The 57,671-nt window shown below is 40.9% G+C and carries 60 protein-coding genes, 1 other RNA gene, 1 pseudogene and 1 riboswitch (3 of these 63 running past the window's edge); of the genes and pseudogenes, 10 read left to right on the top strand and 52 right to left on the bottom strand.

Translation table 11 applies throughout. The features are described 5' to 3' along the window. Together QRN39_RS10185 and QRN39_RS10180 are read right to left on the bottom strand one after the other, a co-directional pair. A protein-coding gene (locus QRN39_RS10185) for a type III polyketide synthase (RefSeq protein ID WP_284907186.1) crosses the window boundary here: on the bottom strand, positions 1-735 show its 5' portion. Its footprint begins 366 nt before the window's first position; the window shows 735 of its 1,101 coding nt (coding positions 1-735); it begins with the start codon at positions 733-735; the stop codon falls past the left edge of the window. A 365-nt stretch (positions 736-1,100) separates the two neighbouring features. After that, a pseudogene (locus tag QRN39_RS10180) lies at positions 1,101-1,307 on the bottom strand (IS5/IS1182 family transposase); the annotation flags it as partial. A gap of 387 nt (positions 1,308-1,694) precedes the next feature. Between QRN39_RS10180 and QRN39_RS10175 the strand changes: the two are divergent. Further along, the gene (locus QRN39_RS10175; protein ID WP_284907184.1) at positions 1,695-2,549 is read left to right on the top strand and encodes a polysaccharide deacetylase family protein; all 855 of its coding nucleotides are present in this window, start codon (positions 1,695-1,697) and stop codon (positions 2,547-2,549) included. Positions 2,550-2,599: 50 nt separating this feature from the next. Here the strand turns inward: QRN39_RS10175 and pbuX are convergent, their stop codons facing one another. The 14 genes from pbuX to QRN39_RS10105 all read right to left on the bottom strand — a co-directional run bounded on the left by pbuX (position 2,600) and on the right by QRN39_RS10105 (position 17,098). Next, positions 2,600-3,919: a xanthine permease PbuX gene (gene pbuX / locus QRN39_RS10170; RefSeq protein WP_003215893.1), complete on the bottom strand. Its 1,320-nt coding sequence runs from the start codon at positions 3,917-3,919 to the stop codon at positions 2,600-2,602. Beyond that, on the bottom strand, positions 3,916-4,500 hold the full coding sequence (gene xpt / locus QRN39_RS10165) for a xanthine phosphoribosyltransferase (RefSeq protein ID WP_003215672.1): 585 nt from the start codon (positions 4,498-4,500) through the stop codon (positions 3,916-3,918). Before xpt ends, pbuX begins: the two co-directional genes overlap by 4 nt. A gap of 118 nt (positions 4,501-4,618) precedes the next feature. Continuing rightward, positions 4,619-4,718, bottom strand: a riboswitch (purine riboswitch). A gap of 136 nt (positions 4,719-4,854) precedes the next feature. Further along, positions 4,855-6,360, bottom strand: a complete 1,506-nt coding sequence (locus tag QRN39_RS10160; protein ID WP_003216050.1) for a carboxypeptidase M32 — start codon at positions 6,358-6,360, stop codon at positions 4,855-4,857. A 128-nt stretch (positions 6,361-6,488) separates the two neighbouring features. After that, the gene (locus QRN39_RS10155) at positions 6,489-8,426 is read right to left on the bottom strand and encodes an ATP-dependent DNA helicase (protein WP_113387102.1); all 1,938 of its coding nucleotides are present in this window, start codon (positions 8,424-8,426) and stop codon (positions 6,489-6,491) included. Between the two features lie 74 nt (positions 8,427-8,500). Then, entirely contained in the window at positions 8,501-8,698 is a 198-nt protein-coding gene (locus QRN39_RS10150) for a hypothetical protein (RefSeq protein WP_050943878.1), read from the bottom strand. A gap of 106 nt (positions 8,699-8,804) precedes the next feature. Next, on the bottom strand, positions 8,805-9,959 hold the full coding sequence (locus tag QRN39_RS10145; protein WP_106035418.1) for a THUMP domain-containing class I SAM-dependent RNA methyltransferase: 1,155 nt from the start codon (positions 9,957-9,959) through the stop codon (positions 8,805-8,807). 110 nt (positions 9,960-10,069) lie between these two features. After that, positions 10,070-10,453, bottom strand: an RNA gene (gene rnpB / locus QRN39_RS10140) — RNase P RNA component class B. Positions 10,454-10,514: 61 nt separating this feature from the next. Continuing rightward, positions 10,515-10,820 carry a cell division regulator GpsB gene (gene gpsB, locus QRN39_RS10135; RefSeq protein WP_003215578.1) on the bottom strand — a complete coding sequence of 102 codons (306 nt, stop codon included), beginning with the start codon at positions 10,818-10,820 and terminating at the stop codon, positions 10,515-10,517. A 75-nt stretch (positions 10,821-10,895) separates the two neighbouring features. Then, the gene (locus QRN39_RS10130; protein WP_199800961.1) at positions 10,896-11,438 is read right to left on the bottom strand and encodes an SLOG family protein; all 543 of its coding nucleotides are present in this window, start codon (positions 11,436-11,438) and stop codon (positions 10,896-10,898) included. Positions 11,439-11,487: 49 nt separating this feature from the next. After that, complete coding sequence (cotD, locus tag QRN39_RS10125) at positions 11,488-11,724, bottom strand: spore coat protein CotD (RefSeq protein ID WP_080984739.1); 237 nt, start codon at positions 11,722-11,724, stop codon at positions 11,488-11,490. A gap of 953 nt (positions 11,725-12,677) precedes the next feature. Beyond that, positions 12,678-12,869 (bottom strand): hypothetical protein, encoded by a 192-nt coding sequence (locus QRN39_RS10120; protein ID WP_050943875.1) that lies wholly within the window; start codon positions 12,867-12,869, stop codon positions 12,678-12,680. Positions 12,870-12,941: 72 nt separating this feature from the next. Then, entirely contained in the window at positions 12,942-14,366 is a 1,425-nt protein-coding gene (locus QRN39_RS10115) for an NAD-dependent succinate-semialdehyde dehydrogenase (RefSeq protein ID WP_050943980.1), read from the bottom strand. Between the two features lie 137 nt (positions 14,367-14,503). After that, complete coding sequence (locus QRN39_RS10110) at positions 14,504-15,682, bottom strand: iron-containing alcohol dehydrogenase (RefSeq protein ID WP_050943874.1); 1,179 nt, start codon at positions 15,680-15,682, stop codon at positions 14,504-14,506. Positions 15,683-15,766: 84 nt separating this feature from the next. Then, positions 15,767-17,098 (bottom strand): MFS transporter, encoded by a 1,332-nt coding sequence (locus tag QRN39_RS10105; protein ID WP_050943873.1) that lies wholly within the window; start codon positions 17,096-17,098, stop codon positions 15,767-15,769. 287 nt (positions 17,099-17,385) lie between these two features. Here QRN39_RS10105 and QRN39_RS10100 point away from each other — a divergent pair, with 287 nt between their 5' ends. The 4 genes from QRN39_RS10100 to QRN39_RS10085 all read left to right on the top strand — a co-directional run bounded on the left by QRN39_RS10100 (position 17,386) and on the right by QRN39_RS10085 (position 22,558). Then, a complete protein-coding gene (locus QRN39_RS10100) occupies positions 17,386-18,093 on the top strand; it encodes a FadR/GntR family transcriptional regulator (RefSeq protein ID WP_050943872.1) in 708 nt (235 codons plus the stop codon). A 23-nt stretch (positions 18,094-18,116) separates the two neighbouring features. Next, on the top strand, positions 18,117-19,526 hold the full coding sequence (locus QRN39_RS10095) for an FAD-binding oxidoreductase (protein WP_050943871.1): 1,410 nt from the start codon (positions 18,117-18,119) through the stop codon (positions 19,524-19,526). A 1-nt stretch (position 19,527) separates the two neighbouring features. Beyond that, positions 19,528-20,832 carry a (Fe-S)-binding protein gene (locus QRN39_RS10090; protein ID WP_137055059.1) on the top strand — a complete coding sequence of 435 codons (1,305 nt, stop codon included), beginning with the start codon at positions 19,528-19,530 and terminating at the stop codon, positions 20,830-20,832. A gap of 607 nt (positions 20,833-21,439) precedes the next feature. Further along, positions 21,440-22,558, top strand: coding sequence for an NADH-dependent flavin oxidoreductase (locus tag QRN39_RS10085; protein ID WP_253622478.1), 1,119 nt, complete (start codon positions 21,440-21,442; stop codon positions 22,556-22,558). A gap of 50 nt (positions 22,559-22,608) precedes the next feature. Here QRN39_RS10085 and QRN39_RS10080 read toward each other — a convergent pair whose 3' ends face one another. Continuing rightward, positions 22,609-23,115: a PTS sugar transporter subunit IIA gene (locus QRN39_RS10080; protein ID WP_003216086.1), complete on the bottom strand. Its 507-nt coding sequence runs from the start codon at positions 23,113-23,115 to the stop codon at positions 22,609-22,611. Positions 23,116-23,282: 167 nt separating this feature from the next. On the opposite strand from QRN39_RS10080, the gene QRN39_RS10075 reads away from it, so the two are divergent. Continuing rightward, positions 23,283-23,702 (top strand): Hsp20/alpha crystallin family protein, encoded by a 420-nt coding sequence (locus QRN39_RS10075; RefSeq protein ID WP_284907171.1) that lies wholly within the window; start codon positions 23,283-23,285, stop codon positions 23,700-23,702. Positions 23,703-23,722: 20 nt separating this feature from the next. On the opposite strand, the gene QRN39_RS10070 is transcribed toward QRN39_RS10075, so the two are convergent. The 3 genes from QRN39_RS10070 to QRN39_RS10060 all read right to left on the bottom strand — a co-directional run bounded on the left by QRN39_RS10070 (position 23,723) and on the right by QRN39_RS10060 (position 24,944). Beyond that, entirely contained in the window at positions 23,723-24,175 is a 453-nt protein-coding gene (locus QRN39_RS10070) for a YppG family protein (protein WP_137055056.1), read from the bottom strand. Positions 24,176-24,281: 106 nt separating this feature from the next. Next, entirely contained in the window at positions 24,282-24,653 is a 372-nt protein-coding gene (locus QRN39_RS10065) for a YppE family protein (RefSeq protein WP_137055055.1), read from the bottom strand. Positions 24,654-24,710: 57 nt separating this feature from the next. Next, entirely contained in the window at positions 24,711-24,944 is a 234-nt protein-coding gene (locus QRN39_RS10060) for a DUF5446 family protein (RefSeq protein WP_223251159.1), read from the bottom strand. A 196-nt stretch (positions 24,945-25,140) separates the two neighbouring features. Here QRN39_RS10060 and sspM point away from each other — a divergent pair, with 196 nt between their 5' ends. Next, positions 25,141-25,245 carry an acid-soluble spore protein SspM gene (gene sspM / locus QRN39_RS10055; protein ID WP_253622476.1) on the top strand — a complete coding sequence of 35 codons (105 nt, stop codon included), beginning with the start codon at positions 25,141-25,143 and terminating at the stop codon, positions 25,243-25,245. A gap of 23 nt (positions 25,246-25,268) precedes the next feature. Here the strand turns inward: sspM and QRN39_RS10050 are convergent, their stop codons facing one another. Beyond that, the gene (locus tag QRN39_RS10050) at positions 25,269-26,225 is read right to left on the bottom strand and encodes a DUF2515 domain-containing protein (protein ID WP_251190383.1); all 957 of its coding nucleotides are present in this window, start codon (positions 26,223-26,225) and stop codon (positions 25,269-25,271) included. Positions 26,226-26,271: 46 nt separating this feature from the next. On the opposite strand from QRN39_RS10050, the gene recU reads away from it, so the two are divergent. Further along, positions 26,272-26,883, top strand: a complete 612-nt coding sequence (gene recU, locus QRN39_RS10045) for a Holliday junction resolvase RecU (RefSeq protein ID WP_050943864.1) — start codon at positions 26,272-26,274, stop codon at positions 26,881-26,883. Positions 26,884-26,926: 43 nt separating this feature from the next. Next, positions 26,927-29,641 carry a PBP1A family penicillin-binding protein gene (locus tag QRN39_RS10040; RefSeq protein ID WP_050943863.1) on the top strand — a complete coding sequence of 905 codons (2,715 nt, stop codon included), beginning with the start codon at positions 26,927-26,929 and terminating at the stop codon, positions 29,639-29,641. Positions 29,642-29,675: 34 nt separating this feature from the next. Here the strand turns inward: QRN39_RS10040 and QRN39_RS10035 are convergent, their stop codons facing one another. From QRN39_RS10035 to QRN39_RS09955, 17 genes are all read right to left on the bottom strand, one after another. Continuing rightward, positions 29,676-30,185, bottom strand: a complete 510-nt coding sequence (locus tag QRN39_RS10035; RefSeq protein ID WP_003215857.1) for a YpoC family protein — start codon at positions 30,183-30,185, stop codon at positions 29,676-29,678. After that, complete coding sequence (gene nth / locus QRN39_RS10030) at positions 30,182-30,844, bottom strand: endonuclease III (protein WP_012010351.1); 663 nt, start codon at positions 30,842-30,844, stop codon at positions 30,182-30,184. Before nth ends, QRN39_RS10035 begins: the two co-directional genes overlap by 4 nt. Before the next feature lie 17 nt (positions 30,845-30,861). Further along, on the bottom strand, positions 30,862-31,566 hold the full coding sequence (locus QRN39_RS10025) for a DnaD domain-containing protein (RefSeq protein ID WP_034661036.1): 705 nt from the start codon (positions 31,564-31,566) through the stop codon (positions 30,862-30,864). Between the two features lie 98 nt (positions 31,567-31,664). Beyond that, positions 31,665-32,957: an asparagine--tRNA ligase gene (asnS, locus tag QRN39_RS10020; RefSeq protein ID WP_088001079.1), complete on the bottom strand. Its 1,293-nt coding sequence runs from the start codon at positions 32,955-32,957 to the stop codon at positions 31,665-31,667. A 115-nt stretch (positions 32,958-33,072) separates the two neighbouring features. Further along, positions 33,073-33,558, bottom strand: a complete 486-nt coding sequence (gene tseB, locus QRN39_RS10015) for a cell wall elongation/penicillin-binding protein regulator TseB (protein ID WP_284907156.1) — start codon at positions 33,556-33,558, stop codon at positions 33,073-33,075. Between the two features lie 12 nt (positions 33,559-33,570). Then, entirely contained in the window at positions 33,571-33,741 is a 171-nt protein-coding gene (locus tag QRN39_RS10010) for a YpmA family protein (protein ID WP_003215469.1), read from the bottom strand. 132 nt (positions 33,742-33,873) lie between these two features. Further along, positions 33,874-36,666, bottom strand: coding sequence for an ATP-dependent DNA helicase DinG (gene dinG / locus QRN39_RS10005; protein WP_284907154.1), 2,793 nt, complete (start codon positions 36,664-36,666; stop codon positions 33,874-33,876). A 113-nt stretch (positions 36,667-36,779) separates the two neighbouring features. Then, the gene (gene panD / locus QRN39_RS10000) at positions 36,780-37,163 is read right to left on the bottom strand and encodes an aspartate 1-decarboxylase (protein ID WP_034620444.1); all 384 of its coding nucleotides are present in this window, start codon (positions 37,161-37,163) and stop codon (positions 36,780-36,782) included. Continuing rightward, complete coding sequence (gene panC, locus QRN39_RS09995) at positions 37,156-38,022, bottom strand: pantoate--beta-alanine ligase (RefSeq protein ID WP_050943860.1); 867 nt, start codon at positions 38,020-38,022, stop codon at positions 37,156-37,158. Before panC ends, panD begins: the two co-directional genes overlap by 8 nt. Then, complete coding sequence (panB, locus tag QRN39_RS09990; RefSeq protein WP_003215996.1) at positions 38,019-38,858, bottom strand: 3-methyl-2-oxobutanoate hydroxymethyltransferase; 840 nt, start codon at positions 38,856-38,858, stop codon at positions 38,019-38,021. Before panB ends, panC begins: the two co-directional genes overlap by 4 nt. Positions 38,859-39,055: 197 nt before the next feature. Then, positions 39,056-40,039 carry a bifunctional biotin--[acetyl-CoA-carboxylase] synthetase/biotin operon repressor gene (locus QRN39_RS09985; RefSeq protein WP_003215865.1) on the bottom strand — a complete coding sequence of 328 codons (984 nt, stop codon included), beginning with the start codon at positions 40,037-40,039 and terminating at the stop codon, positions 39,056-39,058. After that, positions 40,012-41,214 carry a CCA tRNA nucleotidyltransferase gene (locus QRN39_RS09980; RefSeq protein WP_226803630.1) on the bottom strand — a complete coding sequence of 401 codons (1,203 nt, stop codon included), beginning with the start codon at positions 41,212-41,214 and terminating at the stop codon, positions 40,012-40,014. Before QRN39_RS09980 ends, QRN39_RS09985 begins: the two co-directional genes overlap by 28 nt. Then, positions 41,207-42,352, bottom strand: coding sequence for an N-acetyl-alpha-D-glucosaminyl L-malate synthase BshA (gene bshA / locus QRN39_RS09975; RefSeq protein WP_050943857.1), 1,146 nt, complete (start codon positions 42,350-42,352; stop codon positions 41,207-41,209). Before bshA ends, QRN39_RS09980 begins: the two co-directional genes overlap by 8 nt. A gap of 2 nt (positions 42,353-42,354) precedes the next feature. Then, positions 42,355-43,059 (bottom strand): bacillithiol biosynthesis deacetylase BshB1, encoded by a 705-nt coding sequence (gene bshB1, locus QRN39_RS09970; RefSeq protein ID WP_050943856.1) that lies wholly within the window; start codon positions 43,057-43,059, stop codon positions 42,355-42,357. Further along, positions 43,046-43,465 carry a methylglyoxal synthase gene (gene mgsA / locus QRN39_RS09965; protein ID WP_050943855.1) on the bottom strand — a complete coding sequence of 140 codons (420 nt, stop codon included), beginning with the start codon at positions 43,463-43,465 and terminating at the stop codon, positions 43,046-43,048. The genes bshB1 and mgsA overlap by 14 nt, the downstream gene beginning before the upstream one ends. Before the next feature lie 17 nt (positions 43,466-43,482). Then, positions 43,483-44,286: a 4-hydroxy-tetrahydrodipicolinate reductase gene (dapB, locus tag QRN39_RS09960; protein ID WP_058014826.1), complete on the bottom strand. Its 804-nt coding sequence runs from the start codon at positions 44,284-44,286 to the stop codon at positions 43,483-43,485. Positions 44,287-44,291: 5 nt separating this feature from the next. After that, the gene (locus tag QRN39_RS09955) at positions 44,292-44,627 is read right to left on the bottom strand and encodes a nucleotide pyrophosphohydrolase (RefSeq protein WP_024422788.1); all 336 of its coding nucleotides are present in this window, start codon (positions 44,625-44,627) and stop codon (positions 44,292-44,294) included. A gap of 137 nt (positions 44,628-44,764) precedes the next feature. Between QRN39_RS09955 and QRN39_RS09950 the strand changes: the two genes are divergently transcribed. Beyond that, positions 44,765-45,637 (top strand): YitT family protein, encoded by an 873-nt coding sequence (locus QRN39_RS09950; protein WP_003215598.1) that lies wholly within the window; start codon positions 44,765-44,767, stop codon positions 45,635-45,637. 31 nt (positions 45,638-45,668) lie between these two features. Here the strand turns inward: QRN39_RS09950 and ypjB are convergent, their stop codons facing one another. Then, entirely contained in the window at positions 45,669-46,472 is an 804-nt protein-coding gene (ypjB, locus tag QRN39_RS09945) for a sporulation protein YpjB (RefSeq protein ID WP_044141118.1), read from the bottom strand. Positions 46,473-46,537: 65 nt separating this feature from the next. Continuing rightward, on the bottom strand, positions 46,538-47,131 hold the full coding sequence (lhaT, locus tag QRN39_RS09940) for a lipoprotein heptaprenylglyceryl N-acetyltransferase LhaT (RefSeq protein WP_003215758.1): 594 nt from the start codon (positions 47,129-47,131) through the stop codon (positions 46,538-46,540). 100 nt (positions 47,132-47,231) lie between these two features. Next, positions 47,232-47,999 carry a menaquinol-cytochrome c reductase cytochrome b/c subunit gene (locus QRN39_RS09935; protein ID WP_003215888.1) on the bottom strand — a complete coding sequence of 256 codons (768 nt, stop codon included), beginning with the start codon at positions 47,997-47,999 and terminating at the stop codon, positions 47,232-47,234. A 42-nt stretch (positions 48,000-48,041) separates the two neighbouring features. Further along, entirely contained in the window at positions 48,042-48,716 is a 675-nt protein-coding gene (gene qcrB, locus QRN39_RS09930; RefSeq protein ID WP_003215804.1) for a menaquinol-cytochrome c reductase cytochrome b subunit, read from the bottom strand. Between the two features lie 2 nt (positions 48,717-48,718). Then, on the bottom strand, positions 48,719-49,225 hold the full coding sequence (locus QRN39_RS09925) for a ubiquinol-cytochrome c reductase iron-sulfur subunit (RefSeq protein ID WP_007500911.1): 507 nt from the start codon (positions 49,223-49,225) through the stop codon (positions 48,719-48,721). Positions 49,226-49,369: 144 nt separating this feature from the next. Beyond that, positions 49,370-49,816 (bottom strand): YpiF family protein, encoded by a 447-nt coding sequence (locus tag QRN39_RS09920; RefSeq protein ID WP_044141115.1) that lies wholly within the window; start codon positions 49,814-49,816, stop codon positions 49,370-49,372. Positions 49,817-49,877: 61 nt separating this feature from the next. Then, complete coding sequence (locus tag QRN39_RS09915) at positions 49,878-50,417, bottom strand: ReoY family proteolytic degradation factor (protein WP_003215573.1); 540 nt, start codon at positions 50,415-50,417, stop codon at positions 49,878-49,880. A gap of 75 nt (positions 50,418-50,492) precedes the next feature. Continuing rightward, positions 50,493-51,764, bottom strand: a complete 1,272-nt coding sequence (locus QRN39_RS09910) for a tetratricopeptide repeat protein (protein WP_034620428.1) — start codon at positions 51,762-51,764, stop codon at positions 50,493-50,495. Between the two features lie 291 nt (positions 51,765-52,055). Then, positions 52,056-53,342, bottom strand: coding sequence for a 3-phosphoshikimate 1-carboxyvinyltransferase (gene aroA / locus QRN39_RS09905; RefSeq protein ID WP_212045965.1), 1,287 nt, complete (start codon positions 53,340-53,342; stop codon positions 52,056-52,058). Between the two features lie 10 nt (positions 53,343-53,352). Beyond that, the gene (locus QRN39_RS09900) at positions 53,353-54,468 is read right to left on the bottom strand and encodes a prephenate dehydrogenase (RefSeq protein ID WP_137055041.1); all 1,116 of its coding nucleotides are present in this window, start codon (positions 54,466-54,468) and stop codon (positions 53,353-53,355) included. A 113-nt stretch (positions 54,469-54,581) separates the two neighbouring features. Beyond that, positions 54,582-55,679 carry a histidinol-phosphate transaminase gene (gene hisC, locus QRN39_RS09895; protein WP_003215818.1) on the bottom strand — a complete coding sequence of 366 codons (1,098 nt, stop codon included), beginning with the start codon at positions 55,677-55,679 and terminating at the stop codon, positions 54,582-54,584. Positions 55,680-55,689: 10 nt separating this feature from the next. After that, positions 55,690-56,493, bottom strand: a complete 804-nt coding sequence (trpA, locus tag QRN39_RS09890; protein WP_050943849.1) for a tryptophan synthase subunit alpha — start codon at positions 56,491-56,493, stop codon at positions 55,690-55,692. Then, positions 56,490-57,671, bottom strand: partial view of a tryptophan synthase subunit beta gene (trpB, locus tag QRN39_RS09885; RefSeq protein WP_226803633.1) — the 3' portion only. 18 nt of this gene lie beyond the right edge of the window; 1,182 of the gene's 1,200 nt are visible here — the last part of the coding sequence; its start codon lies off the right edge, out of view; it ends in the stop codon at positions 56,490-56,492. The genes trpA and trpB overlap by 4 nt, the downstream gene beginning before the upstream one ends. Then, positions 57,670-57,671, bottom strand: a 2-nt sliver of a protein-coding gene (locus tag QRN39_RS09880) for a phosphoribosylanthranilate isomerase (RefSeq protein WP_284907138.1). It continues 658 nt past the right edge of the window; just 2 of its 660 coding nucleotides fall inside the window; the start codon falls outside the window, past its right edge — the gene reads right to left on this strand; only part of the stop codon is in view: it crosses the right edge, with 2 bases visible at positions 57,670-57,671. Before QRN39_RS09880 ends, trpB begins: the two co-directional genes overlap by 20 nt.

Here is a 57,671-nt window from a genome sequence, read left to right as displayed (position 1 = left end):
AAAGCCGTCACTTGTAAATTCCCAGCCCATCACATCCTCAGAATCCTTCATCGTGACAGATTGCGTGCTTAGTACTTTAGGGACCGTTTTTAAATGGGCATATTCAAGCGCAGCTTTTTCCCCAGCTAAAAGAACCGCTGCCGTCCCGTCTCCAAACAAGGAGGTGCCGATTAAATTGCTTTTTGATTGATCTTGCGGCTGAAAGGTTAAACTGCACAGCTCACAGGCAACGACAAGTACCTTTGCTTCTGGAAATGCCCTTATGTATTCATAAGCTCGCGACAGCCCTGCCGCACCGCCCCCACACCCTAGGCCCCAGATCGGTACTCGTTTCGTATAAGGAGAAAAAGGAAGGACGTTCATGAGCTTTGCGTCAAGACTTGGGGTCGATAAGCCGGTACTTGAAATAAAAAACAATGCATCGATCTCTTCAACCGGGACTGTTTTTTTTAGAAACTCCTTCTCTTGAAGACAATGTATGATCGCTTCCTTTGCATGAGCCAGTGCCTTTTCCAAATAGATATTGTTTTTCTCTTCAAAAGAGTGGTGCGTCTGATACCATTCAATGGGCTGCACAAACTGCCTGCTCTTAATTTCTCCATTTTGAAAAGCTCTCAGCAGCCGGTCAATATCTTTAAACGATCGTTTAAATTGAGACCTAGCAAAATCAGCAGCTGTTTTCTGATCCACGTGATGCTTCGGGTGACTCGTTCCAACTGAAAGAATGTACGCCATCGGCTTCACCTCTTTTTTCGGTTAATATCCCCTATCGAAAAAAGGATATACATGCCGAACCGTCACAATTCAGTCAAAACATTTTCCTCCGTCTAACTTTTTGTCTTGACGACAATTGATAAATATTGGATAATATAGGTGAAAACATGATGTAGTTTTCCTCCTTCACAGGTTCGTTCCAAGCCAAGCGAACCTGCTTTTTTTATGCAAAAAAACACCTCTAAAAGAGAAGTGCAGACCGTAGACAACCCCCACCTTTACTTCAAGTAAAAGTGGGGGTTTCACATAATTATAAAGGGGTACGCTGGACATTCAGCATCTACCGTGTCTACATTTCGTTTTCCGATTTTCTCTGTCACCTGTTATACGAGTGAATTTAACATACGAGTATCATGAACATTGCCACCTGTGACCAGTGATCCAAAAATAAATCCTTTTGAATCACAAGCTGTATGAAAGGAATAAGCAAATGACTTTTCACGTTCACCTTTTACATAGTAGCCAATCTCTGATTCAGTTGTACTGACTTTGATTTCTTTTGTTTCTTCTTTATTTTGTAGGGGTAAGAGCTTACTCTATGTATTTCGCGATTGATCGCCTCTATCCCCAATATCCACATGAGCATCCTTTTTTTCAATGAAATCGTCATTATACAACACTTTCATACGGAATCTCCCTTTCGCTTCGCATTAATGGTTAAATCTGATGCTATCTTAGCGTATAAATATCAACGTTTCGATCATTATTCAGAATGATTTCATTTAAACATGAATGGATCACCTTTTTTTCTGATCAATACAAAGCAATAACCATGAAATGCTAATTTATTTGATTATTATATATAAAAAGGTGTTTTTTTCCTGTATACTTAATCAATATGAACACCATGAAAAACAGTGAAAAAAGATAGAATCTACTACATGATTCGGCACAAAATTTAATTGACTGGAGTGATTGTAATGAAAAAGGTGTCCAAAAAACAGACACCCTACAACACGATGCTTCTCTCGAAGATAATTGGTTTAGTGCTTCTTACACTGTTTCTCTTTTTTATCTGGGATATGTCTAAACCCCATTTGCAGGCGACAAATGGGCAAGCAAAAATTGTTGCCAGCAGTGACTTCCGAGACACAAGCATCAGTCTGAAAGCAAAAGATCATTCTACAAGAACATTGGATACACATGTTAAGACCAATCCAAACCAACAGACAACGAATAAAACGGTCTTTTTAACATTTGATGATGGTCCTACTGCTACATCAAATCAACTGTTAAATGTATTAAAAGCACATCACGTGAAGGCGACATTCTTCATGCTTGGACCGCAAATCCAAGCACACCAAGCAGCTGTGAAAAGACTTTATCAAGAAGGACATCAATTAGGGCTTCATGGCATGACGCATGATATAAACCGCTTTTATCAGAACAGTGAGTCTCCCGCAAATGAAATGAGAGAAGCTCAGCGCATTCTTGCTTCTGTTACAGGCGTTTACACCCGTCTTGTGAGAACACCATATGGCAGTGTTCCAAATTTAACATATCATCAAAAAGTACGTTTAAACCAAAATGGCTTTATTTACTGGGATTGGACGATTGATAGTCTTGACTGGAGATATAAAAACTCACAATATGTTCCAGAGGTATTGAATCAACTGCAATTGTTTGAGAAAACTAAACCATGGGAACCAAAAGTTATTTTAATGCATGATCAACCCTCTACCACAAACTATTTAGATAGCCTGATTACACAGCTAAAAGCAAGGGGCTATACATTTGCAGTCATTAACGAAACAATGCAGCCGGTACAACATTAATAGCGCTAATCACAACAAGCCCGTATCCAAAAGATGCGGGCTTTCAGTGTTTACACAACAGATTTCTTAGGCTCTTCCATCAGGTCCTGCCCGGTTTCTTTTTTAAAAGGAATCATGTGATAAATAATATGAAGCAAAATAGCGGTAAAGCTACCGGCCACGATGCCATTACTTGTTAATAATTTGATTGATTCTGGCAGATGCTCAAACATTTGCGGCACGACGGTGACACCTAAGCCAATCCCCACTGAGCAAGCAACAATCAGTAGGTTTTCCTGTTTGGCAAAATCCACACGCGAGAGCATTTTAATACCGTAGGCAATGACCATCCCAAACATGGCAACCATTGCGCCGCCAAGAACTGACTTTGGAATAATCGTCGTAAATGCAGCAATTTTAGGAAAAAGTCCAAATAACATGAGCAATGCGCCTGTCACAACGATGACTTGATTTTTCTTGACCCCTGTCAACTGGATCAACCCAACGTTTTGCGAGTAGGCTGTGTAAGGAAAAGCATTAAAGATACCACCTAATAACACAGCAATCCCTTCTGCGCGATAGCCTTTCGCTAAGTCCTTCTCTTTTAATGAGCGGTTTGTTAAATCACCTAATGCGAAATAAACACCTGTTGATTCGACTAATGACACAATGGCAACTAACGTCATCGTCATAATGGGTGCAAATTCAAAGGTAGGCATGCCAAAATAAAATGGTTCAATCATACGGAAAACTTGAGCGTTCGCCACCTCAGCTGTTTCCACTTTCCCCATAAATGCAGCAACGGCTGTCCCAAGGAGAATACCGATTAAAATGGCGATCGCCTTCATAAAGCCTTTTGTGAATCGATAGAGAAGCACAATGATAAACAGCACAAGGAAAGCGAGGCCTAGATTTTCAAAAGAACCATAATCAGCACTTCCTTCTCCCCCTGCCATATTGTTCATCGCTACTGGAATAAGGGTAATGCCAATAATGGTGACGACAGAACCTGTCACGACAGGCGGGAAAAATTTCACCAGCTTCCCAAAGAAAAAGGAAAGCAGAATGATGATACACCCCGAAGCGATAATACTTCCATAGATAGACGAAATCCCGTATTTAGAGCCAATCGCAATCATAGGAGAAACCGCAGTAAATGTACAGCCTAATACAACAGGCAAACCGATACCAAAGAAACGATTTTTCCATACTTGAAGGAGTGTTGCAGCACCGCACATGAAAATATCTGCCGAGATTAAGTAAGTCAGCTGTGCAGGTGTGAGGCCGAGTGCATCTCCCACAATGAGCGGCACAAGAACGGCCCCTGCATACATCGCCAGCACATGCTGAATCCCTAGCGAGAGCGTTTTGGCTTTTTTAGCTGCACTCATGATTGTACCTCTCGTACAAACGTGACTTTCCCTTCCTCAAGTGATTCAATCCGTGCAAGGGATTCGACGCGGTAGCCCATTTGAACAAGTGCATCTCTTCCCGGCTGGAATGACTTTTCAATGACAATGCCAAATCCGGCTACTTTTGCCTTCGCCTGCTTTGCGATTGCGGCAAGTCCTTTAGCGGCTTCACCGTTCGCCAAAAAGTCATCAATGATTAATACACAATCCTTTTCACCGAGATGCGTATTTGAGACAGCGATCGTGCTTTCTACTTTTTTTGTAAAAGAGTACACACTCGCTGTTAATAGGTTTTCTGTTAGTGTTAATGATTGACGTTTTCGAGCAAAAACAACGGGTACTTGAAGAGCTAGTCCTGCCATCACAGCAGGTGCAATGCCCGAAGATTCGATTGTGATAATTTTTGTAATGCCATCATGCTTGAATAATCTAGCAAACTCTTGCCCGATCTCATGCATTAACACAGGATCAATTTGATGATTTAAAAAGGCATCTACCTTTAACACTTGATTTGACAGAACGATTCCTTCGTTCTCAATTTTTTGACGTAACAATTCCATCATTCTTCCTCCCATCATATTGGCAAACATTTTCATTTTTTTGCATAAAAAAAGCATTGCTGTCCATGAGGAGCAAGCAATGCGAAAACGATCCACGGATCTTCAGCTCAAACAAGAGCTGTTTCATTTGCTCACTCATAGTCGGACGGTATCGGTGTCCGGTAGAAACTTGCGTGCCATCATCACGCGATTATATGAGTGTTATAGTGTTCAAATTATAACAAGATTTCAGACGCTTGGAAAGCACTTTTCTAGAAAAATACCGAACTTAAATAATAGATCAGATCAAAACGTTCGTTTTTAGAATATTCAAGCATCAAAAAAGCACCCTTCTAAGCAAAGGGTGCCTTTTATTTAAGATAAATACAGTTTCGTATATTTATCCGTTAAATAATCGATTAAATATTGTACATTTAATTCCTCACCAGTCGCATCTTGAATGATTTCAGAAGGCTTTTTGCGTTTTCCATGCTGGTGAACATGTGTTGTGAGCCATTCTTTTATCGGTGCAAAAGACCCATTTTGAATCAGCTCATCAAAATTCGGTAAATCTTTGATCATTTGGTGCTTTAGTTGCGCCGCATACATATAACCAAGGGCATATGAAGGGAAATATCCAAAGCTTCCATCAGACCAGTGAACATCCTGCAAGATGCCGAGTGCATCATTAGGAGGCGTAATGCCAAGATATGCTTTATATTTTTCATTCCACAGTGCAGGCAGGTCTTCGACTGCCACTTCTTCATTAAATATCGCTTTTTCAATTTCATAGCGGATGATAATGTGAAGCGGATATGTAAGCTCATCTGCTTCAATTCGAATATAAGTTGGCTTCGATTCATTCACTGCATGCACAAAGTCTTCTAAAGAGACATCTTTAAACTGCTCAGGAGACGCTTCTTGAAGCTTTTGATAATACGTTTTCCAGAAGTCTTCATGTCTGCCAATAAAGTTCTCAAAGAAAAGAGACTGTGATTCATGGATCCCCATTGATGTGCCATCACATAATAACGTTCCGCTCAGCGCCTCATCAATGTTTTGTTCATAGATGGCATGACCACACTCATGAATCGTGCCAAAGATCGCCATCCGAAAATCATGCTCATCATAACGGGTCGTCACACGAACGTCCCCTCTGCTCAATGTCACAGCAAACGGATGAACTGTTGTATCCAGACGTCCTGCGTCAAAGTCATACCCTAATTCTTTTAAGAAGAAAAGACTCAGTTCCTTTTGTTTGTCGATCGGAAAGCTTTTCGATAAAAATGAAGTATCCGGTTTATGAGGAGAGGCTTCGATTTTTTTCACGAGAGGAACAATGGCATCACGAAGTGCACCAAACTTTTGATCTAGCTGTTCAACCGTCATATCTGGTTCATAATTATTGAGCAGCACGTCATATGGCGTTTGTTTCACGCCCCAATATTGAATAAAACGCTTGTTAAAATCAATGAGCTGTTTTAAGTATGGTGCAAAGAGTGAAAAGTCTGATTTCTCCCTTGCTTCTACCCAGACATGCTCTGCTTTTGATTGTAAAATCGAGTATTCTTTAAATTCTTCTTTCGGAATTTTGCTGTTTTCATCATACTCTTTTTGTGATAATTCGAGCGCCTTTTGTGTATCTTTTGACAGCTCATCTCGGTGTTTATTTAATGCGTGGAGAAGATCTCTCATTTCATCAGAAGTCTTCATATTAAAAATATCACTTGATAATTGACCGATCGTTTCAGCTCTGAAATCGGCGCTTTTTTTAGGCGCCTGTGTTCTAGAGTCCCAATAAAGTAAATGGAGCGCCTCCGTATAGTGGGCGATTTTTCCTAGTAATTGATAAAACGCTTTCTCTTTTGCTTCAAGACTCATACGTTTGTTCCCCCAATCGATAAAATATGTATGTACGTTTCAAGGCTACTTCAAGGAATGTTCTTTTGTCAATCAAAAAGGAGGATACGCAGATGGTATCCTCCTCTCTTTTCTCGTTCATATGTTATTTAAGATGTGATGATTGGCTTTACTGGCAGAACGGATTCAATTTTACTTTGAAGCTCTGTATCTTCCTTACGGTCAAAGTAAATATGAATGGTTCCTGCATCTTGGCTTGTCCGAATCAGTCTCCCAATTCCTTGTCGTAAGCGCAGCAGCATATACGGAAGATCGACTTCAGCACGAGCATCCTTTGCTTCATTCCGTTTCGCCTCAAATACCGGATCATGAGGCGGGTAAGGAAGTCCCCAGATGATCACATTTGTTAATGATTGACCTGGAATATCTAATCCTTCCCAAAGGTGAACAGAGCATAACACAGACGTCTCATCTGCTTGGAACTTTTGAACAATTGTACTGATTTCCTCGTCTCCCTCAAAGTACACGTCGAAAGGCAGTGATTCATTCGATGCCTCAAGCTGCTTTCTAAAGAAATGAAGTTCATCAAATGAAGGGAACAAAATGAGAGACCGTCCTCCATTATCTTTCAGCTGAGTGATCACTTGCTGTCCTTTTACTTCTTGCTCTTGAAGCTGCTGAATCCCGTGGAAATAAATCTTCATTTGTTCATCGTAATCATACGGCGAAGCGACACTCATTGATAAGTAATCTTTAATCCCAAGACTTTCAGCTAAATAATCAAAGGATTGATTTTCAGACAATGTAGCAGAAGAGAAAATGTATGGTCTTTTTTGCGAGAATACCTTTTCACCAAGCACCTCTGCGACAGTCTTTGGCATCACAACAAATGTCGTATCTAATTCCTGCTTTTCAAGCCAGCTAATCGCATTTTTTTGATAAAGCGACAGAGAATACGCCATTTGTTCAATGTACTCTTCCACAACAGACAATTCGTATTGATCGATTGTATACATCTCTGATTCAAATACGAGTGCTTCTCCGATTTTTTCAAGTAAATCACACAATTCACTTGCTGAACGCTTCACCTCATCCACACGTCCAATTTCAAGTCGATGTGAGCCCTTGATTTCTTTGGCATGTGTTTTTAAGAGATAAAAGAACTCATCGTTTGTAGCAAGTGCATCTTCAACGAGCTCGGCAAACTCTTCGCGTATATCGTTTTGTAGCAGGCGCTCTAAAAAGGTTTCGAGCATTGATTGCTTCACGCGGTATGTCAGTGCTTTTTGTGCAGCAAATTCAAGAAGATGGCCTTCATCAAATACAACGGAGCTATGTTCTGGAAGCAGCGGAAGCTGACCCTCACGTTTGCGTGATTCCTTCGTCCACACATGCTCCATATAAAAATCATGAGAACAGATGATGAGGTCTGTTGCTTTCCGGTAATGATCTCTTGATAAATTCAGACCACAGCGATGACGCATATCGCACGTCAAGCAGTCCTGAAACGAGTCATAGCCAATGCGTGACCATTCATCATTGGATAGCTCTGGGTACTCTTTTCGATCACCATACGGATAAAAGTTTTGCATGCCATGTGATTCATGAACAAATGAAGGAAGCGATTCATAAATATCGAGCCACTTCTCATCATCTTCACGCTGCATGGTTTTCTCTAATTTCTTTAAGCATAAATATTGATCATGCGATTTACTTAATCTCGCATCTATTTGAATATCAAGGTGATTGGCAATTTTATAGATATCACCCTCTTGTTTCACTAGCTGTTCAATTAACGTTTCGTCTGCACATGCAATAATCGCAGGTTTCCCTGTATACCTTGCATATGTGACCGCAAATAATAGATAAACGATGGTTTTGCCTGTGCCTACCCCAGCTTCGGCAAACATCACACTTTTTTCTTTAAAGGCTCTTTCTAGTTGAAAAGCCATGAATATTTGTTCATCTCGAAGATCAAAGCCCTTTTCTGGCAAAATGTCATAGAACACATCACCAATCCAGTTGCCCAGTTCTTCGTAAAAATTATGTTCTTTTGATAATGAAAAAGGCAAACGAGATGCTGTCACCTGCTTCAACCCCCAACTTTTGAATCATTCAGACATTCTATAGTAACATTTATGCTGGGGAATGACAATCTTTTTTATGACCGCAAACGATGTTGATAGGTTTCCTTCATTAAAAATGCGTGCTCAGAACGCTCTATGTAAGCCTGAGCAAGCGCTAAATCTTCGATGGCTGCAGTCAGCTGAGCAGATTGTCCACCTTCTTGCCCTTCAATTTGTTGAGCAGTCGAAGCGAGTGCTTTTTGGATTAACTGAAATTGATCATATTGTATCATGGAGACACCTCTTTTTTTAAAATCAAGTTCAGTTTATTCCGTCCCGTGAAGGTTTATACCTTTCTGGGATAAAAAAAGCCACACCTTCTGTAGGTGTGACATTTTTTTATGATTCAGTTGTCTGTTTTCTAGGCGGGCGTTTTCCCCAATATTGGTAATAGTCTGTTTTAATAAAACCATTAAACAGTTTTCTCTTTTTCGTTGCTTTTCTACCAAAGCACTCTTCGAACTTTTCATGTGACGTTAAGATGTAAATGGACCATGTGTCTAGGCTTTTAAATGCTTCGCCCATTCCTTGATACATTTTTTCAACCGCTGGTTTATCACTGAGTCGTTCTCCGTAAGGCGGATTTCCGACAATCACACCGTAATCTTCTTTTGTTTGAAAGTCTTTCACTTGCATTTGTTTAAACTCAATCAATTCACTTAGTCCCGCTTCTTCTGCATTCATTTTTGCAATGTCTATCATCCGGTGGTCGATATCACTTGCAATAATGTGGAGCGGCTGATCATAGTTTGCTTTTTCTTCCACTTCGTGACGCGCTTTGTTCCATACATCTTCACCAATCCATTCCCATGACTCAGACGCAAATTCCCGGTTAAATCCTGGGGCAATGTTTTGCCCAATCATGGCCGCTTCAATGGCGATTGTTCCTGATCCGCAGAAAGGATCAACAAACGGACGGTCAGGTGTCCAGTTCGTTAATAGCACGAGTGCAGCTGCAAGGGTTTCTTTAATAGGTGCTCCGCCTTGATCCATGCGGTACCCCCGTTTATGAAGACCTACACCAGATGTATCAAGCGTGAGCACAGCTTTATCTTTTAAAAGGGCAACCTCAATTTTATACTCAGGTCCTGTTTCTTCAAGCCATTCAGACTGTATGTTGTAAGAGGATATGAGCTTTTGCGCAATTGCCTTTTTGACGATACGCTGGCAATCCGGCACACTGGCAAGCTGTGATTTCACAGATTTACCGATGACTGGGAACGTGCTGTTTTTCGGTAAAAAAGAGGCCCAGTCAATCGCCTTTGTGCGTTCAAACAGCTCATCGAAGGTTTTTGCCGAAAATTCAGCAACTTGTACCTTTATGCGGTCTGCTGTACGCAGCCAAAGGTTCGCACGGCAAATCGCAAGAGCGTCTCCTTCGAAAATCACTTTTCCGTTGTCTACTGTGCAGTCATAGCCAAGGTCTCTTACTTCTTTTGCAACAATCGCTTCAATTCCCATTGGAGCCGTTGCGATAAGTGTATAGGTTTTCATTGATTTATCACCTGTTTTCTCGTCCTTTTATGTATTCCAAGATAAAAGCTCTCCATATGTTGAAATAGGAGAGCTTTGTTTTCATCATGTTTATCATAACGGATATAACGTTCTGTAAGCCATGTTTTGTTCCATTGTACTGCAAACGGCAAATGCCTCGTACTCAGGTGGTAATCATCTATCTACAGAATTCTCTGTCCTTCTCTCCGTTTGGTTCCTTTGAGAAAGTTCCCCTACCAAGTTTGGGTTTCTCGCTCGAGGGGTTTACCGCGTTCCACTCTCACCATTTCTAGTGAGACTTCGTCACTGTGGCACTTTCAAGGATACTTTGCCATATCCTAAAAGGACGTAGGCATTTTTCCTGCCGTCAGCCTTTCCCAGGCTGCCCTGGCTTATTTTTTCGCCAGGCACGAACACTACGGGCATCTCAGCACCGTGCGAGCATGGACTTTCCTCTGCAATGTCTAAAAGCATTGCAGCGATTACCCGAACGTTAATCAACAAGCGTTATTATAAACGACAATGACATCAGGCACAAGCTTTTTTCAGTAAGGCTCAATCATAAAGTTTGCTGCCGAAAACATGTTTCTCAAGGTTAGATAGTCTTTTTAAAATATCAGAGTTTGTTGTATTAGACTGTGCAGGCTGTCTTTTCCCTTGCTCAACGGCTTCCTCAAGCTGTTTAGACAAATGGAGGTTTTCTTGTTGAAGCTTTTCGATTTCTTGGTTGAAGGACTCATAGTCTTTAATGACCATATCTAAAAATTTATCGACTTCTTCTTGTTTGTATCCTCTGACACCTGTTTTAAATTCTTTTTCTAAAATTTCTTTTGCAGAAAGCTTTACTTTATCAGCAAGCATCTTTTTCACCTCATATCGTGAATTCATAGTATATTTTTTCAGAAATACGTGACGTTGTCAAATTTTCTCTTGCTTTTAGTCAAAAAACGGATCTTCCGCCTCAACTTGCGCTCTCAAATCATCCATTGTGATGTACATAATGGGGTAATCGGTATAGTTTTCCGCTTCTTTGATCATGTACTTTGGCGAGCCATCATGCTCCGGATCATAAAGGGCGAGGAGTCCATCTGTTTTTTCAATAAAAAAACGGTTCTTTTGTTTAAATTGTGCCGGACTTTCATACGGTCTATGCGTGACACTTTCTACAAAATCAGCCTGTGCAAGAATTCCTTCATACAACTCTTTGTTTTGTTCATTCCAGCGCTCTTCCTGTTCATAAAATGGCGTAATGACGGCAAGTTTTAACGCTGGATACTCCTCTTGAAGCTCAAATACTACTTCGGCCGTCCAGATTTCTGCCCCTAGCTGGCCTGATATGAGAACCCACTCGAGGCCATCTTCAATTAAAGCTGTCAGCCTTTTTTGAAGCTCCGCTTTTATGTATTGAAGTGCAGGCTCGTCTTGTTTGAATATCCCAAGCTCAAATGGCTTGTACCCTGTGACAGCAATAATTTTCATTTTTTCACCTGCTTTTAAAAAAAGGGACTTATAAAAGTCCCATTCCACTTTATCTGTTACAGCAAGGTCCACCGCAGTTAAAGTGTTGATGTGTTGCCGGGTCCACCTGAGAAAACGTATGCGGGAAGTAGTGAACATGTTTGAAATTTTGATGGTGAACATTTGTCACATGTTGCGGATGGATATGCGGCACAATTGTTGTTGAATCACTGTGTGTACAGCAATGATTCGTCGGATGAACAATTGGCTGTGTAACATTCGGTTGGCAATGATGATGATGGTACATGTAGCATTCCCCTCTCCTTAATTTTCTTACATTAACAATGTATGAATTAAGAGGTGTACATGTACTAATGCATTAACCTATTTTAAAAGTTTGCAAGGAAAACATCCTTATAGTTTGAAAACACAAATGCGACCAAAATGACAACAAGAAAAAACAAGTAGAAAAGACCTTTATACATGCTCTACGCTCCTCATTCAATATCTAACGTTATTTTACAGGATTCATGACTTTTCTACAATAAAAGTGCTAAACAATTTTTATTTTCGGCCGAGAGCCGAACGTTGTCATGTTTTGCGCTTTCCCGGGCAATAATTTCATTGTCCAGCTTTCCGAAGTAGACGAGTTATTCTTTTTTCGAGCTCAGCATATTTCGAGAGCTCAATACTTTTTTTAACTGGTATGGTCAAAATCAACCGTTCTGAGCTCTTTTATATGCCTTGTTGCGCTTTCTTGATCCCGATGAGGCAGAGATCATGTAGCACAACTCAAAGAGGTTCTCCGTCAGCTATTACACGAAGCTCGTATTGTTGCTGTTGTACGCTGTACTGCCTCTATTATATGGCGAGAGTTTCATTGGACGAGCCGATATTATCGGGGAGAGAAAAACTGGAACACTCGTTGTTAAAAACATCTGGTCCGAGAACGGTATGAAGCAAATAAACAATTGCAACCAGCTGAACAGTTGTTTCCAAAAGTTTGAACAGATGAGACAATTTTGGCAGAGTCTACGAACTGATATTCCATGTATGTGTATAAGGATAATTAAGTTGCGCCCCTTATCCTAAATTTCAAAGCTACACTTATCGTGTAATTTCCTCTTCTGTTTGCCTACTCGTTCTTTTTGCCATGTTCACAATAAAAAACCGTATTTAAGATCATTATGATCTTAAATACGGTTACAATCAAAGAACTTTATTATCCGAAAACAGAAGAACTCTTTCGGATATCATCCATTAAAGAGTTTGACTTCTTTCCTCTAATTTATTAGAGGTTACTGCCAACTGATCCGTACTCTTTGTAACTGTTTGTAGCGCATTACTCGATTGATCTGCTGAAACCACCGTCTGCTTCACACGCGCAGCAGCCTGCTCAGTTCCTATTGCAATTTCCTCATTTATTTTGCTAACATTTTCACTATCATTCATAAGAATTTCTCAGAAGTATCTTGAATATTGATCGTTACAATGTTTTTTTATTATTCGTCATTACACCATTTTTTATTTAATACCCATGGAAATATATTTTTCTTCTAAGTATTCGTCCAGCCCTTGATGTCCGCCTTCACGCCCCATTCCACTCTCTTTAATTCCTCCAAATGGAGCTTGAGCAACTGCAGGAACTGCATCGTTCATACCAATAATCCCGAATTCTAGAGCTTCAGAAACTCTGACGGATCGACTAAAATTTTCTGTATAGAAATACGCAGCTAAACCATATTCTGTCGAATTTGCATATCGAACGACTTCTTCTTCTGTCTCGAATGGAATAATTGGAGCAACTGGCCCAAATGTTTCCTCACTCGTAATAAGCATGTTTGAATTTACTTCACCCAAAATGGTAGGTTCATAAAACAACCCCTCAGACAATTCACCTTTAAGGCGTTGTCCGCCATAAAGAAGGCGAGCTCCTTTAGAAACAGCATCATTTACATGCTCTTCCACTTTCTCTAAACTTTCGGGACTTACCAAGGGTCCAACTTGTACACTTGGATCAATACTATTCCCAACTTTAAGAGCTTTCACTTTTTCTACAAAAAGTTCTGAAAACTTATCTATAACAGAGCTTTGGACATAGATTCGATTTGCACATACGCACGTTTGCCCTGTATTTCTAAATTTACTTTCAACCGCACCTGTAGCAGCAGCTTCTAAATCAGCATCTTCAAAAACAATAAATGGTGCATGTCCACCAAGTTCCAATGACAACCGCTTCAATTGTGCAGCAGACTTGGTCACTAATAATTTCCCAACCTCAGTAGATCCTGTAAATGAAATCTTTCTAACTGTTGGGTTTTCAAAAATTTCATCAGAAATTGGGCCTGAAGCACCTGTTACGATGTTTACAACTCCTTTTGGCACTCCTGCCATTTCTACCAATTTTCCAAACGCAATCGCACTAATAGGAGATTGTCCAGCTGGTTTCACAACAGATGTACACCCAGCTGCCATCGCAGGACCTACTTTTCTAGTCATCATGGCTAAAGGGAAATTCCATGGAGTAATTGCTGCAACGACACCAATTGGCTGGCGGATAACCATTAACCTTTTGTTAACAGCAGAAGCAGGAATCGTTTCTCCATAAATCCTTCTTCCTTCTTCAGCAAACCATTGTAAATAACTAGCTGCAAAAGCTACTTCTCCTTTTGCCTCCGTAAAAGGTTTTCCCATTTCCAAACTGATGATTTCTGCTAATTGATCTTGATATTCATGCATAAGATCATACAACTTCAGTAAATAGTGAGCACGTTCGTTTGCCGTTAATTTGGACCAGGATTTAAAAGCATGATCTGCAGCTTCAATCGCCAGCTTTGTCTCTTGATGCCCCCCTTTTGGAGCTTGAGCAATAATTTGACCAGTTGATGGGTTTGTTATTGAAAATGTTTTTCCATCTAATGCAGCTGTCCATTCACCATTGACATACATTTTTAATTTCTCTAATTCAACTAAAGAATTGACTTTTAACAAAAAAATTCCCCCTTAAATAAATTATCTTCAAGCACTGATATAAAATCTAAATTTTAGGCGTCTAGTTTGTCATTACACTTGCAATCTTTTGTAGATTACATCTCATCTAACGCACCATAATATGCTTTTTCAATAATCAAGTGAATATCTTCAGCCTTTGTCAGTCTAGGGTTTCTTAATACATTACCACTTCTCATCGAATCGGTTACTAATTTTGGTAAATAATCAAGTGAAACACCCAAATCTTTTATATTAAGAGGGATATTCATCGACTGATTCATTTGGATAACAATTTCAATTGCTTTTTCTGCTGCCAATCGAGTAGATAATCCGCTAACATCTACTCCTAAAGCAATTGCGATATCTTTATACTGTTCTGCACACGCTGGTAAATTATATTTCATTACGAACGGCAATAATGCAGCATTTGCAATACCATGAGGAATATTAAAAACTCCACCAAACGTATGAGATATGGCATGGACATTTCCCAAAAGTGATTGAGAAAATGCCACCCCTGCTATCATTGAGCCAACAAGCATTTTCTCCCTGCTTTCTATATCTGTTCCAACAAAATAAGTCTTAGTTAAATTTTCACCAATCATTTTTATAGCCTGTATAGCAAATCCTTGACTAACAGGACTAGCAGATTTAGATGTATATGATTCTATCGCGTGTGTTAGCGCATCCATCCCTGTTGCTGCTGTAATCCCTTGTGGGAGATGCAGCGTAAGAGCAGGGTCTAATATAGCTAAAATTGGAAATAATTTTGGACTAATCACTGCCAGTTTAAATAATGTATCTTTATTCGTAACAACGGTCGAGGCTGTTACTTCGCTTCCTGTTCCTGCTGTAGTGGGAATGGCTATGATAGGTAGAGGCGGTATGGTGATTTTTCCCACCCCTTCATAATCAAAGATATGACCAGGGTTAGTAGCCATTGCGGCTATCCCCTTCGCTGTATCGATGCTACTACCACCACCGACAGCTAATACAGCCTCGCTTTTATGCTGTTTAAGACAGTTTGTTCCTTTATGAATCGTATCATCTGATGGATTTGGCTCTATCTCATCATATATTTCATATTCCAAATGAACAGCCTGAAGTGACTTCTCAATCCCTTCTAAAAGATTAGCTGAACGTATACCTTTATCTGTAACGATCAGTACTCTCTTAATCCCTAATTCACTAATCATTTCTCCTGTTTTATTTGAAATTCCGTTGCCACATTCTACTCGCGTGGGCATAAAATATGTGTATGGCATTAAAGACATTGTTAACAACTCCCCATAAGTAATCATTTTGAGTTTAGTAAAACTCATTCTTCAAATCTATTGAACTTGAATCAAACGAAAAGATTATTGATTTGTTGAGATATGTGAATTATCTTGTGAAACTTTTAATTGGCTTTTTCGCATTGCAAACAACAGAGCGCTAGCTACTAGCAAAGATCCACTTAAGAAGAACAATGCAACACTTACATTCCCTGTAGCATCTTGAATCATCCCAATACCATAAGGTCCAACGAATCCACTTAAATTTCCAATTGAATTAATAACAGCAATTCCTACAGCAGCAGCTGAAGTACTTAAAAATTGAGTTGCCAAAGACCAAAAAGGCCCATAGAAACTGTACATGCCTGATACAGCTATAACCATAAATGCAATTGAAAGAAACGGATTTGAGGTCATTCCAGATGCAAACAGTCCTAATGAGCCCACAATCAACGGAATAGCCGCATGAATACGTCTCTCTCCTGAACGGTCAGAACGACGAGACCAGATATTCATTACAATGGCTCCTGCGATATAAGGAATCATTGTAAGTAATCCAATTTGCACATTAGTTAGGACTTCCGAAAGAGATTTAATAATTTGAGGTAGCCAAAAGCCTACACCATATATACCAATGTTAAACATAAAGTAAATTATTGCTAGATACCATACTCGTGGATTAGTTAAGGTTTGTTTGTGTCCAACTAATTTTTTGTCAGCATCTACCTTTGCTTTTTCTACTCTCTCCTTCTCCAATTCAGCTATTAACCATTGTTTCTCCTCGCTTGAAAGCCATTTCGCTTGGTCTGGTCTATTCGTTAAATAAAATAACGTCACAATCCCTAAAATAACAGCCGGTACACCTTCAAGAACAAACATCCAACGCCATCCATCAAGCCCCATCCATTGGATGTTATCCATAATCCATGTAGAAAGTGGAGCTCCAATAATGTACGAAATAGCAATAGCTGTCATAAACATAGCAATTGTTTTTGCTCTCTCTTTTGCTCTAAACCAATAAGTTAAATACAAAATAACTCCCGGAAAGAATCCCGCTTCTAATGCACCGAGTACAAAACGTAAGATATACAAATGTGTAGCATTTTGAACGAATCCAGTTAAAACAACTACAATCCCCCAAGTTATAAGAATTCGTGCAATCCATTTTTTTGCTCCGAATTTCTCTAACATGATATTACTCGGCACTTCACACAAAAAATAACTTATAAAGAAGATACCAGAAGCAATTCCAAACATCTGACTCGTTAGTCCTAATGCTTGATTCATTTCTAAAGCAGCATAACCTAAATTTGCCCTATCAAGGAACGCAACAATATAGAGAATAATTAAAAATGGTACGAGTCGTCTAGTGACTTTTCGAGTTGTTTGCTTTTCTAATGAAACTGCATTGTTCATACCCATTCCTCCTAATGTATAAAAGCGTGAAAGTATTGAAATGATGAACTTCAATATATATAAAGTGGAGTAAGCCACGAACTTTAAAATATTCAGATTTGTAAGTGCTTTCATTTCAGTTCAAAAACATTGAAAGCAATGGTTAAATTGTCGCAATTTGAAAATTTGTATTACAACTATTGCAAAACCTAGTAAGTTTGTTTATCATTTTATACATAAATGAACGTTTTGTAAATTTAAAATTTAAAATTCATCATACAAATTAAAATTTTATGGAGGATGGTATCGTGTCTCAAAAAGAAAAAGTTTCGCAGATAATTGCTCGTAAATTATTAACTATGATTGAAAATGGAGAGTTTCCTCCAGGTTCAAAGCTGCCAACCGAAATGGAACTAACTGAACAATTTGGAGTAAGCAGAGTTCCAATTCGAGAAGCATTAAGCATGCTTCGTGCTGCAGGTGTCATTTATTCACGTCAAGGTGGGGGAAGTTACGTAGAAGATTCTGCCAATTCAACATTACTTCAAAGAATTCATATCGAAACTGATGATATTGACAATATTAAATATCTCTTTGAAATGAGAAAAGTGCTAGAGCCTGAAGTTGCTTACTTAGCTGCCCTCCGTCGCACGCCAAAACAACTTGAAAACATGAAAAGAATATTAGACGAATGGGAGAAAAAATCAATCGAGAATACTACAACTGCTAGAAAGGAAGATATAGATTTTCATAACTCTATTACTTTAGCTACACAAAATCCTATTATGATTCAAACACAAAATAACCTAGCTTCCCTTTATGAAAAAACATTACAAATTACTCTTCGCCCAAATACAGAGTTAAAACTTAAAAGAGAAGCTGTCTACAAAGAACATCGAGATATTTTGCTTGCAATCGAAGCAGAAGAGCCTGAGTTAGCCAAAGTTCTGTCTATGATTCATTTGAAAAATGCAGAAGAGAAAATAAGCTTGTTTATAAAAGATTACACTTTATAGCAAAACGAGAGGATGAGGATTAAATGAAAGTAGTGACCGATTATCATATAGAGAACATCGAAGCAATCATAAAAACGGGGAGAATACTCATAGATGAAAGTGATCGTTTTAGTTATTCATTCGATGGTTCTTTTGGAACCTATTTACCCGATATCGTCATTCAGACTAAAAGCGTAGACGAATTAGCCTCCCTTGTGAAGTTTGCTAATTGCGAAAAAATACCTGTTTGCCCACGAGGTCAGGCAACGAGCCTAAGTGGAGGTCCTCTTCCTGTTAAAGGAGGGATTGTCATAGATTTATCTATTATGAACGATTTGCTTGAAATTCATGAAGAAGATCTTATTGCAATTGTTTCTCCAGGTGTATTGACATCAGACATTCATAAAGCTGCCGAACAAAAAGGACTCATGTATCCACCGGATCCAAGCAGTTCTCACGTTTCTACGATTGCTGGTAATTTAGCAGAAAACTCAGGTGGCCCAAGAGGACTGAAGTATGGCGTGACAAAAGATTATGTCATTGGTCTTGAAATCATTACCCCGGAAGGAGAAATCATCAAAACCGGCGGTAAAACAGTAAAGAATGTTACCGGTTACGATTTAACGAAACTCATTGTGGGTTCAGAAGGAACACTTGGTATTATAACAAAAGCAATATTGAGACTCATTCCTAAACCACAGGCCAGTGGGACCATCATGGCCATTTTTGATAACCTTGTTGATGCTGGAAGTGCCATTTCCAAAATTCTTTCTTCCGGTATTTTGCCATCTAAAATGGAGCTAATGGATCAGTCTTCTATTGTAGCAGTCGAGAATTTTGAACCCCTTGGTTTACCCACTGACGCAGCAGCACTTATATTAATTGAACTTGACGGCCACCCCCTCTCTCTGAAAGAAGAAATGGAACAAGCGGCTGTATTATGCCGTACTGTAGGGGCGAGAGAAGTAACAATTCCAAAGAATAAAGCCGAGGAAACAGAGCTTTGGAAAGCTCGTAAGCTTGTATCACCAGCCATCGCGCGGATTAAGCCAACTAAAATCTCTGAGGATGCTACCGTCCCTCGAAGTAAAATACCTGAAATGTGTGAAAGATTACTGAACATACGTGATAAATACGGTATTCACCTTGTTGTGTTTGGTCATGCTGGTGATGGTAATCTTCATCCGAATATTATTTGTGATAAAACAGATCAGGAAGAAATGATTCGTGTTGAACAAGCTGTAGCAGAAATTTTTACGGCTGCTGTTGAGCTTGGTGGGACACTTTCAGGTGAGCATGGGATTGGAACGATGAAAGCACCGTTTATGGAAATGGAACTAGGTGCAGTTGGACTTGATATGATGAAACGTATAAAAAAAGCATGGGACCCGAACAATATTATGAATCCTGGTAAGATATTCCCTGAGCCAGGACAAAAATTGGAGTTGAGATAACATGACGGTACCACTTAATGAATTAAGAGAAGAACTTCAGTATGACAAAACAAAAAATTGTGTTCAGTGTGGCTATTGTTTACCTGTATGCCCAACATATGTAACTTTCGGTACAGAAACTCACTCACCTCGTGGTCGGATTAATCTAGTAAAGATGGTTGGTGAAGGAAAGATTACAGATTTATCCGTTCTTGAAGAACCACTCAATTTGTGTTTGGGCTGCCGGGCGTGTGAGACAGCTTGTCCCACAGGTGTAGAATATGGTTCGATCCTAGAAGCGGCACGTGCAGCAATTGTAAAACGTAAAAAATTTTCCTTACCAGTACGTCTATTACGAAAAGTGATGCTGAAAAAAGTCATTCCGAACAAAAAGATGATGAATGTAGCTGGTCATTCTATCTGGCTATACAAAACAAGCGGATTACAAAAAGCTGCCCGGGCGTCTGGCATTATGAAAAATACCCCATATAACTTAGGCGAATTTGAGTCGATTATTCCTACTCCTACTTCCCCTATAGAGCGTAGTCGAGCATCAACCGAAGTGAAGGCAAAGCTAAAAGCAAAATATACTGTTGCATTTTTTACTGGCTGTATAATGGACTCTATGTTCCACACTATAAATCAACTATCTATAAAGTTACTTTCAGAAGTAGGCTGTGATGTTGTGGTGGTTCCGAAACAAACCTGTTGCGGAGCACTACAAGCTCATACTGGAGAAATGGACGAAGCACGTCACCTAGCAAAGCAAAATATTCTCGCATTCGAACAAATAAATGCCGATTTTATAGTAAATAATGCAGGAGGTTGCGGCGCCCAGCTTTATGAGTACGGACATTTACTTTCGAATGACAAAGAGTGGGCCGAAAAAGCTGCTGCTTTCTCTGCTAAATCAAGAGATATAAGCCAGGTACTTGTCGCTTGCGGTGGTTTGCCAGACTTACAGCCCCGTCATGGCGAAAGGGTGACCTATCAGCACTCCTGTCATATGACCAATGTTCAGAAAGTAAATCAAGAACCTTTGGAATTATTGAAAAGTATCCCTGGAATACAATTTATCGAAATGGAGCAAGCAAATATGTGCTGCGGATCAGCAGGCATTTATAATATCGTAAATTATGATGCTTCCATGCAGATTCTTGATGAAAAAATGAAGCATACGAAAGCTACAAACGCAACCGTTGTCATCACAACCAATCCAGGTTGCCTATTGCAGATGAAACTTGGTATAGAACGTGAAGGTCTCTCTCATTCTATGCGTGCCCTGCATCTAATTGAATATTTAGCGGAAGCCTCTGGGATCTCATGAGCTTCTCTCTCACTATTTGATCATGATCAATTCCAAAAACAAAAGAAGATTGAAATGATTTCATCCCAAGCCCCTTCTAAGTTCTTTCTTTTTTAAAGAATGAACCTCTCTCTATTTCTTACTGTATGAAACCCACTTTTTGTGGGTTTCATTTCAGAATAAAGCCATGACGAATCAACAAACATAGGAAAGTTCTCCCTGCATGCTATGGGCATCTTCATCTCCTAATTGATTTCCGATCATCCCCACCCTGCCATGACACGCTCATTGGCTTCTTTTTGATGTATATAGAGCTCACTCACGTCCTTTTTTCTAACACGACTTTTATCTTTCAGCGACCTGCTGCGAAATTATCGATGTCTTTGCGGTGTTCTCATTTATTTCATGCCAATGTACAACTTGTTCATCTGCTTTTAATTCATCAATAAGATCAGTCATTATTTTCCTTTCCATTACGTTCCACCTCTTAATTCTAGTGCACCGATTATTTGTTTGCATGACCAGACGACAATTTTTGAAATGTTTTTCTGAGCAAATTATTTGTTTGCATGTAACCATATCAATTACACTTCAGAAGAGAAAACATTTCAAGAAAGAAGGAAATCGTATGAAAAAAGATTTTGAGCCATTATTTGAACCATTTACGTTTCCAGGAGGTGCGTCTATTAATGGCCGGTTAGTCGTTGCGCCAATGACACACTTCGGTTCTCACGAGGATGGCACTATTTCTAAAGAGGAAATTGATTTCATTACAGCTAGATCTAGTGATATGGGCATGGTGATCACAGCATGTGCGAACGTGACTCCAGATGGTAAGGCATTTGAAGGACAGCCTTCTATCGCAAGAGATGAAGATATACCCGGCCTGAAAAAACTAGCTTCTGCGATTCAGGCAAAGGGAACAAAAGCCATCATTCAAATTCATCACGGCGGCTCTCAGGCTCTCCCTCACTTAGTTCCAAATGGTGATGTGGTTGCGCCAAGTGACGTGTTTAAAGATGGAAAACAGATTGCACGCGCTTTAAAAGAAGAGGAAATTGTTCATATCATTGACTCTTTTAAAGAAGCGGCAAGACGAGCGGTCGAAGCAGGATTTGACGGCGTGGAAATCCACGGTGCAAACGGTTATCTATTACAGCAATTTTACTCTCCGCATAGCAACCAGCGGACAGATCAGTGGGGAGGAAATGAAGAAAAGCGTCTAGCTTTCCCTATCGCTGTTGTGGATGCAGTGAAAGAAGCAATCGAAAAGCATGCGAAAAAACCGTTTATCTTTGGATATCGATTATCCCCTGAAGAACCAGAAACGCCTGGTTTAACGATGACAGAGACGTTTACCTTAGTCGATGTTCTTAAAACTAAAAACCTTGATTATTTGCATATCTCTTTAATGGAGATTGACTCTAAAGCAAGACGCGGTGCAGATACGGATAAGACGCGTATGGAGCTGCTAAAAGATCGCTGCGGCGATAACCTTCCGCTCATCGGTGTAGGCAGCGTCATTACAGCCGAAGATGCACTAAGTGCCTATAACCAAGGAATTCCGCTTATCGCTATCGCACGTGAGCTGATCGTCGACCCAGATTGGGCAAAGAAGATTAAAGAAGGCAGAGAAAGCGAGATTGAAACTGTTATTAAACGCAGCCAAAAAGATCAATATTTGATTCCAGAAGGATTGTGGTCTGTTATGGAAGCAAGTCAAGGCTGGGTTCCGATGGAAGATTAATGTCATCAAAAAAACTACCCTCAAACGATTGGGTAGTTTTTTTGTCCTGATTATTTTAATTTAACGGTAAAAAGCTTAGATGTCTGTTTTTCAACAGATCCCTTTGGTTCTTTATCGAGATGCTCGATCAAGTCACCATTCATAATGACAATCGGTGTCACTGTACTTGCCGCTTTCTCTTCAATCAGTTCTAAATCACACGTAATGAGAGGGTCACCGATCTTCACTTTATCGCCCTCTTTGATGTGCGCTTCAAATCCTTCACCATTTAATCCCACTGTTTCAAGTCCGATATGAATCAGAAGCTCAAGCCCTGAGAGTGTTCGAATGCCAATTGCATGTTTTGTATGGAAGAGCTGGATGATTTCACCCTCTACTGGTGACACAATCGTGCCACTATTTGGTTTGACTGCTACGCCGTCTCCCATCATCTTTTGAGAAAAAACAGGGTCTGGTACATCCGTCATATCCATTAACTCTCCATCAGCTGGAGAATAAATGATTTCTTCTTTTACATCATCTTGGTTTTTCCCGAAACCGAATAATTTTTTCAGCAATGTCAATTGCTCCCTTCAAGCTTTGCTTCTATATCTATTCCGTGTATGAAACGCTGCGCTCATACACCTTGCTTCATTCAACACTATTTAATCATAATTTTTTCCTCTCATCAATTGATAACCGCCTGAGTCCTTTCTGCATAGGCTGTAGATGAGAGGTGATTCAAATGGAACATGAAGCCGAAAAGAAACATGAATTGCTGGCAAATGAAGATATTCTCTATGAAGCGATTGAACAATTTTTCGCATCCTCCCCGTTTCATGAGATATTAAATAGTGCGGAGGCACTCATGACCACATCGCATTCACTTGCATCGATTACGACCGATGTGACAGAGGATGAGCAGTTTGTGTATATCGCAATCCAATTTCCCGACCATTTTGTCGAAGGCGATATCGCACTAGAAGTAAAAGCCCAATATTTACACTTATCCGTACAGGAAACAATTAAAACGGATACAACTTCCTCGTATTCGAGCTTTACAAAAACCATTTTAATGCCGGCAAAAATAGATGAAACGAACATGAAAAGCGTGTGGAAAGATCAAACGCTTCGTGTGACGGCACCAAAGCAAAGAGCCCAATAGATCCTTCTATTGGGTTTTAACTATGCTTTAAAAATGCTCGTAAATCCTTTCGCTAATGAGCCTACTTGATTCATCGTACTCATCATTTGCCCAGCTGTATCAAACATTTTGTTAAAGTCGAATTGTCCATTCGTTTTTTTGAATTGCGATAGCACACTTTTAAATTGAGATGATTGCTGTTTTTGCGGTCTTGGCAAAGGATAAGGGTTCATAGGCTGCTGCATGGGCATCATACCTGGTGGCTGCATCTGGGGTTGATTGATCGCTTCGGGCGGCTGAAAAGGCGGCACATTTTCTTGATATCCATAAGGCGGCTGATAGACAGCAGGTGATGCCTGGCTCATTCCACCTTGATGTGGCGGCATAAAATATTCTGGAGGCTGCGGAGGCTGCTGCTGCATTTCTGGATACGGAAATGGCCCTTGATTGAATGGATTGAATTCATACGGCTGCTGGTTTGAATAAGGGATCATATATCTCGCTCCTCTCGCTCTCAGCGCATAGTCTTGTCACTCATATATTATGACGAAAAGCAGAAGATGTGCCTAAAGCAGCCATAAGAAAAACGCAGCGATGTCTTCAGCTGCGCTTGTTGATTTCTTCTATTAAAAGGTTCAGTGTGTAAATCACTGACTCAACTAAATTTTTCACACGGGGTGCATGCTGTTTGCCAAAATAAGATTGCAGGACAACCTCTTTCCCATTTTCTTTGACAGCTTCAAGCTGTTCTTCGTGTAAATATCTAGGCTTCGCCAGATGAATAAACGAGATCGCAGCAGTGAGCCACTCTTCCATTTTCTGATCAAATGACTCAACGGCCGGCTGAATTTCTGTGTGAAAATCATATACGGGGTATTCCTCTTCAGCCTTTCCCTTTTGGTACTGCTCATACGCCTCTTCGATCCATATTCTCAGCTCTTGTGTATGTTCAAGTAATGTTTGATTATCCAAAGTGTTCACCTCTATGAACCATCCTATCAAACGTTTACTTATTGCTCAAATAGAAAGCTACCCTGCGTGGTATGCCGGTCTTGCCGCCAGTTGATACTCAGCTGCGTGAATCTTCACTTCACAGTCCTTTACTTCTGATTCAAGCCGGTCTATCATTTGTTCTTGCTCCTCTATGGCTGCACGTGTTGTTTCGTTCACAGCAAGAGACAGCTCTTCTTCCACCGCATCAATTTTTCGCTCGATTTCCTCTAATAACTGCAAAATGGATTCTTTTGATACAAATTCGCTCATCATCAGATTCCTCCTTTATCGTCTCTCGTTACATTCTCTTTTCTTTCACACCCTCCTTCACACATGACAAAACTAGAAGCAAATCGCCAATCTAAGTGTAGATGAGCGCTATTTCTTCCTTTTCGACATATGCTTGTCCTTCTTTGTATGATTGCGTCCGATTGTGTAAATTCTAAGGACAAAGGAGGTAGATTTCATGAAAAAGCAGCCAGCACCAAAAGATCAAAAGCCAAAAGGGAAAGAAAACAGTACAGATCAGCTTGATAAAAAGCTCGGCGGTCCTAATCGACCATCCACGTAAAAAAAGCAGGTACCCCCTGCTTTTTATTTATGCAAAAAATAGTGCTCTAATGAGAAAAGAAAACGAAGCTGTCTTTTTTTATGAAAATACCAGTCGGTCAGCTCAATTTGTTTTGGCAATGTCTCTGCATCAAACAAAGATGAGCTCAATTTCTTTTGAAACCAATCTTCTCTTTGATCGTCTAATGAATGTGTCATCACTGGATAAACAGTTCGAAGAAAAGGTGTTGACCTTCTAGCGATCCCTAAAAACGGCTCAAAATCAAACCGTGATCCGGTATGCGGAACAGTATGCAAAAAATGATAAAAACCCGAAAATAAATCGGCCCGAAATAATAGTTTCGCTAGTTTTTTCCCTAATGAAATACGCTCCTTTACGTGGGAAAACTTCCGTATAGTTAACCCGTACAAATGCCCGTCCACCGTTGGAAAAACAACGGTTTGAAAATGTCCCCACTCACTAAACAGATATTGAATCGAGTGAAAAACATTCTTTTTCAGTAGAGGATTTTGTATAATAGGAGATTGTATAGTATATTGTTCATTTATGATGAGTGCATAAAGCAGGCGCTCTGTGTCACGCTTTAGCCAAAAACGTTCCCACTCAGTGCTCATAAAACGAGATACAGAAAAATACGGAAGCAGATGGAACAAGGGTTTGCCGCACCGCTTAGACCATTCATACAAAAGAAGCTGAGGGTAAGCATCCGAAAAGATCAGCCAATTCGCTCTTTCATATGCTGTGAAAAAAAGGTGCCCCTCTTGATCTGTTAAACCTGGATGGAAGAGCTCGCCCTTTAGATCCGTCATAGACCATCCAGCATTTCTTGAGACAAAGGAAGCAAGCAGCGACCATTTCATCTCTGGATGACGATCATAAAAGCGCTTGTAAGCATTTGTCCTCGTCAGGTTGTCTTTATTTTTCACTTTCGTTTCACGCAATATATGCTGAGTGATGATGTACTCTTCTTGTGACAACATAGGTATCTCTCCAATACAAAATGCATTAAAAGGAGGCTGAAACTTGATGATTCGGTATCCAAACGGAAAATCGTATCAGCCCATTCAACCAATTGGGACAAAAAAAAGAATCAGCGGCGAATCCTCTTATAGTAACCGCGGGATGACGCTTGAGGCTGACTTAAATGAAACCAACCAGTACTATTTGGTCAATGGGATCGCAGTCATTCATAAAAAGCCTACCCCCGTTCAGATTGTGAATGTGGATTATCCAAAAAGAAGCGCTGCTGTGATCAAAGAAGCCTATTTTAAGCAATCATCCACAACAGACTATAATGGAGTGTACAAAGGGCGCTATATCGATTTTGAAGCAAAGGAGACCAAAAGCACCACCTCGTTTCCGCTCAAAAATTTCCACGACCATCAAATTGAGCATATGAAACAGGTTGAAAAGCTAGGCGGCATTTGTTTCGTTATTATATCCGCATTTGGCTCCGTTTATTATTTGCCCGCTTCAGATCTCTTTTTCTTCTGGGAGCGGCAGAAGCTAAACGGCCGGAAATCCATTAGTAAAGATGAATTAATGGAAGCCGGCCACTTAATGACACTTGGATATTCGCCAAGAATTGATTATATTAAAGTAGTGGAGACACTTCATTTTTCGGATGAAAGTGAGTAGCAATGACGTTCGAAAAAGGTTTAACACGAAAGGTTGAGATGTGATGTCTGATCAATTTACAAGTCGTGAACAGCGACGTAAAGCAAGTCAAGAAAACAATAAGAAGCAAAAGAACAAAAAAGGCAAAAAGAAAGCAGGTCTATTTAAAAAAATATTTTTATCTTTACTCGTGATCGGTCTTCTTTGTGTAGTGGCCGGAATCACAACTTTTGCCGTTTTTGCATCGAGCGCTCCTTCAATTGATGATAGTAAGCTCAAAACACCGTATTCTTCAAAGCTTTATGACATAGACAAGAAAGTGTTTGCAGAAGTCGGTGCGGAAAAAAGAACGTATGTCTCGATTAAAGATATACCCGATGTGGTAAAAGAAGCATTTATCGCAACGGAAGATGCACGTTTTTATAAACACCACGGGATTGACCCAATCCGTATTGGCGGTGCCCTTGTCGCAAACGTCGAGGACGGCTTTGGAGCTGAAGGTGGAAGTACAATTACACAGCAAGTTGTGAAAAACACTCTACTTAACAATCAAAAAACGTTAAAACGTAAAGTACAGGAAGTATGGCTCTCGATTCAGCTTGAGCAAAAGTACTCTAAAGATGAAATTTTAGAAATGTATTTAAACCGCATTTTCTTCTCACCTTATGCTTACGGTGTTGGGAAAGCGGCTGAACAATTTTTCGGCGTGACAGATTTAAATAAACTAACGGTTGCACAGGCTGCCACACTTGCAGGTATGCCGCAGAGTCCTTCTGCTTATAACCCAGTGAAAAATCCTGAGGCAGCGGAAAAACGCCGCAATATCGTGCTAGGGCTCATGAAAAAACAAGGCTACATTTCAGAGAAAGACTATGAAGTTGCAAAAGCAACCCCTGTCAGCAAAACTGTCATCCCTGCTGATAAATATAAGAGCCAGAACTCAAGTAAGTATTCTGCTTATATTGAAGAAGTCATGGAAGAAGTACAGAAAAAAGCCAAAGTGGATGTATCAACTGATGGACTAAAAATCTATACATCACTTGATCGAAAAGCTCAGGATCACCTAGATGATATTATCAATGGAGATTCAGTTGGATTTACGAAAGGTATGCAGGCAGGTGTTACTCTGCTTGATACGAAAAATGGTGAAATTCGCGCTATTGGCGGTGGACGTGATGTACCAGCCGGCGGCTTTAACTATGCGACTGATGCAAAACGTCAGCCAGGTTCAACAATCAAACCAATTTTAGATTACGGTCCAGTCATTGAAAACAAAAAATGGTCAACGTACCAGCAAATTGATGATGCGCCGTATACGTACTCAAACGGTACACCAATTAATAACTTTGACAGAAGACATTTAGGGAAAATGTCGATGAGAAGTGCTTTGGCACAATCACGAAACATCCCTGCCCTAAAGGCTTTCCAAGAAGCTGGCACAGACAATGCCGTTCAATTCGCCAATAATTTAGGTATGGACTTACCGTCTGACATTCCTGAGTCTTACTCAATCGGTGGATTTGACGATGGCGTGTCCTCTCTAAAAATGGCTGGGGCCTTTAGTGCATTCGGTAATAATGGATATTATAACGAACCGCATGCTGTCAAGTCTGTTGAATTTAATGACGGTACAAAGCTTGACCTAACGCCAGATTCCAAAGCGGCTATGAGTGATTACACAGCCTTTATGGTCACAGATATGCTGAAAACTGCTGTCCAATCTGGAACTGGGACACTTGCACAAGTACCGAACGTTCAAGTAGCTGGTAAAACAGGTACAACGAACTTTACACAAGATGATATCAATAAATACAATATTCCTTCTGGCGGTGCGAAAGATTCGTGGTTTGTTGGTTATACGCCGCAATATACAGCAGCCGTTTGGACTGGAATCGGTAACTCAAAAGATGCGGACGGCAAAATGTGGCTCACAGATTATGAGCAGCGTGTTGCCAAACTCGTCTTCCAGCGATTAATTTCTCAAATTGATGATGGAAGCGGCTCATTTGAAAAACCAGACAGTGTCGTAGAAGCTACGGTTGAAAAAGGATCGGATCCAGCGAAATTGGCCGGACCAAATACACCTAGTGAGAAGAAGACAACAGAATACTTTGTAAAAGGTACGGTTCCGACAAAAGTGTCTGACACATATGAGAAAAAAGAAGCTGATAAGCCTTCTGATTTAAAAGCAGTGTATGATGAAGAGAAAAAATCCATCACACTGACTTGGGGCTATGATAACGACGCAGATGCTACATTTAATGTAAAACAAGCGGTAGATAACGGCGGCTATAAAGAGATTCAAAACAGTTCTGCTAAAGAAGCGGTCATCTCTGATGTAAAGCCTGGCTCTACTTATAAATTCCAAGTGACAGCCACTGTAGAGGATGTCACAAGTAAAGCAGCTTCTACCTTCCTCACCATCAAGGATGATGAAGATAAGGAAGAAAAAGCAGATGATGAGAACAAAGAAGAAGAAGAACCGCAGCAGCCTGACGACGAGCAGACAGACCAGACTGACGATAACAAAAATCAACCCCCAGGCACTGATGAGCAAAAGCCAGATGATAAAAAAGATCCAGACAAAGATAAGGATCAGGATCAAGGCGGAAATACGGAAAACGGAAATAATGGTTCTTCCGATGATGGCTCAGACAGTACAAATGGGAACGGCAATTCACAAACTGACAATAAAGATAAAAAGAAAGATGATGCAAAAACGAACTCTCAAAACTCAAGTTCGCAATCAACTTCTCCTAATCGAAAAGAAAATGAATAATGAAAAAGCACTTGCCTATATGGCAAGTGCTTTTTTAACGGTTTTGTCTGATTTTTTTAAGTGCTTCATATTTTCCATACTGCTTTTTTAGTTCTGTGTATAGCTCGTCTAGTTGAATGAAGCAGTGATATTGAGTCGGTTTTACCAATATGAACTCTAAACGTTCTGTCCAATTAATAGGAGCAACAGGAAATGTCTCTTGCTTAATATGTTCCCAATCAAGCGTTTGCAGTCTCTCCCCTTTGATCCAGTAAAACATCGCAATCATACTGACAATCCCTTGAAGCATATCATCTTCTTCACACCGGGACTTTCTAGTTTGAAAACGAGGAAGCATTTTTTCTTTTAATTCATTCCACAGTTCGAACATCACAGGAACAAATTCTTCTGTTTTCTGCCATGGAAGTTCATCTCTTAAAGGTTCTGAAGATAGATCATATGCGAGTGGATGCTCTCTAAGGATGTCTACTCGATCGCCTTTCATCTCTACCTTTTTCCCTTTTAGTTTTTCGACATATGAGGAAAAAACAACTGCCCCGCTCATGCCAGCTTCACCAATCCTTTTTTCAGCCTCTTCTGCCCTTCTCTACACATATCAAGAAGCGGACAAGATTCGCACTGCGGACGTTGCGCTTTGCAGTGATATCTGCCAAAAAAGATCAGGCGGTGATGCGTCACAGACCAATCTTCTTCTGGCACTTTTTTCATTAAGGTTTGTTCTACTTCGAGAACAGAATCCTTCCAGCGGCAGATTCCCAGTCTCTTGCTAACACGTTCTACATGTGTATCCACTGCAATTGCCGGCACCCCAAAAGCGACCGAAACAACGACATTTGCTGTTTTCCGGCCCACCCCAGGAAGCTTCACAAGCTCGTCCCGATCCTTTGGCACTTCGCCGCCATATTCTTCAATCAGCATTTTGCTCAACTTTTGAATGTTTTTGGCTTTATTTCGATAAAGGCCAATCGAACGAATATCTTGCTGCAATTCTTCAAGCGGTACACTTAAATAGTCTTCTGGTGTTTTATATTTTTGAAATAACGTTTTGGTCACTTTGTTGACAAGCACGTCTGTACACTGCGCAGAGAGTGCTACAGCGATCACAAGTTCAAATGGATTCGAATGAACAAGCTCACACTCGGCCTCTGGAAACATATCTCCTATAATATCTAAACATTCATTGATTTGTTTTTTTGATAACATGACTTCTCCTTTATTGGTTATTGTTCCAGCCAATTATAAAAAGGAACTTGTCGCTTATATGTTGACGTCTCTTCTTTTGATGGTGGCGCTTTTTGCTGAGAACGGAAATGCTGGCTATGCTCTTTTGCTTCTTCCGCTGTTTTTAGCCCTTTCTTTTTCCACTCAAACAGAATTCGGTCGATATAACGGAAATTTAATTTTCCTGATAAAACCGCTTCTCTTAATGCTAGGCGAATCATTTCAGCATCATGATGGTCTTGATCCATCCAGATCGAGAGTGTTTCTCCTTCAAGAGGAGAGAGCGGTCTGCCAAATTCATCTTCAAATAAAGCATATAAAGACTTTTCAGCCTGTACGTGAAGTTTTTGACCTTCCTTCGCTTGTTTTGCCTCTAAAAAGTCATACAGCACGCCCCATAAAGGCTCTACTGAGTAACGGTCATGCTGAATACCAGACCCGTCTTCAAACGGCTGAATCGAAATAAATCCTTTTTGAATTAAATGCTGAACCATATACGCACACTCTTCAGCTGAAATGGTCATGCCATGGGATAGCTCTTCAAATGTTTGAAAGAACACACCTTGTTCTTCATTCATTTTAATCTTAAGCATCACCATCATTTGTGATTCATTCAGTCCTAACTGCTCATAATGAGCAATCAGCAAATTAGGCAAACTGGTCGAACCCATTTGCTGCATATTAATAAATTGCTGCCTATTCATCGGATACACCTCTTCACTTTAAGTATATCACGTTTTATTTCACGTGCCCCTTCAAAAAACGTTTGAAAAAGCCTCCATATGTTGGAGGCTTTCACGTCTTAAGGATATAAACGGTTTAATAATCTTGGGAAAGGAATGGTTTCACGCACATGCGGCGCTCCACTAATCCAAGCAACAGTACGTTCAAGTCCAAGACCAAAACCTGAATGCGGTACAGAACCATATTGTCTTAATTCTGTGTACCATTTGTATGTTTCTTGATCTAGCCCATGTTCTTTCAATCTTGCTTCAAGCAGCTCTAGATCATGGACACGCTCAGAACCGCCAATGATCTCTCCGTAGCCTTCTGGTGCAATCAAGTCTGCACAAAGAACAACATCATCACGATCTGGTGCAGGCTGCATGTAAAATGGTTTTAATGATGTTGGATAATGAGTGATAAACACTGGTTTATCGTAGCTTTCAGCGATCGCTGTTTCGTGAGGTGCGCCGAAGTCATCTCCCCATTCAATATCGTCAAAGCCTTTTTCTTGCAAGAATTTAATTGCTTCATCGTAAGTGATGCGCGGGAATGGTGCTTTGATATTTTCTAATTTTGCTGTATCACGGCCAAGTGTATGCAGTTCCACTTTACAGTTTTCAAGTACACTTTGAACCACATGAGTCACATAATTTTCTTGGTACTCAAGGTTTTCATTAAATTCGACAAAAGCCATCTCAGGCTCGATCATCCAAAACTCAATTAAATGACGTTTAGTTTTAGATTTTTCAGCTCTAAATGTTGGACCGAATGAGAATACTTTTCCGAGTGCCATTGCCGCAGCTTCCATGTAAAGCTGTCCACTTTGAGAAAGGTACGCATCTTCATCAAAATATTTCGTCGCAAACAGCTCCGTTGTACCCTCAGGTGCACTTCCAGTTAAAATTGGCGGGTCTACTTTCACGAAGCCTTCTTGATGGAAGAACTCATATGTAGCACGAATGATTTCGTTACGAATTTTCATAATGGCATGCTGCTTTTTAGAACGAAGCCATAAATGACGGTGATCCATTAAGAATTCTGTTCCATGCTCTTTTGGTGTAATCGGGTAGTCAGTTGCTTCGTGAATCACTTCAATGGATTTCACTTGCAATTCAAAACCAAGAGGTGAACGCTCGTCTTTTGTTACTTGTCCTGTCACATAGACAGATGTTTCTTGAGTGACTGATTTCGCAAGCTTAAAGACTTCCTCTTCCACTTCTGCTTTTACTACGACTCCTTGAATAAAGCCTGTCCCGTCACGCAGCTGCAAGAATGCAATTTTACCGCTTGAACGTTTATTGGCAATCCATGCGCCGATGGTTACATCTTCATCGACATGTTTGAACACTTGATTAATCGTTGTTTTCAACATAATTCCCTCCAAAGCCAGAAAGAAACTCACCTTTTCGATAGGTGTGATTCTTTTTTCATACATTTTATTATAACCGTTCTAAATCAGCATGGTCAACGCAAGACAGGAGAATCTATGGTGTTACATTTTTTTCCACATGTCCTGTTGAGAAGTCGACATAGCTAAAGCTGTATTGATTGTTTTCATTTAAGTACGTCACTTCCCAAAGGAGTACGTCACCTTCTCTTGCTAATTGAACGTCCTTTAGCTTAGAGACTGTGTTCTCCTTTTGAACAGCTTGTACTGCTTGATTTGAGGTAATACCGTCTTTTGCTTTTTTTGCAATCACTTTTTCTTTTTTGCTGGCAGGTACCCAAACATAGGTTGTTTCGTTTTGTTTGTTTTTCCCTTTAACAATAAATTGTTTTTCTTTTCCGACAAAGGTTTCTACTTGCTCCACTTGTACGATGTTTGCTTGTTTTTTTGCTCGTTCAATCGCCGCCTCATGACCTTGTTCCTTTTGCCCCATGGCAATCTGATAAATCCACGTAAAGCTGATGATGCCAATGAGCAAAACGAGAGCCACAACGGATGAAATGATCCAAACTATTTTTTTCATGTCAAGCTTCCCCTATGTGCGATATATTGTAAATATCGCTTGATTTTGATCTTCTTGATCTAATGCCAATCCAAACATGAGATCTTCTCTTTTAAGCGTTCTGTTCAATAAGTCAACAATTTTATACAGGTCCTCTGAATGCTTAATGTGAACAGTTGAAAGTACCTCTATTTTACTTTCCACTTCTAATTCCTCCTCGGTACGTAAATATTGTTAGTCATACTTTTCGGCACAGGAACCGATACTATTTTTACAACGGAACACAAAAAGCCGTTACGATAAATTAACTCCAAACCCACACCAGCTAAAGGCCGCTTATGACAGCGGCTTTTCGTTGTTGAGTTTCTCTATATACGCCTCAAGTGATTCTTTTGACATCTCGTGGACTGGCGCATGAGGGAGTGATTCTAAAAATAGCTTTCCATATGACGCGGTTTTCACTCGGCGGTCTAAAATGAGCAATGTCCCTATGTCTTTTTCAGAGCGCAGCAAGCGTCCTGCACCTTGTTTAAAGGTTAACACAGCTTCTGGGAGAGCAACGGCTTTAAACGGGTTCTTCCCCTGTTTTTTAGCGGCATCACATTTTGCTTCAATGAGCGGTGAATCAGGCGGCCGAAACGGGAGGCGTGCCATAATGACTGTTGTCAGCTCTGATCCAGGAAAATCGACACCTTCCCAAAAACTACCCGTACCAAGTAAAATCGCATGTTTTGCTAATTTGAACATCTTCGTTAATTTAACAGGGCTACCGCCCGTCAGACCTTGAGCAAAAAGGGCGGCTTGCATCCCTTCTGTTTTCAGTTCATCATACACTGCTTTTAACATCTCATGTGAATTAAATAACACCAATATTTTCGCTTGATGCTGCTTTTCCATCATCTTAATGTACCGTACTGATTGCTTTACATAGTCGCGCTCATCACGGTTCGTAATCGGCGGCATATCAGCTGGTACGATAACCTTGAGCTGTTTTTCAAGTTCAAACGGTGACTCAATCTGTACAAGATGCGGATAAAAATCCTGCAGACCAAATCGTTCTAAGCAATAATCAAAGCGCCCATTGATTGTGAGTGTCCCTGATGTGAGGACAACACTTTTTTTGTTCATAAAAAATCGATCCGCTAAAAGCTCTCCAGTATCTAGCGGCTGTGCATGCATAAAGACAGCATTTTTGGCACCTTTTGCATCAATCTCAATCCAAACCGTTTCATCGTTTTTCGGTTCAAAAATGAATCGGTACAGCGTACTGCAAAATGTGTGCATAAACGACATCACTTGATCGTATTCCTCTGCTTCAAACGCAAAGTGCTCTGTCAACTGATCACTTTTTTGAAGAAGCTCGCTTTTTTGCTGCTCATACAGCTTTTCACAAGCAATTAACAAAGAACAAAGCTTACTTGCCGTCTCTTTAATCCGTTTCCACTGCGCATGCTTCGAATGATGACGGACTCTATGAATGAGACGATTGATGTCTGCTTTTGGTTTTGTCCTTTTGACAAAAGAATGAACGGTACTAAAGAAGGCGTCACTTTCCATTTGAAGCTGATGAAGATACTCATCCATTTCGATAAAGGTGTCCGTCTGTAAGCCGGCACCGTGAAATCTCTTTTTGAGCTTCTTTAACAGACCGCCCTGCATGGAGCCAAGCTGCGTTAATTTCGCATGAAGCTGAATATACGACGCACTATCCCCTAGCGTTTCATTGGCTGTTTTCTCAAATTGGTGAGCCTCGTCAATCACATATACGTCAGCATGCTGAAAGATAGATGATGCTTCCGTTTGTGATAAGAGCAGGCGATGATTCGTTAAAATTAAATCAGCTGTTTTGGCCCTTCTTTTCGCACGCTCATAAAAGCAGTATCCTTTAAAGCGGCGCTTTTTCGATGTAAACGGCATGTGCACACACGAAATCCGGTCTTTTATATTGGCAGCTCCCGACGGTAAATTTAGTTCAGATAAATCACCCGTTTCTGTCACAAGGAGCCACATTAATATTTGCGCCTTCGTTAAGACCACATCATAATTATCATCTTCCTCATGCAGCACATGCTCAAACTTATCTAAGCAAATATAATGCGCCCGACCTTTGAATACACAGGCTGCTGGCTCAAATGGAAGCAATTGATTTAAAATAGGCACATCACGCTGAAGCATTTGCTGCTGCAAAAGAATGGAATATGTACTAATAATGACAGGTTTTCCTGATTTCTTTGCTTCTAATGCAGCTGGTATGAGGTATGCGAGCGTTTTTCCAATACCTGGTGCCGCTTCAATTAAAGCATAAGCTCTTTCATGAAACACATCTCTCACTTTATTCATCATCTTGAGCTGGCCTTCTCTTACTTCATAGCCTTCCACTGTGTGGGGAAGCTTCTTTTTGATCTCCTCAAATAGCTGTTCATCGTCTTCCCCTACTGAATCTGTCGTATCCTTTTCAGAATTGGTGACATCTTTAACAGCAAAAGAGCCGACTTCTACCAAAGAATCTTCGCGGCTAGCATCACTCGTTTCAAGCTGCTGGATTAAAAGTCCTATATCACTTAAGAGATAAGAGGATAATCTGCGCAGCTGCTTTAGCACATTTGGCGGTGTATGTGTTAATTGATGGAGTAAGGTTAAAAATAACATGGCAGTAACTTCCGCATCACTATCCGCCCTGTGCGGGTGGTCATGTGGAAGCATGAGCTCTTCGCTTAATTCAGTGAGCTTATAGCCTTCAAGCTCTGGATAAAGAATTCTAGAAATTTCAACTGTATCAATCGCTAGCACATCCAGCTCATTTTTCCCGCATGCTTTTAGTTCATCATTTAAAAAATTCAAGTCAAAATGAACATTGTGCGCAACAAAATAAGCGCCTTGAATGAGATCATACACCTCTTGGGCAATGTCCTCAAAAAACACTGCATCGTCTACCATATGCTGCTGAATGCCTGTCAGCTGTTCAATAAATCCAGGGATCGCTTTTCCCGGGTTCACATATTTTGAATACCGTTCGACAATTTGTCCATTTTCAATGACCACCGCAGCAATTTGAATGATTTTATCACCCTTTTTAGGTGAATTTCCGGTGGTTTCAATATCAACGACAACAAACCTTTGATCGGCCATAAAATGGACACCTCAATTCCTCGTTCCACTCGAAGTGAAACACGCTCTGGGCAAAAATAGCTGAAACAGAACAGCTCCTTTTCTTAAACTGTTCTGTTTCATTGCAGCATGCGTTATAAAATCGTTCTCGCAGGCTCTTGCCCAATCATTTGTTCAATTTGATTTTCTTTATTTAACACGACCACTTTTGGTGTATGTGTCTTTGCTTCTTCTTCTGAAAGCATCCCATAAGCGATAATGATCACTTCATCACCCGGCTGAACCAATCTTGCTGCTGCGCCATTTAGACAAATGACACCGCTCTTTCTTTCACCGGGAATAATATATGTTTCAAGTCTCGCGCCATTATGATTATTGACAATCTGTACTTTCTCATTTGCCATCATACCTGCCGCATCAAGTAAATCTTCGTCAATGGTGATGCTTCCTACATAATGTAAGTTTGCTTCTGTTACTGTCGCTTTATGAAGTTTAGAAGTCATAAAGGTTCTATACATGCTTTTCACCGCTTTCAGGAACATGGAATATCACATTATCAATCAGTCTTGCCCGTGAGAATTTCACCGCAATCGCAATGATGACCTGACCTGCTAACTGCTGAAGCGGCTCAAGCTCTGGATAGGAGTAAATCTCAATATAATCAATTTCCCCGCTCGTTTGAAGAATTTCTTCTTCTACCAACTGATAAATGCGACTGACGTCACGTTCACCTTTTTCAACCGCTGACTGTCCTTTTTTCAATGCGCGGTACAAAGCAGGAGCTTCTTGTCTTTCTTTATCAGACAAGTACACATTTCTTGAACTTTTCGCTAAACCGTCTTCTTCCCTAACTGTCGGCACTGAGACAAGATGAAGATCAAAGAAGAAATCCTTGATCATCGCATCGATCACAGCGACTTGCTGTGCATCCTTTAAACCAAAGTATACATTTGTTGGTGCTACAAGATGAAATAGCTTTGTCAGCACAGTCACAACGCCGTCGAAATGTCCTGGACGTTTTTTCCCACATAAGACATCAGTCCGCTTTTGAACCGTCATCGTGATCGATGGTTCATTTGGATACATTTCTTTCACATCAGGTGTAAATAAAATATCTACCCCTGCTTCTTCTGCAAGGCGCTGATCTCTTTCCATATCCCTTGGATAGGATTCAAAGTCTTCGTTCGGTCCAAACTGCAAAGGATTGACAAAGATGCTCATTACCACAATGTCATTTTGATCCCTTGCTTCTTTCGCAAGCGTCAGATGTCCTTCATGAAGAAAGCCCATCGTTGGAACAAAGCCGATGGAATGCTGTTTTTCTTGATGCAGCTTGATCAATTCCTTCAACTCGTGAATATGGGTGACAACGTTCATTTTTTGATCCCCCCATATAAACCATCAAGGACTTCTTCTTTGATATGAAATGTATGCTTGTCTTCTGGAAATGTGTGTGCTTTTACTTCTTTCGTATATTGAATAAGCGCTTCTTCTAATACAGTATCCATTTGCGCGTATTGTTTCACAAACTTAGGTGTTCTAGACACTCCGTATCCTACCACATCATGGTAAACGAGAACTTGTCCGTCTGCCTCAGCCCCTGCACCAATCCCGATCACAGGAATTTTCAGCATGTCGGTAATTCGTTTTGTCAGTTCACCAGGTACGCATTCAAGCACAAGTGCAATCGCACCAGCTTCCTCACATTTTAAGCTGTCTTCAATCAATTTCTGCGCACTTTCGTGGTCTTTTCCTTGCACTTTATACCCGCCAAGTACTCCAACTGACTGAGGTGTGAGGCCTAAATGACTGACGACAGGAATCCCGCCTCTTGTGAGAGCTTGAATGGATTCAAATACGCCATCTCCGCCTTCTAGCTTTAAGGCATCCGCACCGCTTTCTTGCATGATGCGTGCTGCGTTTTTCAATGTTTCTGCTAATGAATAATGGTAAGACATAAATGGCATATCCGTCACAATAAATGTGTCTTTTGCGCCTCTTTTCACTGCTTTTGTGTGATGAATCATGTCATCGATCGTGACTTGTACTGTCGAATCGAGTCCAAGTACAACCATCCCAAGTGAATCACCGACTAAGATCATGTCAACTTCCGCTTTTTCTGCTTGCTTTGCAGATGGATAGTCGTATGCTGTCAGCATTACAATTGGTTCATTTTGTTCTTTCATTTTGAAAAAATCTAGCTTTGTCTTCATTTGTTCCTCCTCATTCTGGAGAGGAGATGGCTTGCCTCACATCACATGTTTTGATCTCTCATGCGCGGCGAATCATCCCTCTGTCCAAGTCCCTTAGGATCAAGGCAGAAATTTATCAAATTTTTGTTTCTAACAGGTACAGCTCTTTTCAGATACTGCCCACACGAAGTATATCAAAAATGTGCCGGGTGTTCCACTTAAGTTGACTTGATCTCGATGTCTGCGGAGTAGATTTTTTGGATCCCTTCCTCCGTTTCAAGCAATAAAACACCTTCTTCATTGATTCCGAGCGCTTTTCCAGTGTATTGCCCATTGACGGTGCGGGCCACAATATGCTGCCCGATCGTCATCGCAAACGATTCCCATAATTGTTTAATGGGCGCAAATCCTTGCTTCATATAATCAGCATACCTTTTTTCAAAGGTGGACATGATCTGTTGGATGAGCGCAGCACGGTCCACTTTTTCATTCAATTCCATTCGCAGGCTCGTGGCGACATCCTTTAGTTCATCCGGAAAGTCATCAGCCGTTTGGTTCACATTAATTCCCGGGCCAATAATCACCGCATGAACCTGGTCCGCCTCTGCTTTTAATTCAGTCAGAATGCCAACGACTTTTTTCCCGTTTAACAAAATATCATTTGGCCATTTAATGGATGGACTGAGTCCTGTTTGCTCTGCAATGGCTTCTGCGATGGCTACAGATGCTAAAAGCGTCATCTGCGGCGCTTTGTGCAGCGGAATTTCAGGCCGTAGAATGAGACTCATCCAGATGCCTGTCCCATTTGGTGAATGCCACATCCTTTGAAGGCGGCCTTTCCCGTTTGTCTGATGATCACTGACAACGAGCGTACCGTGGGGCGCACCTTCATTTACAAGATCATGGGCAATCAGCTGTGTGGAGGCGACTTCTTTCTGAAAATAAATGTGCCTGCCAAAGCTCTCTGTGTCGAGACCAAACAGAATTTCATCCTCACTAATTTTGTCCGGTTTACGCAGCAGGCGATATCCCTTTCTTCTGACGGCTTCTACCTCATAGCCCTCTTTTCTGAGGTCCTCTATATGCTTCCAGACAGCCGTTCGAGAACAGCCAAGCTCATCACAAATTTGCTGACTTGAGACAAAATCCTGGCTAGATGCTGTAAATAGTTCGATTAATCGTTTTCTAATTGCTGATCGCATGCTGTAAGCCACTCCTCTATGGCTTCTTTTCGGTTTTCTAAATGATTGTGCAGAACGGCTTTTTTTACCAAATCAAGCTCTTCTGCGATCCATTTTCCTGATGTCTTTTGCCGAAAGGCCATTAAATCTTTTCCTGAAACAGCGAGGTCTTGAAGCGTTTTAATCGGCAGTGCATCATAAGAACGCTTTGCTGCCTCCAGCTCGTCAAAGAAAATGCGGCGCTCGTTTTTTAGCTGTGAGATCTTCAAGCTAGATAAGAGCACGTGTTCACCAGCCTCAAACATCTTCTCCGCATCCCAGTCACAATCGACGTATTGACTAATAGCCACAGCGTCTTTCAAAAGCTTTGTTGACAGCTTCCATTCTTTTAAGAAGAGCACAGCCTCCGCTTCATCTAAGCCAAGCAAATGGATAACAGCCCCCCATACCTCTTCCAGTCCATCCAGTAAATAATACGGAAATGACTGAAAGGATGCTTGCAGACGATCCTTTTTGAGACCCGGCAATTCTTCATACAATTTGGTAGAAACGAGCATCTTGATCGCCCGCTCACAATAACGACCTTTTAAAAGCTTTTCCATTTCAATCTTTTTGCGTTCAACGGATATGTTGGCAAGGAGGCGCTTATCTTTTTCCATCGCTTCAGCCGTCTCAGGAGCGAGCTCAAAGCCAAGCTGGCTTAAAAAACGGACCGCTCTCATCATACGAAGCGCATCTTCCTGAAAGCGGCACGCAGGATCTCCTACGGTTTGAATTCGTTTCCGCTCAATATCCTTTTTTCCCTCTACATGGTCAATAATCTCCCCATTTATATCCATGGCCATCGCATTGATTGTTAAATCTCTTCTTAAAAGATCTTCCTTCAAGGATGTGATAAACGCCACTTCTTTCGGTCTGCGAAAATCTTCATATTCTGATTCAGTTCGAAACGTCGTCACCTCATAGCTGACCCCATCATGTAACACAATGACAGTGCCATGCTCCTTGCCAACATCAACTGTTTTTTCAAATAAAGACTCGACCGTATCAGGCGTTGCATCGGTTGCTATATCAATATCACCGATTTCCCTGCCTAACAGGACATCTCTCACTGCTCCGCCGACAAAGTAAGCCTGATGCCCATGTTCGTGCAGTGTATGTAAAATAGGGATCGCATGTGTGAATGGTTCATTCATCTTCATCATCACCTTCGATCAATTCTAGGTAAAGCTCTTCATATTCACTCACTATTTTTTCAGAAGAGAAATGGGCTTGAACGCTAGACTGGGCCGCCGCTGACACTTGCTCATGAAGCGCTTTGTTTTTGAGTATTGAGACTGCGTGTTTAGCTGCCGCTTCTATATCGCCGAGCGGGACAAGGAAACCTGTCTCTCCATGTTCAATGACCTCTGGTATTCCGCCAACATCTGTTGCAATACAAGGGACACCGCAGGCCATTGCTTCAAGAAGTACAAGCCCAAAGCTCTCCTTCTCAGAAAGCAGCAGCTTCAAATCACTAATTGAATAAAGCTCCTCTACCTTCTCTTGCTTTCCTAAAAACAACACACGATCAGTTAGTTCCAGCTTTTTCACAAGATCGCATACAACCGACTTTTCAGGACCATCACCAATCAGCAGCAGCTTTGCATGCACCTGGTCAGAAATCTTTTTAAAGACATGAATCACGTCATGCACGCGCTTTACCTTTCGGAAGTTCGATACATGGATGATGACCTTTTCGTCCTGCATGAGACCATAATGTTTCTTCAGCACTTCATGATCTTCACGCAAATACACACGCTCATCGACGAAATTATGGATCGTATCGATTTTTTTATCCGGTTTAATCAGATCATACGTCTGTGCAGCTAATGAATGCGACACAGCTGTTACCCGGTCTGATGATTCGATGGCAAACCGAATCACTTCCTTTAAAGATGGATCATAGCCTAAAACCGTAATATCCGTCCCGTGAAGCGTGGTAACGACTTTCACTGTGTGTCCCGTCATTTGCTTCGCTAAGAACGCACAGACGGCGTGAGGGACCGCATAATGCGCGTGAATAATATCGAGCTTCTCTCGTTTTGCGACTTCCGCCAATTTACTAGCTAGTGCAAGGTCATAAGGTGGATATTGAAAAACAGCATATTGATTGACATCCACCTCATGAAAATAAATATTCGGATACACTTTATTGAGCCTAAACGGAATACTTGAGGTAATGAAATGAACATCGTGCCCTTTTTCAGCTAAACGTTTTCCAAGTTCCGTCGCAATAATGCCCGATCCGCCGACACTTGGATAACAAGTGATTCCGACCTTTAGTTTTTTCATAATTACCCCCCAAGTAAGTCGTCATCGATCAAAAGTGGTTTCTTTGTGATAAACCCTTCTGCATAAGCTTTATTGACTTCTCTTCCATACATAGACTCTCTCATTTTCACAAAATCAATATACCCGTTCACAAGAGGTGTCTCCACTGAATGCGCCGATTTTACAAATTGGCTTTGATACGCATGCAAGCTATCAATCTTTTGGTGCATTTCCTCAGAAATATCAATCACAAAATCTGGACGATGATGGCCGTTAATCATGTAATAATACATCTGACTTATTTTATGCGCTGGCTGCTTGTATGAATCTTCAAATTTATGTATACCTGCCGAAAAAGCAGCCTCTTCTACAAGTGAACCCGCATGACCATGATCTGGATGCCGATCTTGGTGATGCGGAGCAAAAATTAGCTTCGGTTTGTATGTACGAATCACGCCCGCAATGTCCTTCATTGCTTCGTCATTCAAATAAAGACCTCTGTCTGGCAGCGTGAGCTGGATTCGCGTTGACACGCCTAAAATGGCGGCAGCCGCTTTCGCTTCCTCTTTACGGCTCTCTACCGTTCCATTCGAGGATAATTCAGCCTGGGTCAAGTCGCAAATTCCGACACGCGCCCCTTTTTTTACGTATTTTGCAATCGTTCCGCCCATACCGATCTCTACATCATCGCTATGGGCTCCGAATGCAAGGATATCAAGTCGTTTCATTTGTTCCTCCGTTTTTTGCTACATCTCGAAAATCAAACGTACCTTTATTTAAATTCCTGACTAAAATCTCTGCGGTCCCCATATTGGTGGCAAGTGGAATGGTATACACATCGCATAGCCGAATAAGTGCAGATACATCCGGTTCATGCGGCTGCGCGGTAAGCGGGTCTCTAAAAAAGAGCACAAGATCCATTGCATTATCAGCAATTAAAGCACCAATCTGCTGATCTCCTCCAAGTGGTCCTGACTGAAAACGATGAATAGGAAGCCCCGTCGCTTCTTTCACTCTCAAACCTGTTGTCCCTGTTGCGTAAAGTGTATGATTTGCCAATATATCACGGTACGCAATGGCAAATTGGATCATGTCACTTTTTTTCTTATCGTGAGCGATTAAAGCAATGTTCATCAGGAATCCACTCCTTATTAGTCGATGATATTTTCTAAACCATAGACAAGCTGATCAATGTGCATAACCTGTTCAACTGAAAGCTTTACACCTGACATAAATGAGGCACGGTTATAAGAATCATGACGAATGGTGAGCGTCTGTCCGTCCATTCCAAACAGTACTTCTTGATGTGCGATCATACCCGGAAGTCTTACGCTGTGCAGACGGATACCGTCATAATCTGCGCCTCGTGCACCTTCGATTAATTCTTTCTCTTCTGGATGTCCTTGCTTTTTGCTTTCTCTGACTTCTGCAATCATTTCAGCTGTTTTAAGCCCAGTACCGCTCGGAGCATCAAGTTTTTTATCATGATGAAGCTCAATGATTTCAACGTCAGGAAAGTAATTCGCTGCCATTTTGGCAAACTTCATCATTAAGACCGCACCGACAGCAAAGTTTGGCGCAATAATACAGCCTATGCCCTTTTCTTCTGTTAATTGCTGGAGCTCTTTCAGGTCAGCTTCAGAAAAACCAGTGGTTCCGACGACTGGACGCACGCCATGTTCAAGCGCCTTTTTTGTATGTACTTTCCCGATTTCTGGTGTCGTCAAATCAATTAATACATCAGGTGCTGTCTCTGAAAGACACACATCAATATCTGTATAAATCGGCGCCTCAGATGTCGTATGAATCACATCAGATAATTTTTTTCCTTCGTGCGCGTGATCAAGGGCTGCCACAAGCTCAAAATGGCTCGTTTCTTCTGCCAGCTTCACAGCTTCTATCCCCATTCTTCCTCTTGCTCCAGCGATTACTACTTTGATGGTTTGGTTCGTCATCGTCTCTACTTCCCTTCTTTTTTCGTCCAGCGGTCTTTGTCTCTTGTATTGAATTTATGCATCACACGATCATGTGCTTCCTCTAGTGATATATCTAGTGAATTAGCGAGACATGTTAACACAAACAAAACATCGCCAATTTCTTCTTCCATGCTTTTTTCTGTTTCCGTTGTTTTTTTCGGCTTTTCTCCATAGTAATGGTTAACCTCTCTTGCCAGCTCGCCTAATTCTTCTGTCAGACGGGCCATCATGGCAAGCGGGCTGAAATAGCCTTCTTTAAATTGTCCTATGTAATCATCTACTTCTTGCTGCACGTGACGCAGCGTTTTTTCTTTCGTCATCAAGCTCATCCTCCTATCCATCTCTTACATGTTAGCGAAATCATAAATATTTGACAAATGTTTAAAACTCAGTTTGCTTGTTTCTCTCCCATACCATATAATATTATCGCTGTCTAAGCAAAAAAAGGAGTGGTCTCTTGCTAAAAGAAATTCGTCTTAAAAATATCGTCTTTATTTTAATAGGATCTGCGATTTTTTCTTTCGGTCTTGTTCATTTTAATATGCAGAACAATTTGGCGGAAGGCGGATTTACAGGTATTACACTGCTTTTATATTTTCTATTCCACATTGACCCATCCATTTCAAACCTTGTCTTAAACATTCCGATCTTTTTTATCGGCTGGAAAATGCTCGGCAGAACGATGTTTACTTATACAATTGTAGGTACTGTCAGTCTTTCTGTCTTTCTTGCCATCTTCCAGCGCTTTCAAATACATATGCCTCTCCAGCACGATTTGGCCCTAGCCGCACTCTTTGCAGGTGTGTTTATCGGAACAGGCCTCGGGATCATCTTTAAGTTCGGCGGTACTACCGGCGGTGTGGACATCATCGCAAGACTCATCAACAAGCATTATCAGGTGGCTATGGGACGAACAATGTTCATCTTCGACGCTTGCGTCATTACGATTTCTCTTACTTATTTAAATTACAAAGAAGCCATGTATACACTCGTCGCAGTATTTGTTGCTGCGAAGGTCATTGACTTCATGCAAGAAGGCGCTTACGCAGCCAAAGGTGCCATGATCATATCTGAAAAAGATGACATCATTCAAAAGAAAATCACAGAGGAAATGGAGCGGGGTGTGACCATTTTAAAAGGGGTCGGTTCCTATACAAAACAGGAGCGCAACGTTCTTTATTGCGTCGTCCCAAAAAACGAGCTTGTCCATCTCAAAAGCGTCGTGACCTCAGTCGATCCTCATGCGTTTGTATCCGTCAGTGACGTGCATGATGTGCTTGGTGAAGGCTTCACATTAGATGAACACAAAAAGCCGCTCAATCCGCATTAAAAAAAGAAGCCCAAAAATGGTGCTTCTTTTTTTATGATTTCGGATAATCAGCTTGTCGCTTTTGCTTCTTCTCTTTTTCAGCACGGTATTTCCGAAATCCAACATACGTTAACGTTAATAAAATGATGCTTCCCGTTGTTAAAATGACCCATAAAAGCGATGGGTCAGCCTCATCTTGATCAACGTGGGCAAATACACTCGATAAATCCTCTTCAAGCTTCGTGAGGCGCTCAAGCTTTGTCCCACTTGATGCTTTTAAAAATTCACCTTGCTCAATCACTTCCATATGCTGCTTAATCGTTTGCAGCTTTTCAGGCGAAACATCAATGGTTAAACTCGGATAGATCATATCGTATAAAGAAACCAGCTCATTCCAAGTTTCATAAAACGTCGTTGATTCCGGATCCTTCACTTCTTTTTTCAACGTAGGAAAAGACCCCATAATGGGCTTCTCCAGCGAACCCCAAAGTGGCTCAGAGTCTGACTGGATCGCATCGAGCAGCATTCTAAACTGAGAGGCATAACGAAGCTTTTCGCGCTCATTCAATTCTTCCTGCGGCAGCCCTTTTATGATATCTTGATAGCCAACTGTAATTTGCCGAATCTGCGTATTTGTCAGCGTTCCGCGCCAATTCTCAGCTTTAAATGTCTTTTCAACATACAATGCGACCTGTAACGCCTCATCATATTTAGCTTGTCTCGTTAATTGAAAGATTGAATCTGATAGTTCCGTTAATTCTTGCAGCACACTAGCGGCTGTTTCCTCGCCTTTGGCAACAGATGGCTGTAATACGAGAAAAAATAATAGAATCATCGCGATTGGCTTTCGTTTCATGCAAGTCCCTCCTAGCCCTTCTCCATACAGCGTATGAAGAAAAGGACAAGGTTAGACCAATATTGTTAAGGGAGTTCGAGCTTGACCGATTTTTTCGATAGGACGAAATAATACGAAACAAGAAGAACGGCAATGCTTAACCAAAACGTGACGTAGCCGATCTCGTTTGTATAGGCAGACAGCATAGAATAACGCGGCATCATACCAAATACATAATCAATCACATCATTATGTAAAATCCATATGCCAGCTACCACCAAATGACGCATTTTAAAACGATAATACGGTGCAAACAATACGGCTTGAACCGCCATCGCAAAGTGGGACCCAATCAGCATGTACCCTTCCCACGGAAAATCATCCACAGATAAAAGGACAAAGATATTCATTCCTACAGCCCATAACCCGTACTTCATTAAGGTCACGAGGGCAAGTGCTTCAAAATAAGGAGCGTTTCGTTTCATCAAAAAAGCAAGTAGAACAAATAAAAAGAAAAAGCTTGCCGTTGGACTGTCTGGAACAAAAGCTAAAAAGATAGCCGGCGTCTCTACAAGCTGTGGAATATACCAATAGTAGCCGTACACAGTGCCAAGGAAATTGATTATCAAGACTAGCACAAGCATATAGCGCGTGGCTAGCAGATATTGAATCCATCTCATACGTCTCTTCACTCACGATCTATTAAAATCAGAAAAAAGCTGACAGCGCCAGCTTTTTCTCTTTTGAGTATATCCTTGTACTTGCATTTAAACAACTGAATTATTTAGATTTGACCTCAGATAAATATTTAGACAGCTTTTCAAGTTCTTCATCGCTGCCTTTAAAGATACCCTTAGGCATGTTGCCTTTACCTTCAACAGCGATTTTAGCAATCTCCTCAGGTGCAAGACCATTGTCAACAAGTGACGGTCCGGCTGCTCCGCCCTGCATGTTATCCCCGTGACAGGAGATACATGTCTGCTCCTGATAAATTTTATACTCTTCCGCTGAGGTATCAATCTCTGCTTCTTTCTTAATTTCACCTTGCTTTGCCGCTGCTTCCCAATCATGAGTAGCAACAGACTCCCACGTTAAATATGTTGCTGCGCCGACTGCAAGGATCATCATCCCCACTGCAACCGGTCTTCTATACGGTCTGCGTTCAGGACCAGAATCAAGAAATGGTGCAAGCAACAGTGCACCAAACGCAATCCCGGGCATAATCATCGCACCAACTACCGTATAGCCACCTGCAGCAAATTCATATTTTAATAACTGGTACAAGAATAAGAAATACCAGTCTGGCAGCGGAATATAGCCGGTATCTGTTGGATCAGCCATCCGCTCAAGCGGAGGTGCATGAACCACAGTTAGGACAAGAAATCCAATTAAAAAAACGGCACCTACAAGCCATTCCTTTAAAAGAAAGTTCGGCCAAAAGGCTTCTGTTTTTCCCGGATATTCGGAATAGTCTTTAGGTATGTTAGGTTTTCTTTCTGCCGGAATTCTAGAGTCTCCGACAAACTTCATCCCTTTTCCCCTATGCAAAGTCATCCCCTCCTCATTGAACATTCATCAAACGCAAATTTTTTATAGCGGTCCAGAAATTCCTTGCTTACGAATCATAATAAAGTGGGCAGCCATCAGCCCAAATAATGCCGCTGGCAAGAAAAAGACATGGATAGCGAAAAATCTCGTCAGCGTTTGTGCCCCTACAATGTCAGGATGACCTGCAAGCAGCGTTTTGATCTCTTTACCAATGAAAGGCGTCGCTTCTGCAATTTGAAGACCAACCTTCGTTGCAAATAGCGCCTTCATATCCCATGGCAAGAGATAACCTGTAAAACCAAGTCCAAGCATCACAAAGAAAATGAGCACACCAACAATCCAGTTGAGCTCTCTAGGCTTTTTATACGCCCCTTGGAAAAAGACCCTTAGCGTATGTAAAAACATCATGACAATAACTAAACTCGCACCCCAGTGGTGCATCCCTCTGACAATCTGACCAAATGCCACTTCATTTTGTAAATAATAGACAGATTCCCAGGCGTTTTTAATATCCGGCACGTAATACATCGTTAAAAACATGCCCGAAAGGACTTGAATGACTGTCACAAAAAACGTTAAACCACCAAAACAGTACACAAAAGCGGAGAAATGATGTGCTGGATTGACATGCTCTGGCACCTCATGATCCGCAATATCTCTCCATATTGGTGTAATGTCTAGCCGCTCATCTACCCAATCATAAATCTTGTTAAGCATCGTTACCCTTCCCCTTTCGGCACAGCTTTTCCAAGATAGAGGTATCCGTCCTTCACTTGCTGCTTATAATGATCAAGCGGTGCAAGTGGCGGAGTTCCGGGTACGTTTGTACCATCCTTGTCGTACAGCCCATAGTGGCATGGACAGAAAAATTTGTTTGGATTTTTCGGATCACTGTTCCAGTTCACTGTACAGCCTAAATGTTTACAGATAGGCGATAAAGCGACAATTTCATCCCCTTCTTTGTACACCCATGCTGACCTAGATTCCTTTGACTCATACCATGCATCTACTTGATCAATTTTAAAGTCAAAGCGCTTCGGTTCCTTCGTCAGTTCATCTACACTGACAACTTGAACCATATCCTGATCCTCTGTTCCTTTTAGCACAGGGTCAAGCGCAAAGCGAACCATAGGCATGAGCATTCCAGCGGCCATAAATCCCCCCACGCCGGTCAACGTGTAATTCAAAAATTGACGCCTGGACACTCCATGTCTCTTCTCGCTCATTTTTTTCTCCCCCCCTCAGGTCGTCAGCTACTTTATAACTGAATTAGAAAAAATTTCATAAAACTAGGACACCCTCATAATATATCAATCTATTCACAAGGTCAACATCCTAAAAAGCTATGTACAATGCAAATGTAAGGGTTTTTATGAAGGGTTCCACTTTTGTAACAAAAAGTTCAAAATTTGTTCTACACTGTCTTGAACAATTTTTTGCTTTAATTCTACCTTTAAATGCTCGAGCGGAACCGGCTTTAACAAAAATAGTGATTCACTAACCGCCGCATGCTCTTTCCATTGGTGATCAGATGAGATCAACACAACATGCTGAAAATGATCTTCTAGCGACTGCTTCATCGTGAAGATGTCTTCTAGTTTTCGGTCATTGGCTTCTACATATGTATGTGGTGGAAAAAGAAAGACCCGCCCTTTCAGCTGTCTTTCAAGTTCCTCTGTTACAAGAATGGTAAACTCCCCTAAAGATACGGTTTGTTTGATTTGATTCACATCTATTCCAACTAATGGAATGATAGCGGTATCAATGTAATCTCTAGATTGCAAAAAGCGATCTGCATCCTCCGCTTGAAACTTCATCAATTTCCCCTCTTTCATGACATAAGCCCTGCCTGGATAGGGCAAGGCTTATTCGTTCAGTTTATGACAATAGGCTTAATTCTCTTGCTAACTTATTAAATGTTTCTTGATCATGACGGTCAAGTGCTTCATCTATCTCTTTCATAAGCCGTTCTTTTTGGAAAGTTGCGATTGAGTGTTCAAGCACTTTCTCCGCAAGATCCTTATCTTTTTCATTCTCATAAAGATCCTTTGGAATATGAGGATTTGTTTCAAGCACAGCTGCATATTCCGGCGAACGATAAGCAGAACGGAAATTCAATTGAATAAACAAATCTTGCTGTTTATTCAAACGAATATCATGAAATGACTTTTCAGCATCTGTCGTCATGATATTCTCTTTATAAAATCTAAAGGGAACTTCATCCACACAGTGTGTTGACATAATGATTCCCCTTGGGCAAAATTCTGCTTGCTCTACAAAATGAACCTTTTCCATCAAAGAGTCGTGACTCATTAAATAATTTAATATCCAAACGCACTCTCTTCGCTTTAACTGATAATGGTTTAAAAACCACCGGATGAATTCCTTCTTTTCATTGACAGAAACAGGGGTCTGCATGTTATTCCCTCCTCTATCGTAAATTAAATTGCTATACATGAATTATTCAACAAACCAGTTCTTCATTCCTGCAAACTATAAGGAAATTTCGTCTTCAATTCTTAAAATCGTTTCTTCGATTTCTTCATTCGTGCCATCTTTCTGAAGAACTTTGCGTAATAGCGGCAATGCTTCTTTTTGTCTGCCTTCTTCTAAAAGGAACGATGCGTATTCATATAAAAAGTCACGTTCCTCATCAAAATCAGGCAGAGCCAGCTTGAAGTACTCAGCTGCTTCTTTGTATTCTTCTCGTCCAACAGATGCAGATGCAGCATACCAATTCCATTTTGGATCATCTTCCCCAAAGCTTTTAACCTCTTTTATGACATCCAGAATTTCATCAAAAAGCTCTTCATTTAAATAGATCGCGAGCAATGTTTGGACCGCTTCAATATATCCCGGATCAAGAGCAAGTGCTTCTTGAAGCAGCTTTTTCGCATCTTCTGAATCCCCATTTTTCAAGTCAATCTTTGCACCATATAAATATAACTCTTTGTTATACTCATCAATTTTAATACCCTCTTTTACTACCTCTAAAGCCTCGTGATATAGTCCTTCTTCCTCATAACTTTTCGCTAAAGGCATATATAGAGACGAATAAGATGGATCAATATCTTTTAGTTCTGAAAGCTGCTGAATGGCTGTTTTCGTTCGTCCAGCCCTCATCGCTGTAAATCCGTAGCCAAAAAGTGTATTCGGATCTGTTTGATCTTTCACTGCCTTTTCGTACCATTCAAGCGCATCTTCGAATTCTCCAGCTGTGCTGAGTGATTCAGCGAGCCTCTGATAAACATTGACGCCGCCAACCTCATGTTGTTGATCTGCGACCTTGTAGAAATAGTCGGCCGCTTTCTTTGAAAGACCTTGCGAAAAATACAATTCACCTAACGCAAAATCAATAATGGCTTCATTTGGAAGCAGCTCTTTTGCTTTTAAGAGCTTTTGTTCACTGACTTCAAATAGTCCTTGCATTTGATACAAATCTGCCATTAACAGTAGGCTCTCTGGATAGGCATCATCATCTTCAGGAATCGTCTCTAATACCGAAATCGCCTTTTCTTCTTCATCAGAGTCAATCAGCAGTTCTGCATAAAAACATGTTAACCCCGTTTCCTCTGGATATAAATCATGTAAATCACTGATGAGATTTCTCGCTTTATCGATATCTCCCCAATCATAATATAACTGAGCTGCCTGCGCCTTTTCTTCATCATGCAAATGCTTTTCTGCCTGAGCAAGTGTTTGAAGTCCTTTTTCAGTCTCACCCGCCTCAACTAATTTTATGGCTTCTTGTAATGAACTATTCAAATCAAACCGTTCCTTTCTGTTTTCCAAAAACCTAAACTATTGTTACTTCATATCATAATCGACAGGTACTCATCCAGCAAATATGTTGCACTTTTAAAATGAACCCATTTTTGTGTTTTAAAGACTGGTTTTCATTTCATCCTTTACGAAACGGAAGTTTTGTAAACTGAAAACACCTGAAATTCATTTTTTGATCAGATAAAATGATTTTTTTCCAGGTTTCATCTTGAGACAAGCTATGCTATATTCCTTACAAATATGCATAAGGAAAGAAAAAGCCTGAGGACATCCTCAGACTGTTTTGGTTAAGTATTCAATGTGTTCAAAGAAATTCGGGTATGAGACGCGTACAGCATCTGTATCTTCAATCTCAACCGCTTGCTTTGTGATGCAAGCAGCAATCCCCAGCATCATACCGATTCGGTGATCTCCGTAGCTTGACACGGCTGCGCCGCCTTGAAGTGTGGTTTTACCATGAATCTTCATACCATCATCTGTTGCTTCAATATCAGCACCGAGTTTTTTAAGTTCTGACACGACTGTATCAATTCGATTGGTCTCTTTTACTTTTAACTCAGCAGCATCTTTAATGATCGTTGTTCCCTCTGCTTGTGTCGCTAGAAGCGCTATAATTGGAATCTCGTCGATAAGTCTTGAAATCATATCACCAGAAATTTCGATGCCTTTTAATGAAGAGGTAGAGATCGTTAAATCTCCATATGGCTCTCCGCCTTTTGCATCTACTTCATTGATCTCAAGATTCGCACCCATTTGTTTCAGAACATCAATAATACCCGTTCTTGTTTTGTTTAGCCCGACATTTTTTAAGACAATTCGGCTGTTAGGAACAATAGATCCAGCAACAAGGAAAAATGCAGCTGAGGAGATGTCTCCAGGAACAAATATATCTGTTGCTTTTAATGTTTGACCGCCTACAATGGAAACACTTTGTTCATCTTCGTCTAGTTTCACACCAAACATAGAGAGCATTCTTTCTGTATGATCTCTTGATTTATGCGGTTCAGTTAATGTTGTTGTTCCTTCTGCTTGAAGACCTGCTAAAAGGACAGCGGACTTAATTTGGGCGCTTGCCACCGGAGACTCATATGAGACACCTTTTAAATGGCCGCCACGAATAGAAAGCGGCGTATACTCGCCGTTTGCTCTGCCATCTATTTTCGCTCCTAGTTGTTTAAGTGGACCTGTTACTCGCTGCATTGGTCTTTTAGCAATACTCTCATCACCGATCAGTGTACTGTGAAACTCACAACCAGCTAATATTCCCATCATTAATCGAATGGTTGTACCAGAATTCCCGACATCGAGGACGTCAGACGGCTCCTTGAGCTCTTTCAGTCCCTTCCCACGGATCACAACATCTGTCCCTTTTTGTTCAATTTCAACGCCCATTTTTCTAAAACAATCAATCGTACTTAAACAATCGGCTCCAGGGAGAAAGTTTTTCACCACTGTCGTCCCATCAGCAATTGCACCAAACATCACTGATCTATGAGAAATGGATTTATCACCTGGAATATGAATGACTCCATTCATAGGAGCATGTTTATGAATTTTCATATTTGTCACCTCAGTCAGCATAAAATGTATCGTAATTCGCTCTATTTTTTATACAGATCTCTGCACGTTTACGGTCGTCTTCTGTTTGAAAACTAATGCGTAAAATCCCATTAATGTCTTCCCGCGTTTCAATAATACGGATATTCGTAATACTGATGCTCTCATTTGCTAAATGTCCTGTAATCTCCGAAATGACCCCAGGGTGATCTGGAACATCCACATAAAGGTCATAAAAAGCAGGAATGGCACCTTTTTTCCTCAGAGGAAGTCCATCACGATATTCCTTTGCCTCTTGAAAATAAGAGAACAAGCCTTCAGCGTCTTCTTGCTGTACAAAGGTCTCAATGCGATCGATCTCTTTTTTCCATTCATGGAACCGGTCTAAAATCTTGTTTTTGTTGTGCAGAAGGATATCTCGCCACATTGCAGGGTTGCTTGACGCAATACGTGTAATGTCACGAAAGCCTCCAGCAGCAAACCGTTTGACAAGTGGGAATTGTTCTTCAAAATGATGTGCTTGATGCACAAGGCTGGCTGCAACAATATGAGGGAAATGACTAATCACACTTGTTACACCATCATGTTCTTCTGGGGTCATCTCAATAAAATGAGCATTTGTACCTTTTAACAAGTCCTTCAAACGATCAACAGCCTCGCGGTTTGTTTCCTTTGCCGGCGTTAAAATGTAGAACGCATTTTCAAATAAAAAGTCTTTCGCTGCTATAACACCTGACTTGTGAGAGCCTGCCATTGGATGTCCACCAATAAATTGATAGTGCTTAGGAAGCGTTTTTTCAGCAAAATGGACAACCTTTTGCTTTGTGCTGCCAACATCGGTAATTGTGAGCTCTCTCTCAATTCCAGAGTTTGCAATATCACGAAGCATATTAACTGTTTGCTGAACTGGTGTTGCCAAAATAATAGTCGCAGATTCAGCCAAACCTGCCGCAAATGAATCAGCTGCTAAATCAATGATACCCAGCTTTGTTGCTGCAACCATTTGTTCTTTGGACACATCGTATCCAACAATTTTTTTATGAGGATACTCTTTTTTAATCGACAGTGCGATGGAACCTCCAATTAAACCAAGTCCAGCGATTAATATTGTTTCATTTGCATCATTCATGTTCATCACCTGTTTTTTCGCGAAAATTAAAAAAGCCATTTCAACAGCTTATATGTATGAGGTTGGTACAATGAAAGCCATATCCTGTAAAAGGATATGACTTTATGGTTATGCTACGCTCGAATGCCTTGCATTAAATCAGCAAGTGTACTTAGAATTTCTGCATTTTGCTCCATTGTTCCGACCGTAATACGTAAAGACGTTGGAAAACCAAGTGCTTTACCAGAACGAACAATGTAGCCTTTTTTCAATAATGCATTGAATAATTCATCTGCATCTCTTTTAAAATCAATCAGCACGAAGTTTGTTTGAGACGGATAAATAAATAGTCCAAAACGGTCAGCAAATTCTTGATATTGCTTGAGACCTGCTTCATTTTTTTGTCTGCATGATTGAATGAAGTCCTGATCTTTTATCGCTGCACGAGCTGCTGCCTGAGCGATACGACTCGTATTAAACGGCTCTCTCGCTGGTTCAATCGCAGTAATCAACTCTTCTGATGCAATGCCATAGCCTACTCGAAGCGCGGCCAGTCCATACGCTTTAGAAAACGTACGGAGTACGATAACATTTTGATAGTTGTGTAATAAAGATAAGCTGTTCGGAAAGTCTTCCGCACGAACGTATTCGACATATGCTTCATCTAGTACTACAAGCACATGAGCTGGTACTTGATCTAAAAACGCCACAAGCTCAGATTCTGACAAATGATTTCCCGTCGGGTTATTCGGGTTGCATACCCAGACGACCTTCGTGTTCTCATCAATCGCATCCAGCATGCCCTTCAGATCGTGAGCTCCTCCGTCTAAAAGCGGCACCTCTCGAATCTCTGCCCGCTCAATGATCGCATTGTGACGATATTGCGGAAAAGACGGAGCTGGGATGACGGTATTTGTATGTTGGTCAAGGAATGCCCTAGCAATAATTTGCACAAGTTCATCTGAGCCATTCCCGAATATTAATTGTTTTTCATTTACTTGAAGAAACTCAGCGAGCTCTGTTCTTAAACTTGCGCTGTATCCATCTGGATAGATCGCTAAATGTTCAAGCTCAGCTTGTATCGCCTCTCTTGCATGAGCGGAACATCCAAAAGGGTTTTCATTTGAAGCCAATTTCACAATTTTGTCTAATTGATATTCTTTTTTGACCTCTTCAATTGGTTTCCCAGGTTGATACGGTTTTAGTTGTTTTAATTGATCTTTGATTTGCAAAAGTTTCACCTCATTTGAATGAATAGAGGGGACTAAATGTTTTTGCATAGGTTTCAAACTCTCTTAAAGCGTCTTGACGAGTATCACTTGCTAACAATTGATCCTGAAGTTCTTCAATTTTTTTTACAAGTGCACTGCCTACAACGACGCCGTCACTCAGTTTATTCATTGCGTCTACCTGCTCTCTTGTTGAGATACCAAAACCGACCGCAACCGGTATGTGACTCAGCTGTTTCACTTGTTGAATAAAATCAGTAATCGATTCGTCAAAGGTTTGTCTAACACCTGTTACACCAAGAGATGAAACACAATACACAAAACCTTCTGCCTGCTCTACTATATTTACTAATCGTTCCTTACTGGTTGGTGCAACGAGCGAAATATATGAAATGTCATATGTTTGACAGTTCTTTTGCAGCTCACTGCTTTCTTCAAAAGGCAAGTCGGGTGTTAAGAGTCCCGAAATATGATTTTTGCGCAGTAAAGCGAAAAAGTATTCTGTGTCTAATTGTAACACAGGATTATAATACGTAAATAGAATTACAGGAATTTTTACACCGTTTTTTTTCATCTTCCCTGCTAATTCTATCGCTTTTACGATATTCATGCCATGATTTAGAGCTCTTTTGGAGGCTCTTTGAATGACAGGACCGTCTGCTAGCGGATCGGAATAAGGAACACCTAGCTCAATCGCATGTGCACCGGCTGCTTGAAGGGACACAGCTAAATCGATCGTGATTTCTTCTGACGGATCCCCTGCTGTAATAAATGGGATGAATAATTTCTCGTCTTGCTCTAATCGAAATGTGATCATTTGGTTTTGCCCTCACTTTCAAGCACATTCATTAATGTATGCACATCCTTATCTCCTCTTCCTGATAGGCAGACAAGGATGATTTCATCTTCACTCATTGTCCTGCTCATCTCAAACGCCTTGGCTAAAGCGTGTGCTGATTCAATCGCTGGCAGGATTCCTTCCTTTTCTGTCAGCAGCTTTAGTGCATCCAGTGCTTCTTGATCTGTAGCACTCACATATTGAACGCGTCCGCTCGCATGTAAATATGCGTGCTCTGGTCCGATCCCGGGATAATCTAGACCAGCTGAAATGGAATAGGGCTCAATAATCTGGCCAAATTCGTCTTGGATTAAATAGGTCAAAGATCCATGAATGACCCCTTTTGTCCCCTTCGTAATGGTTGCTGCATGAAGCGGCGTATCGATTCCTTTTCCAGCCGCTTCTACACCAATCAAATCAATCTCATCATCCAAAAACGCTCGGTACATTCCAATAGCATTACTTCCGCCGCCGACACAAGCAATGACTTTATGAGGGAGCCTGCCTTCTTTTTTCAGCATCTGCTCTTTTGCTTCATCACCAATCATCCGCTGGAACTCACTGACGATTTTGGGATAGGGATGAGGTCCTACAACTGAACCGATCATATAGAAATGATCACTACAGTGCTGGACCCAGTAACGAATCGCTTCGTTCGTTGCATCTTTTAATGTGCCGTTTCCGCTTGTGACAGGTATGACTTCAGCGCCAAGGAGCTTCATTCGGAATACATTGAGAGATTGTCTCTCCACATCCTCTTTTCCCATAAATACCGTGCACGATAATCCAAACTTGGCGGCCACCGTTGCAGCTGCTACTCCGTGCTGTCCAGCGCCTGTTTCTGCGATGATGTTTGATTTCCCCATTTTTTTTGCAAGCAGTGCCTGACCAAGTGCATTGTTGATCTTATGAGCACCTGTATGGTTTAAATCTTCTCTTTTTAAATAGATTTTTGCGCCGCCGAGGTATGCAGATAATTGATCAGCATATGTCAGCGCAGTCGGTCTGCCTGAATAGTTTTGCAGTAGAGAAAGATATTCTTGCTTAAAGGCTGGGTCTTCTTTTAATTCGTTAAATGCTTGTTCGATTTCTTTGAGTGGCTGCATGAGCGTCTCGGGAACAAATTTCCCTCCGAATTCTCCATATCTGCCAAGCTC

This window comes from Bacillus sp. lyk4-R2A-2, from assembly GCF_030209735.1.
Classification (GTDB): Bacteria; Bacillota; Bacilli; order Bacillales; family Bacillaceae; genus Bacillus; species Bacillus pumilus.
Note: the sequence above shows the minus strand (reverse complement) of the source record. Positions and strands in the feature narration are given on the sequence as shown.

Excerpts from the sequence above, each read along its gene's own strand:
- QRN39_RS10175 (WP_284907184.1), top strand. The coding sequence starts at position 1,695 with ATGAAAAAGGTGTCCAAAAAACAGACACCCTACAACACGATGCTTCTC.
- QRN39_RS10105 (WP_050943873.1), bottom strand. The coding sequence starts at position 17,098 with ATGAACAATGCAGTTTCATTAGAAAAGCAAACAACTCGAAAAGTCACT.
- QRN39_RS10070 (WP_137055056.1), bottom strand. The coding sequence starts at position 24,175 with ATGATCCCTTATTCAAACCAGCAGCCGTATGAATTCAATCCATTCAAT.
- QRN39_RS10150 (WP_050943878.1), bottom strand. The coding sequence starts at position 8,698 with ATGATACAATATGATCAATTTCAGTTAATCCAAAAAGCACTCGCTTCG.
- nth (WP_012010351.1), bottom strand. The coding sequence starts at position 30,844 with ATGTTATCAAAAAAACAAATCAATGAATGTTTAGATATTATAGGAGAT.
- dinG (WP_284907154.1), bottom strand. The coding sequence starts at position 36,666 with ATGGCCGATCAAAGGTTTGTTGTCGTTGATATTGAAACCACCGGAAAT.
- QRN39_RS09955 (WP_024422788.1), bottom strand. The coding sequence starts at position 44,627 with ATGACGAAAGAAAAAACGCTGCGTCACGTGCAGCAAGAAGTAGATGAT.
- pbuX (WP_003215893.1), bottom strand. The coding sequence starts at position 3,919 with ATGAGTGCAGCTAAAAAAGCCAAAACGCTCTCGCTAGGGATTCAGCAT.
- sspM (WP_253622476.1), top strand. The coding sequence starts at position 25,141 with ATGAAAAAGCAGCCAGCACCAAAAGATCAAAAGCCAAAAGGGAAAGAA.
- panC (WP_050943860.1), bottom strand. The coding sequence starts at position 38,022 with ATGAACGTTGTCACCCATATTCACGAGTTGAAGGAATTGATCAAGCTG.
- bshB1 (WP_050943856.1), bottom strand. The coding sequence starts at position 43,059 with ATGAAACGACTTGATATCCTTGCATTCGGAGCCCATAGCGATGATGTA.
- panB (WP_003215996.1), bottom strand. The coding sequence starts at position 38,858 with ATGAAGACAAAGCTAGATTTTTTCAAAATGAAAGAACAAAATGAACCA.
- QRN39_RS10145 (WP_106035418.1), bottom strand. The coding sequence starts at position 9,959 with ATGAAAACCTATACACTTATCGCAACGGCTCCAATGGGAATTGAAGCG.
- xpt (WP_003215672.1), bottom strand. The coding sequence starts at position 4,500 with ATGGAATTGTTACGTCAAAAAATTGAGAACGAAGGAATCGTTCTGTCA.
- panD (WP_034620444.1), bottom strand. The coding sequence starts at position 37,163 with ATGTATAGAACCTTTATGACTTCTAAACTTCATAAAGCGACAGTAACA.
- bshA (WP_050943857.1), bottom strand. The coding sequence starts at position 42,352 with ATGAAAAAACTAAAGGTCGGAATCACTTGTTATCCAAGTGTCGGCGGA.
- recU (WP_050943864.1), top strand. The coding sequence starts at position 26,272 with ATGATTCGGTATCCAAACGGAAAATCGTATCAGCCCATTCAACCAATT.
- QRN39_RS09915 (WP_003215573.1), bottom strand. The coding sequence starts at position 50,417 with ATGCAGACCCCTGTTTCTGTCAATGAAAAGAAGGAATTCATCCGGTGG.
- QRN39_RS10095 (WP_050943871.1), top strand. The coding sequence starts at position 18,117 with ATGAAAGTAGTGACCGATTATCATATAGAGAACATCGAAGCAATCATA.
- QRN39_RS10040 (WP_050943863.1), top strand. The coding sequence starts at position 26,927 with ATGTCTGATCAATTTACAAGTCGTGAACAGCGACGTAAAGCAAGTCAA.
- QRN39_RS10035 (WP_003215857.1), bottom strand. The coding sequence starts at position 30,185 with ATGAGCGGGGCAGTTGTTTTTTCCTCATATGTCGAAAAACTAAAAGGG.
- QRN39_RS09920 (WP_044141115.1), bottom strand. The coding sequence starts at position 49,816 with ATGAAGTTTCAAGCGGAGGATGCAGATCGCTTTTTGCAATCTAGAGAT.
- cotD (WP_080984739.1), bottom strand. The coding sequence starts at position 11,724 with ATGTACCATCATCATCATTGCCAACCGAATGTTACACAGCCAATTGTT.
- gpsB (WP_003215578.1), bottom strand. The coding sequence starts at position 10,820 with ATGCTTGCTGATAAAGTAAAGCTTTCTGCAAAAGAAATTTTAGAAAAA.
- QRN39_RS09900 (WP_137055041.1), bottom strand. The coding sequence starts at position 54,468 with ATGAATGATGCAAATGAAACAATATTAATCGCTGGACTTGGTTTAATT.
- tseB (WP_284907156.1), bottom strand. The coding sequence starts at position 33,558 with ATGAAAAAAATAGTTTGGATCATTTCATCCGTTGTGGCTCTCGTTTTG.
- QRN39_RS10085 (WP_253622478.1), top strand. The coding sequence starts at position 21,440 with ATGAAAAAAGATTTTGAGCCATTATTTGAACCATTTACGTTTCCAGGA.
- ypjB (WP_044141118.1), bottom strand. The coding sequence starts at position 46,472 with ATGAAACGAAAGCCAATCGCGATGATTCTATTATTTTTTCTCGTATTA.
- dapB (WP_058014826.1), bottom strand. The coding sequence starts at position 44,286 with ATGACGAACCAAACCATCAAAGTAGTAATCGCTGGAGCAAGAGGAAGA.
- QRN39_RS10115 (WP_050943980.1), bottom strand. The coding sequence starts at position 14,366 with ATGTATGTCAATGGTGAATGGACAGCTGCATTAGATGGAAAAACATTT.
- qcrB (WP_003215804.1), bottom strand. The coding sequence starts at position 48,716 with ATGCTTAACAAGATTTATGATTGGGTAGATGAGCGGCTAGACATTACA.
- QRN39_RS10025 (WP_034661036.1), bottom strand. The coding sequence starts at position 31,566 with ATGAATAGGCAGCAATTTATTAATATGCAGCAAATGGGTTCGACCAGT.
- QRN39_RS09985 (WP_003215865.1), bottom strand. The coding sequence starts at position 40,039 with ATGCGATCAGCAATTAGAAAACGATTAATCGAACTATTTACAGCATCT.
- QRN39_RS10120 (WP_050943875.1), bottom strand. The coding sequence starts at position 12,869 with ATGAATGATAGTGAAAATGTTAGCAAAATAAATGAGGAAATTGCAATA.
- QRN39_RS10060 (WP_223251159.1), bottom strand. The coding sequence starts at position 24,944 with ATGAGCGAATTTGTATCAAAAGAATCCATTTTGCAGTTATTAGAGGAA.
- trpA (WP_050943849.1), bottom strand. The coding sequence starts at position 56,493 with ATGATCACATTTCGATTAGAGCAAGACGAGAAATTATTCATCCCATTT.
- QRN39_RS10050 (WP_251190383.1), bottom strand. The coding sequence starts at position 26,225 with ATGTTGTCACAAGAAGAGTACATCATCACTCAGCATATATTGCGTGAA.
- aroA (WP_212045965.1), bottom strand. The coding sequence starts at position 53,342 with ATGAAAATTCATAAACATGCTCCTATGAATGGAGTCATTCATATTCCA.
- QRN39_RS10110 (WP_050943874.1), bottom strand. The coding sequence starts at position 15,682 with ATGTCTTTAATGCCATACACATATTTTATGCCCACGCGAGTAGAATGT.
- QRN39_RS09925 (WP_007500911.1), bottom strand. The coding sequence starts at position 49,225 with ATGAGCGAGAAGAGACATGGAGTGTCCAGGCGTCAATTTTTGAATTAC.
- QRN39_RS10160 (WP_003216050.1), bottom strand. The coding sequence starts at position 6,360 with ATGAGTCTTGAAGCAAAAGAGAAAGCGTTTTATCAATTACTAGGAAAA.
- lhaT (WP_003215758.1), bottom strand. The coding sequence starts at position 47,131 with ATGAGATGGATTCAATATCTGCTAGCCACGCGCTATATGCTTGTGCTA.
- QRN39_RS09980 (WP_226803630.1), bottom strand. The coding sequence starts at position 41,214 with ATGAATGAACCATTCACACATGCGATCCCTATTTTACATACACTGCAC.
- QRN39_RS10130 (WP_199800961.1), bottom strand. The coding sequence starts at position 11,438 with ATGAAAATTATTGCTGTCACAGGGTACAAGCCATTTGAGCTTGGGATA.
- QRN39_RS10075 (WP_284907171.1), top strand. The coding sequence starts at position 23,283 with ATGGAACATGAAGCCGAAAAGAAACATGAATTGCTGGCAAATGAAGAT.
- QRN39_RS10090 (WP_137055059.1), top strand. The coding sequence starts at position 19,528 with ATGACGGTACCACTTAATGAATTAAGAGAAGAACTTCAGTATGACAAA.
- mgsA (WP_050943855.1), bottom strand. The coding sequence starts at position 43,465 with ATGAACATTGCTTTAATCGCTCACGATAAGAAAAAAAGTGACATGATC.